Genomic DNA, 55645 nt, shown 5'->3' with positions numbered 1-55645 from the left:
CATCGACTGGCAGAAGCTCAATGCCGATGCCAAGGCCCTGCTGCTGCGGGCCGGCGCCGATTTCGATCCGACGATCCGGCTGCGCGATCTCGGCATCGCCAAGAAGCACCTTGTGGCGATCGCGCGCGCGCTGTCGGTCGATGCGCAGGTCGTCATCATGGACGAGCCGACCGCGGCGCTCTCGCACAAGGAAATCCATGAGCTTTACGCGCTCATCGAGCGGCTCAAGGCCGAGGGCAAGGCGATCCTCTTCATCAGCCACAAGTTCGACGAGATTTTCCGGATCGCCGATCGCTACACGGTCTTCCGCGACGGGACGATGGTCGGCGAGGGCCTGATCGCCGACGTCCACCAGGACGATCTCGTCCGCATGATGGTCGGCCGTGCGGTCGATTCCGTCTACCCGAAGAAGGAGGTCAAGATCGGCGAGCCGGTGCTGACCGTCTCCGGCTACCGCCACCCGACCGAATTCGAGGACATCAATTTCGAATTGAGGCGCGGCGAGATTCTCGGCTTCTACGGTCTCGTCGGTGCGGGGCGCTCGGAGTTCATGCAGTCGCTGATCGGCATCACTCGGCCGTCGGCCGGTGCAGTGAAGCTCGACGGCGAGGTGCTGGTCATCCGCAGCCCGGCCGAGGCGATTCGCTCCGGCATCGTCTATGTGCCGGAAGAGCGCGGCCGGCAAGGCGCGATCATCGGCATGGCGATCTTCCAGAACGTCACCTTGCCGTCGCTTGCACACACCTCGCGCTCGGGCTTCCTGAAGCTCGCCAACGAATTTGCCTTGGCGCGGGAATACACGTCGCGCCTCGATCTGCGCGCCGCCTCGCTCGATCAGGACGTCGGCACGCTCTCCGGCGGCAACCAGCAGAAGGTCGTGATCGCCAAATGGCTGGCAACCAAGCCGAAGGTGATCATTCTCGACGAGCCGACCAAGGGCATCGATATCGGTTCCAAGGCCGCCGTCCATGCCTTCATGAGCGAACTGGCGGCCCAGGGCCTGAGCGTCATCATGGTCTCCTCGGAAATCCCCGAGATCATGGGCATGGCGGATCGGGTCATCGTCATGCGCGAAGGCCGGATCGCCGGCCGCTTCGAGCGCTCCGAACTGACGGCCGAAAAGCTGGTGCGCGCGGCGGCGGGCATCGAAGCGCAACGCAACGGGAGGGCCGCATGATCGCTAAGCTCCTCAAGAACCGCGAGATCCTGCTCGTCGGCGCGATCGCCGTGCTGCTCGCCTTGATCGCCTTGCGCTTTCCGGCTTTCGTCGGCCCCTCCAACCTCGCCCGGGTCTATAACGACACGTCGATCCTGATCATCCTGGCCCTCGGCCAGATGGCCGTCATCCTCACCCGATGCATCGATCTGTCGATGGCGGCGAACCTGGCGCTTTGCGGCATGGTCGCGGCGATGCTGAATGCCGCCTTTCCCGGCCTGTCGATCCCGCTCATCATTCTCGCCTCCATGGCGCTCGGCACACTGCTCGGCATGATCAACGGCACGCTCGTCTGGAAGCTCGACATCCCGCCGATCGTCGTCACACTCGGAACGCTGACGATCTATCGCGGCCTGATCTTCCTGCTGACCGACGGCAAGTGGATCAATGCCCACGAGATGAGCGATGCCTTCAAGGCCCTGCCGCGGCTGGATCTTGCCGGCGTACCGGTGCTTTCCTGGTTGTCGCTGCTGATGATCGCGGTCATGTTCCTGGTGATGAGCCGCACGCCGCTCGGCCGCGCCTTCTATGCCGTCGGCGGCAATCCGCATGCGGCGATCTATACGGGGATCGATGTCGGCCGCACCCGCTTCTTCGCCTATTGCCTGGCTGGCGCGCTCGCCGGCCTTTCGGGCTACCTTTGGGTGTCGCGCTACGCCGTCGCCTATGTCGACATCGCCGCCGGCTTCGAGCTCGACATCATCGCCGCCTGCGTCATCGGCGGCATCTCGATCGCCGGCGGCATCGGTTCGGTGGCCGGGGCCGTGCTCGGCGCGCTCTTCCTCGGCGTCATCAAGAACGCGCTGCCGGTGATCAACATCTCGCCCTTCGCGCAGATGGCGATCTCCGGAACGGTCATTATCATTGCCGTCGCCGTCAATGCCCGCGCCGAGCGGCGCAAGGGCCGGGTCATTCTCAAGAAAGCGGAGGCGGTCTGATGGCTGACGCTCAACTCTCTCCCCGCAATATCCCGGATCGCCTCGAGGGACGCGGTGCCCGCCTGATGAAGAGCTGGGAAGCGCTGCTCATCGTGGTCGCGACCCTCATCTTCCTCGGTAATTCCCTTGCCTCGCCCTATTTCCTCGATCCGTGGAATCTTTCCGACGCCACCTTCAATTTCACCGAAAAGGCGATGATCGCCTTCGCCATGGCGCTGGTGATCATCTCGGGCGAGATCGACCTCTCGGTCGCCTCGATCATTGCGCTCGCCTCGACGGCCATGGGCTATGCCGTGCAGCTCGGTGCCGACACGCCGGCGCTTGTCGCGATCGGGCTCGGCGTCGGCCTCCTCTGCGGCGCCGTCAACGGCCTCTTGATCACCGGCCTCGGCCTGCCGTCGATCGTCGTGACGATCGGCACCATGAGCCTGTTTCGCGGCCTGTCCTTCATCATCCTCGGCGACCAGGCCTTTACAGGCTATCCCGAGAGCTTTGCGTGGTTTGGCCAGGGCTATGTCTGGTGGGTCTTCTCCTTCGAGTTCACCCTCTTCGTGCTGCTCGCCGTCGTCTACGGCGTGCTGCTGCACAAGACGAATTTCGGCCGCGTCGTCTATGCCATCGGCAACAACCAGACGGCGGCCCTGTTTTCCGGTGTCCGGGTGGCGCGGGTGAAGTTCACTCTTTTTCTTTTGACCGGCCTGATGGCCGGGCTCGCCTCGATCTGCCTGACCTCCCGCCTCGGTTCGACGCGCCCCTCGATCGCGCTCGGCTGGGAACTCGAGGTTGTCACCATGGTCGTGCTCGGCGGCGTCAATATTCTCGGTGGCTCGGGCACGATACCGGGCGTCGTGCTCGCCGCACTGATCATGGGCATGGTCACCTTCGGCTTCGGCCTGTTGAACGTACCGGGCATCGTCATGTCGATCTTCATCGGCCTGTTGCTGATCTCGGTCATCGCCTTGCCAATCCTGTGGCGGCGCGCCCGCCGCCGTCTCGCGCACTGAGGGTTTCTCGATGGAAAAATACGCCTTCCGCATGCGGCTCAACCCGGGGATGGCCATAGAATATCGGGCGCGCCATGACGAGATCTGGCCCGAGCTTGTGGATCTGTTGAAGGACGCCGGGATATCCGACTATTCGATCCACCTCGACGAGGAGACCAACCTGCTGTTCGGGGTGCTCTGGCGGACGGACGACCACAAGATGGCCGACCTGCCGTCGCACCCGGTCATGCAGAAATGGTGGGCGCATATGGCCGACATCATGGAAACCCGCGCCGACAACGAGCCGGTCGCCGTGCCGCTCAAGACCGTCTTCCACCTCAGCTGACATGAAGACCGTCGCCGTCATCGATATCGGCAAGACCAACGCCAAGGTCGCGTTGGTCGACCTCGAGCGCTTCGAGGAGATCGCCGTCCGCAAGACGCCGAACATCGTCGTGGAGGCGGGGCTGTACCCTCACTTCGACATCGAGCATCTCTGGCGCTTTATTCTTGGGGGCCTTGCTGAACTGCACCGTGAACATCCCGTAGATGCTATCTCGGTGACGACACATGGGGCGACCGCGGTGCTGCTGGACCCGGCCGGCGAACTCGCCCTGCCGGTGCTCGACTATGAGTTTGCCGGCCCGGACGCGCTCGCCGAGGAATATGGCCGGGCACGCCCGACCTTCTCCGAAACCGGGTCGGCCCGCCTGCCGATGGGGCTCAATGTCGGTGCGCAGCTTTTCTGGCAGCAGCGTGCGCTCCCCGAGCAGTTCGCCAAAGTCGCGACCATCCTCACCTATGCGCAGTACTGGTCGTATCGGCTCACCGGCGTGGCGACCAACGAGCTGACCTCGCTTGGCTGCCATACCGACCTCTGGAATCCGAAGGCCAAGGCGTTCTCGACCCTGATCGAGGCGCAAGGTTGGACGCGGCTCTTTGCGCCGGTGCGCAAGGCGGGCGACGTGATCGGCGGATTGCTGCCCCCTTTGGCCGCAGCAACCGGCCTGCCATCGGGGTTGCCGGTCTGCTGCGGCATTCACGATTCGAACGCCTCGCTGCTGCCGCATCTGCTCACGCGCCGGACACCCTTTTCCGTCGTCTCGACCGGAACCTGGGTGGTAATGCTGGCGGTCGGCGGCAAGCAGGTGGAACTCGACGAAACCCGCGACACGCTGATCAATGTCAACGCGCTTGGCGATCCGGTGCCGTCTGCCCGCTTCATGGGCGGTCGCGCCTTCTCGATGCTCGTCGGCGACGATCCGCCGCCGGCCTCGGCCTCGGCCGAAGCGCGCGTGTTTGCCGAAGGCTATATGCTGCTGCCGTCGGTACCGGGCGGCTCCGGTCCCTTTCCTTCGGCACGGGCGCGATGGACGGGGGACGAGGCAGACCTTGCCCCGCCCGAACGGCTTGCCGCCGTCTCCTTCCATCTCGCCCTGATGACGGCGACCTGCCTCGATCTCATCGGCGCCACGGGTGAAATCGTCGTGGAGGGGCCCTTCGCCGCGAATTCCGCCTATCTGCGGATGTTGGCCGCTGCGACCGGCCGGCCGGTGCTCGCCAACAGCCTGAGCAGCACCGGAACGAGCCTTGGTGCAGCCTGCCTCGTCGCAGGCGCCCGGATCAGGACGGGAGCCGAGGTCTTCTCGGAAGCGATTCCGGAAGGTTATGTCGATTACGCACGGAAATGGCAGCGCCTAGCCGCCGCGCATGCGGCTGCAAGCGTAACTGTCGATCACCAGATAGAATGAAGTAGAACTCGATGGATCTTCTTGGACTTGGTCGAAAGACCGCGCCTCAGAAAATGTTACGGTTCGCCGCCCGTCTGTGTTCGAGATTGATGACGATCGAAATCGCGGTCATTGCGAGGATTGCGATGGTGGCGGCACTAATTCCAAGAACAATCATTGCTCATACCCGTGGACGCATCTTCATGATGTCGCCTGTACCTGTGACGGTGCAGCTTGCGCGGTGCGCGCCTATTTGACCTTCGCTTCGATACTGGACGACAAGTAGAATCGCAATTCTAAACTCTTGTGATTAAAAACCTGTTGTCTGCTGCACAGTAAAACAGTGCAAAGCGGCGGCGGATAGCGCTCAGGTTGAATTTTAGCGATTCCGATTACGGGTCGGAAACCGTTAACCTTCAAGCAAGGAATTAACCATAAACATGGTCCAACACGTCGGAATAGGAAGTCTCAGCTTCTCTCAAGGCATGATGCCGCCCCGCCGTACCGGTTCCGGTCCGGTATGCATCTTCACCGAAGTTACTTGCGGGATGGACGATAGAGAACGCCTCAGGCGCGCCGATCTCACCGATTGGGCGTAACCGGCCACAGCCCCCTTCAGCGGGCCACATCTTCCCCCAGGCAAATTTCGACTACGCATCAGGCCGGGGAACAGCGTGCAGCAGGAAGCGTCAGAACAGGCAAGGAAGAGCCAGGCAGGCAGCCTGCTCGAGCGCCTGCGCTTTGCCGGGCTCGACGAAGCGGCCTGCACCCTCCTGCGTGACCATCGCCAGGCCCTGTCGCCGCGCATCGAGCTTGCGCTGCGTGACCTTTTTCAACGGCTGCAGACCAACCCGGACGCAGTTCGCCATTTCGACAGCGATCGTCAGCTCGACCGACTGCACGACCTTCAGTCATCCCACTGGAATGTGCTGACCGATGCCCGTTTCGACGGGCTCTATGCAGAGCGCGTCAAGGTGCTCGCCGACACCGAGGCCCGCATGGGCCTCGACCCGCGCTGGCAGCTCGCAAGCCATGCGGTCGTGCTCGAGCATCTCATCGTCGGCGCCATCGAGGATGCCTGGCCCAAGCTCCCCTTCGGCAAGGCGCGCAGGAACGAGCTCAGCCGTCTCGTTGCCGCTCTTGTGCGCGCCGCCTTCGTCGACAGCGAAATCGCCGTGTCGCTCCGCTTCAACGCACTCCGCCAGCAGCATCAACGCCAGCTCTCGGAGCAGCGCAAGGGCGACGAGTCCGAAGTGACGGCGCTCTTTTCGGATTTCATGCAGGCGCTCGGCGAGGGCAACCTTGGCGCTCGCCTCCCGGCGGAGGCGCCAGATGTCTATCGGCCGATCGTTGAGGGGTTGAATGCCGCCCTGGGACAAATCCAGGAAGCCCTGCTGTCCGGGGACAAACGCGCCGCCGCCGCCGAAAGCATGATGGAGAGCCTTCGCCTCCGCGTGGGCGAGTTTTCCGGCAAGGCCAGCGGCGAGGCCGAGGCGCTGGACGGACAGGTCGCAGCGCTTGGGGCGATGACCGAACGCATGCGCTCGGGCTCGATCCGGATCAGCGAGACCGAGGCCAAGGCGGGCGAGACGCGCCTGGCGGCCGAGCGCAGCGGCGAGATCGCCGGTCAGGCGATTTCCGCCATGGCGGACATCGAAGCGTCCGCGGAAAAGATCGGCCAAATCATCGGCGTGATCGACGAGATCGCCTTCCAGACCAATCTTCTCGCCCTCAATGCCGGCATCGAAGCGGCACGCGCCGGCGAGAGCGGCCGGGGCTTCGCCGTCGTCGCCCAGGAAGTCAGAGCGCTGGCGCAGCGCTCGGGCGAAGCGGCGCGCGAGATCAAGCAGCTCGTCAACGGCACGAAGACGCAGGTCGAAGCCGGCGTCGAGATCGTCGGCCAGACGCAGAACGCGATCAGCAGTATCGTCGAGCAGGTGATTTCCATCAACGCCTCCGTTTCCGGTATTGCCCGGGAGGCGGAATCCCAGGTCGGCGATCTGGCCGCCGCGGCTTCCGGAATCGGCGGCATCTCGAAGGCGATGAGCCGAAGCGCGGAACTCGCCGGCGAGACCGTGGCTTCGACAGAGGATCTGCACGGCACCATCCTGGAGCTGGGACAGACGATCCGCCGGTTCCGCTTCGAGCGCCAGGCCGGACTGAGGGCTTCGACATTTGCCCCGCCGCCCGCGCTTCTGCCGCAAGTCGATGAGGATGAAAGAGCGATGCCGTTCAGCGATGACGCCGCCTCCGGGCGGCAGGTCGCCGGATGGCGGCGCTAGTGACAGTGAACAGGTCAGTCGAGGTACAGAATGGCCAGCAGGAACACCGCAAAGAAATCGCTGAAGCTCGCTCCGGTCCTGGACCTGAACGAAGCGACGGGGCTGCATGAAAGACTGCTGACGCTCAAGGGTACTCCGATCGAGATCGATGCCTCCGCCGTCGAGCGGATCGGAACGCTCTGCGCACAGGTACTGATGGCCGGTGCAAGAAGTTGGGAAGAGGATCGGTTGTCCTTCACCTTTGCCAAGGTGTCGGACGCGTTCGTTAAAACGACACAGCTCATCGGCGTGGACATTGCGCCCCTGATGGCAAAGGAGATTTGAGACATGAAGAAACGAGTTCTGACTGTGGACGACTCCCGGACAATCCGGAACATGCTTCTTGTCACCCTCAACAATGCCGGCTTCGAAACGATCCAGGCGGAGGATGGCGTCGAAGGCCTCGAAGTGCTGGAGACCGCCAATCCGGATGTGATCGTGACGGACATCAACATGCCCCGCCTCGACGGTTTCGGCTTCATCGAAGGCGTTCGCAGGAACGACCGCTACCGCGCCGTGCCGATCCTGGTGCTGACCACCGAAAGCGATGCGGAGAAGAAAAACCGCGCACGACAGGCGGGCGCCACCGGCTGGATCGTCAAGCCGTTCGACCCGACCAAGCTGATCGATGCCATCGAGCGCGTAACGGCCTGAGATCCGAGGGTAGCCGCCAATGGATATGAACGAAATCAAAGAGATTTTCTTCCAGGAATGCGAGGAGCAGCTCGCGGAACTGGAGTCGGGTCTCCTGAAGCTCAATGACGGCGACCGCGATCCCGAGACGGTCAACGCCGTCTTCCGCGCCGTCCACTCGATCAAGGGTGGCGCCGGTGCGTTCGGGCTCGATGACCTCGTCTCGTTCGCGCATGTCTTCGAGACGACGCTCGATTGCGTTCGATCCAACAGGCTTGAGCCCAACCAGGACGTCCTGAAGGTCATGCTGAAATCGGCGGACGTGCTTGCCGATCTCACCAATGCCGCCCGGGATGGCGGCAGTGTCGATGCGGCGCGCAGCCGGCAGCTGATCAAGGAACTCGAAGCGCTCGCCAATGGCGAATTGCCGCAGGCGGCCGTTGCCGAGCCGGTTGCGAAGCCGGCGCCCGTCGCCGCACCGACACCAGCGCCGGTGGTCAACGAGGAAGGCTTCCAGCCCGTGGCCTTCTCCTTCGACGACTTCGAGACGAACGAGCCTCTGGCGATCGAGCCGTCCACCTTCGAGATCCTCTTCAGGCCCAAGTCCGAACTCTACGCCAAGGGCAATGACGCGACGCTGCTCCTGCGCGATCTCTCGCGCCTCGGCGAGATGAGCATCCATTGCGACATGGACGAACTGCCGGCGCTTGCCAGCATGAATCCGGAGGCCGCCTATTTCGCCTGGAAGATTTCGCTGAAGACCGACAAGGGCGAAGAGGCGATCCGCTCCGTATTCGAGTTCGCCGAATGGGATTGCGAGCTCGACGTGATGCTGGCTGGCGGCGATCATGCCGGCGCGGGCGAGGAATTGCCCATGCAGCCCGTGCCGTTCGACCTGTCTATGCTCGACGAGGAAGTACCAGCCTCGCCCGGCGCCGCCGAGGATGATGACCAGGTCGCTGCCCAGCAGCGCGAGGCGCGAGACGACGCGGTGTCGGCTGCTGCGACCGCAAGCAACGTTCTGCAGATGGCACAGACCGCACGCGCGTCGGCCGAAAGCAACAGGAGTGCGGCATCCGCCTCGGCGGCACAGGCGGCTGCCCAGCAGGCCGCCTCCGCCGCCACCCCGACGATCCGCGTCGACCTCGATCGCGTCGATCGCCTGATCAACCTGGTTGGCGAACTCGTCATCAACCAGGCGATGCTGTCGCAGAGCGTCATCGAGAACGACACGAACGGCACGTCGTCGATCAATATGGGGCTCGAGGAGCTGCAGCAGCTCACCCGCGAGATCCAGGACAGCGTCATGGCGATCCGCGCGCAGCCGGTGAAGCCGGTCTTCCAGCGCATGTCGCGCATCGTCCGCGAAATCGCCGACATGACCGGCAAGTCGGTGCGCCTCGTCACCGAGGGCGAGAACACCGAAGTCGACAAGACCGTCATCGACAAGCTCGCCGAACCGCTGACGCACATGATCCGCAATGCGGTCGACCATGGCCTCGAAACACCGGAAAAGCGCGTCGCCGCCGGCAAGAACCCGGAAGGCACGGTGCGGTTGACGGCGAAGCACCGATCCGGCCGGATCGTCATCGAACTTGCCGACGACGGCGCCGGCATCAACCGCGAGAAGGTCCGGCAAAAGGCGATCGACAACGATCTGATCGCTGCGGATGCAAATCTCTCGGACGAGGAAATCGACAACCTGATCTTCCATGCGGGTTTCTCGACCGCCGACAAGATCTCCGACATTTCCGGTCGCGGCGTCGGCATGGACGTCGTCAAGCGCTCCATCCAGGCGCTCGGCGGCCGCATCAACATCTCGTCGAAGCCGGGTCATGGCTCCGTCTTCACGATGAGCCTGCCGCTGACGCTCGCCGTCCTCGACGGCATGGTGGTGACGGTTGCGAACCAGACGCTCGTCGTGCCGCTGACGGCGATCGTCGAAACGCTTCAGCCGGAGGCCTCCGCGATCCACAGCTTCGGCGCCTCCCAGCGGTTGATCTCGATCCGCAACTCCTTCTGCCCGCTGGTCGATGTCGGCCGCATCCTGAACTTCCGCGCCATCCAGGCCAATCCGGTCGAAGGCGTGGCGCTTCTGGTCGAGTCCGAAGGCGGCGGCCAGCGCGCCTTGATGGTCGATGCCATCCAGGGCCAGCGCCAGGTGGTGATCAAGAGCCTCGAGGCCAACTACACCCATGTTCCGGGCATTGCGGCGGCGACCATCCTCGGCGACGGGCGCGTGGCGCTCATCCTCGATGTCGATGCGATCGTCGCAGCCTCGCGCGGGCAATCCCTGAAACCCGAAATGTTACTTGCTGCAGCCGGATAATACTCATGACCTATGCCGCAAAAAATCTGACGACTGGCGGACGGGAGCTGATCGCTTTCCGCGTCGGCGGCCAGGAATTCTGCGTCAACGTAATGTCCGTCCGCGAAATTCGCGGCTGGACGCCTGCGACCGCGATGCCGCACGCGCCGAGCTACATGCTCGGCGTCATCAACCTGCGCGGCGCGGTGCTGCCGATCATCGACTTTTCGGCGCGCCTCGGCATGAAGCCGGCCGAGCCGACGGTGCGCCACGTGATCATCGTCGCCCAGGTGAAGAGCCAGGTGGTAGGGCTCCTGGTCGATGCCGTCTCCGACATCCTGACGGTCGCCGATGCCGACATCCAGCCGACCCCGGATATCGCGTCGGATTTCGAAAGGAGCTTCGCGCGTGGCGTGCTGGCGATCGAGGGGCGGATGATCTGCCTCGTCGAACTCGACCAGGTCTTCCCGCACGAGGAAAGGGAAGCAGCATGAGGGCCCAGGCCACCACTTTCGAGCAGAAGCTGTCGCCGGACGAGTGCCTTGCGGCCGGTGAATATCCGCTGACGCGTCGCGACCTTAGCGACATCGCGGCGATGATCTATGCGGATGCCGGCATCTATCTGAATGAATCCAAGGCCTCGCTGGTCTATTCGCGACTGTCGAAACACATCCGCAATCTGGGCCTCAAGGGCTTCCGCGACTATTGCCAGCTCGTCGCCTCGCCGGCGGGTGCTGCGGCGCGCCGCGACATGCTCTCGCACCTGACGACCAATTTCACCCGCTTCTTTCGTGAGAACCACCATTTCGAACATCTGAAGACCGATGTCCTGCCGGGCCTGATCGCCCGGGCGAAGAGCGGCGGCCGGGTGCGCATCTGGTCGGCGGCCTGCTCGGATGGCCAGGAGCCCTATTCGATCGCGCTGACGGTGCTATCGCTGCTGCCGAATGCCGCGGACTACGACTTCCGGATTCTCGCAACCGACATCGATCCGAAGATTCTCGCGCTCGCCCGGGCCGGCGCCTATGACGCGACGGCGCTCGAAACGGTCAGTCCCGCCATGCGCAAGCAATGGTTTCGTGAGGTCGAGGTCAACGGTCGTGGCAAGTGGCAGGTCGATGACCGCGTCAAGCGGCTGATCACCTTCAACGAGCTCAACCTCATGGCGCAATGGCCGCTCAAGGGGCCGTTCGACGTGATCTTCTGCCGCAACGTGGTGATCTATTTCGACGAACCCACCCAGATGAAGATCTGGTCGCGATTTGCGGGCGTGCTCGACACGGGCGGGCATCTCTATATCGGCCATTCGGAGCGCGTCTCGGGGGATGCCAAGGCGATCTTCGACAATATCGGCGTCACCACCTATCGCCATACCGGCAAATTCCATGGAGGTCGGGCATGAACGCTCCCGCCCGTGTTCTCGTCGTCGATGACTCGCCCACCATGCGGGGGCTGATCTCGGCCGTGCTCAATGCCGATCCGGAGGTGAAAGTCGTCGGTCAGGCGGCCGATGCGCTCGAGGCCCGCCAGGCGATCAAGCAGCTGGATCCCGACGTCGTCACCCTCGACATCGAGATGCCGAACATGAACGGCCTCGAGTTCCTCGACAAGATCATGCGCCTCAGGCCCATGCCGGTCATCATGGTCTCGACGCTGACCCACAAGGGTGCCGAGGCGACCATCGCCGCGCTCGAAATCGGCGCCTTCGATTGTGTCGGCAAGCCGCACCCCGGCGATCCGAATCCGTTCGGCGGGCTGGTCGACAAGGTCAAGGCGGCGGCGCGCTCGCAGCGCAAATCGATGATCACGAGCAACCGGGCGGCCGCCGCGCCGGTCGTCAGCACCGTTTCCGACTACCGGGCGGGCCGCAAGATCATCGCGATAGGCGCCTCGACCGGCGGCGTGGAAGCCCTGATTGCGGTCCTGCAGAAGTTCCCGGCGAACTGCCCGCCGACGGTGATCACCCAGCACATGCCGCACACTTTCACCAAGAGCTTTTCCGAACGGCTGAACCGTCTCTGCGCGCCGACCGTCCAGGAGGCGACCGACGGCGCTCGGCTCGAAGTGGGCAAGGTCTACCTGGCGCCCGGCGGCGACCGGCACCTTCAGGTTGCCAATGCTTCTTCGCCCTCCTGCAGGCTGGTCGACCGGGAGCCGGTCAACGGCCATCGCCCCTCGGTCGACGTCCTGTTCGATTCAGTCGCGGAACTGGCGGGGCGCAATGCGATCGGCGTGATATTGACCGGCATGGGGCGCGACGGCGCCGCCGGTCTCCTCAAGATGCGGAACGCCGGGGCGCGCACCTTCGGACAAAACGAAAAGACTTGTGTCGTCTACGGAATGCCCAGAGTGGCCCATGAATTGGGTGCTGTCGAAACGCAGCTCCCCCTCGGTTCGATCGGGGAGGAGATATTGAAGACGGCAGCAGCCCGGAAGGAAGGAAGCGAATAATGTCCATCGCCGAAAAGATAAAAGTTCTGATCGTCGACGATCAGGTCACCAGCCGCCTGCTCCTGGGCGACGCCCTGCAGCAGCTCGGCTTCAAGCAGATCACTGCCGCCGGCGACGGCGAGCAGGGCATGAAGATCATGGCCCAGAACCCTCACCATCTGGTCATCTCGGATTTCAATATGCCGAAGATGGACGGTCTCGGCTTGCTGCAGGCGGTTCGTTCCAACCCGAACACCAAGAAGGCGGCCTTCATCATCCTGACCGCGCAGGGCGACCGCGCGCTGGTCCAGAAAGCCGCTGCGCTCGGCGCCAACAACGTTCTCGCCAAGCCGTTCACAATCGAAAAGATGAAGGCAGCGATCGAGGCCGTATTCGGGGCACTGAAATGATGCTGGAGGCTGCCGGCAGGCGTGTGCATGTCATCCAGGGCGAGTTCAAGGTCGTCAACGATCCGGATGTCGTTCTCTCGACCATTCTCGGCTCCTGCGTGGCTGCCTGCATGCGCGACCCGGTGACGGGTGTCGGCGGCATGAACCACTTCCTGCTGCCTGGCTCGGCGACGTCGCCGGGGTCGGCAGGTGACGCGACGCGCTATGGCGTGCATCTGATGGAACTGCTCATCAACGGTCTGCTGAAGCAGGGCGCACGCCGCGATCGCCTCGAGGCGAAGATCTTCGGCGGAGCCAAGACGATTGCGCGCTTCTCGAATGTCGGCGAGCAGAACGCCGCCTTCGCGCGGCAGTTCCTGCTTGACGAAGGCATCCGCGTCGTCGGCGAGAGCACCGGCGGAGAACATGGCCGCAAGCTGGAATATTGGCCCGTGACGGGCCGCGCCCGCCAATACGCACTGACGGGTGTGGAGGCCCAGCGCGCCATCCATCAGGACCAGCGGCCAGCGCCCGCGCCGAAGCCGGCCGAAAGCTCCATCGAATTCTTCTGAACGCACCGGCCAGCAAGAGCGCCGGAGTATCCCTTCAAGACCACGTGAGAATGATGATGCAGACCGAACACCAGAGCTACATGCCTCACGCGGAAGAATCGCTGCCGGAAGTGCTGATGCGCATCGTCACCGAACTTCATGACGTCGCCTATCTCATCGAGCGCATCGAACCGCAGCTCTGGAACAGCCATGATGCCTCCGCGACCGATCCGGCCGACAAGTTGATGGTGCTCCAGGGCGTCGATCTGGCGGTTCAGAAGACGCGGGGGCTCGCCGAATTCATAGACACGATCACCGCATCGATCCCCGACACGTGCCTCGTGGATATCTCGACGGCCGTGAACCTGGTCAAGCTTGCCGACATGAAGAAGGCGCTCGGCAGCGGCCTGTTGCGCCATGGGCACTCGCAGCCGCTCACGAAAGCCTCGGGCGACTTCGAGGTCTTCTGACGTAAGGGCTGGCGCGGAGCGGTGCGCCGTCGCCCTAACAACGAAGCACATGAAAGAGCCGAAACTGTCGGCTGTCCGCCCGGTCTGAAATGTCGACCTTCAGCCCGGTCGTTCACGCCGCTCTCGACCATCATCCTTCTGCTCCGTCAACTTCGCGCAAGTTTCGCCACCTAGCTTCGCTTCCGGGGCTGGTAGATTCGCATTTCGATACCTGGCTTACCAGAATGTTGGATCTTCGCATGATGCCGTCGAGTACCGGCACGGGTGACATGCGATACTGGGTGCGGAAACAGAATGAATCTGTTCGATCAATTCTCGACGTTCACGAAAAACCTGAGCAATCTCGGGCAGAGCAAGCTGATAGCACTCGCGGTGGCCGGCATCGTCGCAATCGGCTTCGTTCTCGGCGCTGCCATCTACGTCAACAAGCCGGCCTTTGAAACGCTCTATGTCGGTCTCGAACGCAGCGACGTCACCCAGATCAGCATTGCGCTTGCCGAGGCGAACCTCGACTTCGAGGTCGGCGCGGATGGCGGCAGCATCCAGGTGCCGGTGGGCATGACCGGCAAGGCGCGCCTGCTCCTGGCCGAGCGTGGCCTGCCGAGCAGCGCCAATGCCGGCTACGAACTCTTCGACAATGTCGGCTCGCTCGGGCTCACCTCCTTCATGCAGGAGGTGACCCGCGTTCGCGCATTGGAGGGCGAAATCGCCCGTACCATCCAGCAGATTTCCGGCATTGCGGCGGCACGCGTCCATATCGTCATGCCGGAGCGCGGCAGCTTCCGCAAGGCCGAGCAGACCCCGACGGCATCGGTGATGATCCGCGCAAGCGCGACGATCGGCCGGGGCGCCGCTTCGTCCATCCGCCACCTCGTGGCTTCGTCGGTACCGGGTCTCGATGTCGATGATGTCACCATTCTCGATTCGACCGGCCAGCTTCTCGCTTCGGGCGACGACCCGGCAAACAGTGCTCTCAACCAGTCGCTTGGCGTAGTGCAGAACGTTCAGACCGATCTTGAGAAGAAGATCGACAACGCGCTTGCACCCTTCCTCGGCATGGACAACTTCCGCACCAGCGTCACGGCGTCGCTCAACACCGATGCCCAGCAGATCCAGGAGACCGTCTTCGACCCCGAATCGCGGGTCGAGCGCTCCACGCGCGTGATCAAGGAGGAGCAGAAATCCAGCCAGCAGCAGCCGGACAACGCCGCCACCGTACAGCAGAACGTGCCGCAGGCCGCCCCGCGCGGCGGTGCCGGCCAGCAGTCGAGCGACGAGGCGGAGAAGAAGGAAGAGCAGACGAACTACGAGATCAACAGCAAGACGATCGCCACCGTCAAGAACAGCTATTCGATCGAACGGCTGTCGATTGCGGTGGTCGTCAATCGCGGCCGCCTGGCGGCGATGGTCGGGGAGGGGGCCGATCAGGCGAAGATCGACGCCTATCTCCAGGACATGCAGAAGATCGTCGCGTCGGCTGCGGGCGTCGATCCGAACCGTGGTGACGTCGTCACGCTGAACGCCATGGATTTCGTCGAGACGCAATTGCTCGACCAGCCGGTGGCCGGGCCTGGCGTCATGGAAATGTTGACGCGCAATCTCGGCGGCATCATCAACTCGCTCGCATTCGTCGCAGTCGCCTTCCTCGTCGTCTGGCTGGGCATCAGGCCGCTCGCTCGTCAGATGGGTTTTGGCGGCCAGTCGGGTCACCTCGAAGGCGAGGGTGCCGGTCTCGAACTGCCGGACTTCTCTCCGGCCGGAGCCGGTGCCGCAAGCGGTGCCCTTATGGAGGGCTTCGGCTCGGACTTCGGCTTCGACAGCGCCGACGACCTGCTCAATCTCAGCGACGAAGGCGGTGGCTTCAATCGCCGCGTCAAGGAGGGCCCGGAGCGCAGGCTTGCCCGCATGGTGGAGATCAGCGAGGAGCGTGCTGCAAAAATTCTCCGCAAATGGTCCGTCGACCGCGCCGCCTGAAGTCATTCGAGAGTTCTGCCTGGGAGATCCCGCCGCACCGGCGGGATCTCGCGTTCTGAGGGGATCGACGCCAGCTTCCGGGCGCCGATCGAAAATAATGCCTGAGTCAATCCCGTCGCTGCTGCGCGAGTGCCGAATCCGTCGCAAGAATCCAGATTCCCCCTACGAGTCTAGGCGTGGGCGCGGAACGAATAATTTAAGGAAAATTTAACGATATTGGATTCGGAAACGGTGATGTTGCGCCGCGAACGCCGGTCATCCCCTGACGGTTGTTTGTCGAAATGGCAGTTTTCTTGAAATATAACTTTCAAAAGTATAAATAAAATTCAATTCGTCTTTGCATCTATACAGATTCCTGCTGCCTGAGTCCGGCCTCCGACTTGATGTATTTTAGCAACAGGCGCCATTCGAAAGTAACAACTGCTTCTCTATATTCGGGCAATCGGAGGCGCGGAAGGGGCAGAAACTCGCCGAAAAGCGCGTAAAACCACGCCTTAGGCGTGTCTCAAGCGGCTCCTCCGGCATCTGGTCGGATGGCGGTAATTCTTAGAAAACGAATAAAAATCATCCGGATATCAAAACTGAGAAGCTCGTGATCCTGCGATGGTGGCTTTGATGCACACTGACTGCTCTACTTCAAGATGTGTGAGCAAATGCTACCGCAATCACAGTGTCTTTTTAGGGGCGGCGATGTACAGTTTAGATATTGATTCGCGTTCTGGTTTGCATGTGGGAAGGCTGGCATCGGCGAGCTGTCCGTCGGCAGGGCAAGCACAACTTCCAGGGGCGTCGAATGCGGCACGGGGGCTGAACGTCATGGAGATTTCGCAGACTGGCGCGGCCTGGTCTTTGCAGGCCGGCACGCCGCACTTGAGTAGTCGTGGCATTTCGCGGGAGCAGTTGATCCGAAGGCTCGGAGAGGCCGTCGAACGGAGCAGCCTTGCCAATGGGCTGGCCATGCTGACCGAATATGTCGGAGCAACGCATCATCTTCTGGTTCGCCACGATCTTTCGCAGGACGGCGGACTTGATTTCGTTCTGTGCTCCGATTGGCCCTTCGACATCGTGCGACGCCTTTCGAGCATCGTGATCGGCCTGAATGCAAAGACGACCGAACTGGAAAAGTGCCTGACGGCGCTGCAGCCGTGCTTTCAGGGCCTGCCGGACGACATCGATCTGCCGCGCGGGGTCAACCGCTCCTATTGCTCCGTCACGTTCAATGTCGGCCGGTCCCGTTTCTCGCTGATGCTGCTGTTCCCCGAGGACGTCATCCTGTCACAGGAGGGGCTGCGAGACGTCGCGGTGCTCGCGAGCTATCTCGCCAGTTTCAAGGCCGGTGCCGGCATGCGGCACGACCGGGACTTCGAACTGACCGAGCGCGAGCTCGAATGCCTGTTCTGGATCGCCGAAGGCAAGACGAGCGAGGAGATCGCCGTCATCCTCGGAATCTCCCGCAACACGATCAACAATTACATCACCAGCGTGATGCGCAAGACCGCGACGCGCACCAGGTCGGAAGCGATCGCCCACGCCGTCCGGCACAATCTGGTATAGGAGCAAGAGGATGGTACACGTGCATCCGGAGAGCCGGCCGGACGATGCCCGGCTCGGTCGAAGCGCCCGTGCCGCGCGCGCCGCGACGCTGGTCACGCGGCTGCAGGCGATGCAGCGGCAGATCAACGCGAAGTACTTCGCAGTCTTGCGCGTCAATGGAAGGGGCATGCCGGCAACGCGCAAGCTGACCTGCGTCCTGCACAATTGGGGTGCCACGTCGGAGGCGAATGCGCACGAACTCCTGACGATCTATGGTGAGGAATTGCTGCAGCATCTAGATCGTTCTCCGCTGGCGGTGCTGTGGGATGGCCAGGGAGAACATCAGGCGGCCGACGTCCCCGACTTGGGCTTGTTCTCGCACCGGCTGAAGGGGCGAAAGCTTTCCTATTCGGGGATCGCCTTTCCGCTACGGCTCGGCGCACAGGGCAACGGCTATGTGGTCTTCGCCGGCAGCTATATCGACGCGCCGGCCGAGCAGATCCTTGAGCTGCATGGGCGCTGCGCGCAGATCATGACCGACATGCTGGCGGCGGACGAAAAACGGCTGTTCAAGGGCGAGTCCCTCAGCGATCGCGAGATCGCCTGTCTGCAGATGGCAGGTGATGGCTATATCAGCGAGGAAATCGCCGAGAAGATGGGGCTTTCCGTCCACACCGTGAATGCCTATCTCGGTGCCGCCACGACGAAACTCGATTCCGTCAACCGTATCCAGGCGATCGCCAAGGCCATACGCCTTGGCTATATCAGCTAGGTTTGCCGCGAAATTTGCCCCTCATCCGGCCTGCCGGCCACCTTCTCCCCGCAAGCGGGGCGAAGGAGACTTGCGGCACGGCCCTTCAGCCCTCTCCACGCGAGCGGGGAGAGGGCTAGGTAAGGCGGATATTGAGGAGGGGTTCCCAATTCCGCTCGACTAACTCGCGAGCGGCAGAGGGTAGGACTTGACGAATTTCGCCTCTTCGAGGCTCCTGGCGAGGAAGGCCGTATTCTCGTCCGGATCGGTTGAGGGCTGCTGGAAATTGATGTGGCTGATTTCAATGCCGGCGGCCTCCCCGGCAAGCACGAGGCGGGCATAGACCGTAACGCCGCGCGGCTTCAGCTCGAGATCCAAGATGATTTCGGGGCAGCTGTTCCACTCGAGATTGTAGTTGCCGCCGAGGCCGAAATTCACGGTGCCGGGCAGAAAATAGAGTTCCGCCGCCGATTCCACGAGATCGGCGAGGCTTGCATAGGACTCGAACCGCAGGAGTGCGATGAAGTCCGCAGCGTCGATCAGGCGCAGTTCTGTTGCTACCGGACGAATCGCCTCTGCCACTAGTTTTTCGCGTTTTTCGGAGAATTCGCACTTCTTCAAGATCATGTCACCCGTTTTTGTTGCGGCTGAGCTGCGTAAACCCGGTGAATGAGCTCGGCGACTGCCTTGTAAAACACCGGTGGAATGACACTATCCACCGAGACTTGTGCAAACATGGAGCGCGCGAGCGGCGGATCCTCGAAGACCGGAATGCCGTTTTTTTCGGCAATCTCGCGGATTTTCAGGGCGACGAGATCTTGCCCCATCGCAACGACGACGGGGGCGTCGCTCTCTTCGCGTACGTAGCGGAGCGCGACCGCATAGTGCGTCGGGTTGGCAATCACCAGCGTGGCGCGGGGTACGGAGCCGATCATGCGCTTGCGGGCGCGATCCCGCTGCATCGACCGCAGCCGCGCCTTGACGATCGGGTCGCCCTGCGACTGCTTCAGTTCCTCCTTCACTTCCTGTTTCGTCATCCTTAGTTCGGTGTACCAATGGTAACGCGTCCAGAAGAGATCGACGATCGCCAGAACCGCCGTGGCGAGCAGCACGACGGTGACAATCTGCTTCAGGTCGGACGTCATCGTCGCAAAGATCGTCACCGGATCGGAGAACATCAGGTCGAGCGTGGCGAAATAGTCGTTCCACAAAACGAGGACGACGATGATCGACACGACGATGATCTTGAAGAGCGACTTGGCGAATTCCACCAGACCCGGAACGCCGAAAATGCGCTTGAAGCCTGAAATTGGCGAGACGCGGTTCATCTTGGGCATGATCCGGTCCAGCACCGGGCGCGGCAGGTTCTGGAAGATCGACGATCCGACGCCGAAGATGATCAACAGCAGGAAAATCGGAAGGACCAGCGCCGCCGAGTTCAGCAGCACGTGCGAGATCAACCCGACGGCATCCGTCGCCGTTTCGAGGCGCCAGGCGTCCGGTTGTTCGAATATGTCCTTGAGAGCTTCGGCCGTGCTCGCCGCGCCATCGGAGAGAAAGAAGACAATGAAGATGTAGATCGCCAGCGTCGAGGCGAAGGCGGTCACCTCGCGGGAAAATGGGACATTGCCCTTTTCTGCGGCATCGGACAGTTTTTTCTCCGATGGCGCTTCGGTTTTGCTGTCCTTGTCCTGATCGTCCGACATGAAACAGGAGGCTCCCATCCTGAGGAGCGGGCGGCGGCCGCACGCCGGCCGTGACCGATCAGCCGACGCCGATGCGCCCCACTGCCTCTGTCGTGGACCGCGCGCGTCTCATGCGCAAGGGTCGGAGGCCGAGAAGGCAGCCGGCTCAACAGAAATCGGAGCCGTCATGGATTTTTGCCGAGCCGCGAGAGGCTAAGCGGCCTCGGACTCCTTTTCCTTGAGCTCCAGCTGGCCGCCGGCCGCAAGGCGAATCGCTTCCTGCGTGATCGAGCGCCTGGCGATGGCGATGTCGCGGGGGTTGATGCCGGCATCGCCAACCGCGAGATCCGATTCGATCATGCGCCGCTGGCGTGCGCCCACGGAGGCGAGGATAGATTCGCGCAATTCCGGCGAAGAGCCCCGAAGCGCCATGGTGATGACGTCGGTCGAAACGTCGTTGAAGAGCGCCACCCGGCTTCTCTGCGGCATGTAGAGGATATCGTCGAAGAGGAAGATCTTCGGCCGGACCTTCTTGGCGGAATCGGTGCTTATGGTTTCCAGCGAGGCGAGCAGCGTGTCGACCTGCTTCTTCTCGAGTTCGTTCATAACTTCGGCGATCTTCGCCGGGCCGGGCGAATTGCGCTCGGCCTCCATCTCGTCGATCATCTCGATGACGCGCGCCTCGATGATCGAGGCCGCCTTCGGGCTGACATTCTTCATGTTGACGGCACGGTTGAGAATGTCTGGCCGCTGCCTGTCCGACAGTTGCAGCAGCACCTTGGCGCCGAAGCTCGACGGCATCATGGAAAGCACATAGGCGATGGTCTGCGGATGCTCCTTGGCGAGCAGCTGGGCAACGAGGACCGGATCGCATTCCTGCAGCCGGTCCCAGATGCTGGCCTCGTAGGACTGGAAGGTCGCGCGGCGCCCGAGCAGGCCGTCGACCTCGTCCGGCGTGAGGCCTTCTTCGAGAATGCTCTCCATCGCCTTGGCGTTGTCCATCAGGCCTGCGCCTTCGGTGAACAGATCCTCGAATTCGTTGACCAGGGCTTCAAGCTCGTGGGGCGGGATGGCGCGCAGCGACTGGGCCGCGGCGATGATTGCCTGCAGCTCGCTTTGCGTGAAGAATTTCAATAGTTTACCGGCCACAGACTTGCCCATGGCGAGCAGCACGGCCGCGGCCTTTTCCGTCTGACTGAGCGGTCTTGACAGTGCCTGTGCTTCGAAACTTTCGAAATCCATCATGGATTCATCCCTCGCCCGATCATCGGGCCTATTTCCTGCTGCCCTTTATTTCGATGAGCTTGACGCCGAATCGGGTCACATCGCCCTCGAGTACGGTAATCTCGCCGCGGCCGATCACCCGGCCGTTGACCATGATCTCGACCGGCTCGCCGATCTTGCGGTCGAGCCCGATCGTTGCGCCCTCGGTCAGCCCCATGAGGCCGGAAACCTGCATCCGGCTTGTGCCGAGGACGATCTGGACATCGATCGGGATGTCCATGATCAGGTCCATATTGGCCGCCATGCCGCTTCCCGGCGCACTTTCGGCGCCGGGCGTCACCCCGCCGAAATCGCTGCCGGCGAAGCCGGATCCGAGATCGAGGCCGCCGCCGACGGAAGTGTCACCGAAGTCGCCGCCGAAGGTGCCGGCGCCAAGATCGCTGCCGAAGTCCGCATCCTGGCCGAACGGTTCGGCGGCACCGAACTCGGCGCCGAAATCTGTTGATGGGCCGTCCTGTTTGAGAACGCCGCGCAGATCGTCGATCGCCTGGTCGAGCTCGGCGTCTCCCGCAAATGCGGTCTGTTCTTCGATGGATGCTGCTTTCTTGCGTACCATGTGCGGATTATTCCAGTTGAAGCTTGCCTCAGGCATTCTGCGATGCGAGGTATCGGTTTAACTCATGATGTGACGAAGGATGTCCTGCTCGGAACCGTGCGTGTCCTTGATGCGGACCGTGTATTTCGAGCCCGATCGGCCGAATTCGCAGACATAGAGATCGCGCCCGTTGGCGTTGACCTCGACCCGCACGTCCTGGCCGTCGTCAAAGGGGATCACGTCTCCCGGCTGTAGCCGGCTGATCGTCGCGAGCGTCAGGCTCTCCAACCGGATGCGCGCCTCGAGCGTTACGGCCGAGCGGCGGATCTGCTCCTCGAGCTGTTCGCTCCAACCCGCCTTCATCTTGTCGCTCTGTCCGGTGCCTCCCGGCAGAACGATCTGCGTCTTGAGCAGCACGCTTTGCGGGATGATCACCGAAAAGGTGGAAAGCACCGGTCCGAGTCCGAGCGTCATGTCGATCGAGGCGGCATGGACATCCTCAAGCGCCGGGTCGGGCGGCAGGCGTTCCGCAGCGTTTTGCGGCCGTCCGACCACCGGCTCGAAACCGCCCGCTGCGTTTACCGCCATGCGGACAACCTCGGCAATCCCGTCGAACACCGGCACCGCCACGTCGATCTCGATCTTCGAGAGCGCCCGCGGCAGCGGCTCCTCGATGTCGGCAGCCTCGGCGCCGAGCAGCGCTTCGACGAGCGCGATCAGGACGGGACTGTCGCAGCCGATCTGGAAATCGGAGCACCAGTTGCGGAGCGAAACGTCACTCAGCAGAACCGCCGCGCCGAGGTCGGCGACGAGTTCATTCCTCAGCCCCATCTTGTAGCCGGCATAGCCGACCGCGATGTCGCACCCCGTCTCCGCCTTGAACATTTCGGGGAGGAGTTCGCTGAGCACATGGCCGAGCTCCAGAGCAGTGCGGCCGATGGTCTTGTCGTCGCCGAGCGCACCGGTCATGCGCGCCAGCAGTCTCTTGTCGAAGGCGTAGACGTTCGATGCGATGTTCGGGTTCATGATGTTAAGCCGCCTTGCTTTCGCCGCCGCCGCCCGGGTTCATCATCTCCTGCTCGACCGCGTCGATGGACGGCCGCTCATAGGCGGAGATTGTCTTGCGGCCATATTCGAGGGCGACCTGGGGAACCGAGCCGTTCATGTAGGCAAGCAATGTCTGCTTGACGATGACGTAGAGCCGGTTCTGCTTTTCGCGCACGGCCTTGATGTTGGCGACGAGCGGCCCGACGATCGAATAGGAGAGGAACACGCCGAGCAGCGTTCCGACGAGTGCGGCGGCGATCTTCGCGCCCAGCACTTCCGGCGCCTCGCTGATGGCGCCCATCGCCTTGATCACCCCGAGAACCGCCGCGACGATGCCGATCGCCGGCAGGGCATCGCCCATGCTCGTCAAAGCGTGGTAGCACTTCATCTTGTCATGGGTGATCGTATGGATCTCCTCGTCCATCAGCGCTTCGATCTCGTGCGAGCGGGCGTTGCCGATGATGATGAGCCGCACATAGTCGCAGATGAACGCCGTCAGTTCCTTGTTCCGCAGGACAGTCGGCGCGGATTGGAAGATCGGCGATTCCTCGGGATTGTCGATATGGGCCTCGATCTCGTTGCGCGATTTGGTTCTGAGGTCGCGCATCAGGCTGTAGAGCACGCCGAGCGTGTCGAGGTAATGGCGCTCCTTCGGCACCTTGTGCTTGAACGCTTCGCCGAGCGCCTTGCCGGTATCCTTCACCACCTTCATCGAATTGGCCATGATGAAGCCGCCGATGCCGGCCCCGCCGATGATCATCAACTCGAAAGGCTGGTTGAGAACTTCCAGGTGACCGCCCATGGCGAGGTATCCGCCGAGGATACAGCCGAAAGTCACAAGGAGCCCGATGATGATGTTCATTGTCGATACCTGTCGCGATCGTGATTTTCCTTCGATGGAATAGGATTTCTTCCTTGCGTGAGGCTGGCCGTGAGGCCCGGCGCATCGAACAGGTTCGCGCAAGCCAATAGGGTCAGGATTTGTCAAGGTCGGGCCATGGCGCCGGCCCTATTCCGGACAGGTAGAGCGATCGTGACCACGACCTATACGAGCTACAAGCTGATTACCGCCGACCTGACGACGTCGCTGGAGCGCGTCTCCGAGCAGCCGGGCGTGGCGCGCGAGACGGAATACTATCTTTCCAGGATCGGCAGCATCAAAACGCTCGACGATTTCTTTGCCGACAGCCGGCTTTATGACTACGCGATGAAGGCGCATGGACTGGAGGACATGGCCTATGCCAAGGCCTTCATGCGCAAGATACTCTCGGAGGGCATCGACAGCGACGACGCCTTTGCCAACAAGCTGGCCGACAGCCGCTACAAGGCCCTGGTCGAATCGCTGAATTTCGCCCGGCACGGTGACACGGCCACCGCTTTCGAGCGGACGCAGAAGGGCGTCGTCGACAAATACACGCGCCAGACGCTCGAGCAGAATGCCGGCGAAGAGAATACCGGTGTCAGGCTGGCGCTCTACTTCGAGCGCATGGCACCCTTGCTCACCAGCGGCTACGAGATCATCGCCGACGAGGCGCTGGCACAGGTGGTGCGGACTGCGCTGCAACTGCCCGAGGAATTTGCCGCGGCAGACGTCGACCGGCAGGCGGAGGCCTATGAGGAAGCGATAGACCTCAAGGATTTCCAGGATCCCGTGAAGCTTGCGGCCTTCCTCGATCGCTTCACGGCTCTTTGGGAAATCAACAATTCGTCCGACAGCTACGATCCGCTTGCGGTTTTCGGTTCTTCGAGCGGTTACGGAATTTCCCCTGATTTGCTCCTTTCCATCAACAATCTGAAACTCGGGGGAAGCTGACGTGCAGACCGGCCTCTATGTCGCGCTTTCGTCGCAGATGGCGCTCGAGAAGCGCTTGAACACGCTTGCCGACAACATCGCGAATGCCAATACGGTCGGCTTCCGCGCCACGGAAGTGAAATTCGACCAGGTGCTTGGCGATACGAAGCCGACCAAGGTCGCTTACGTATCCGAAGGCGAGGAATATTTGAGCACGAGCAACGGCGCCTTGGCGCGGACCGGTTCCGCTCTCGACTTTGCCATCAAGGGGAACGCCTGGTTTTCCGTCGATACGCCCGGCGGGCCGGCGCTGACCCGCGACGGTCGCTTCACCCTGACGGAGACCGGCGAACTGGTGACCATCAAGGGATATCCGGTGCTCGACGCCGGCGGTGCGCCGATCCAATTGAACGGCGGGGCCGGCGAAATCACCGTCGGTGCCGACGGCGCCATCCACCAGAACGGCGTCCAGGTCGCGCTGCTCGGCCTCTATGATGCGGATTTCTCGGTCGGCTTCGCGCGCTACGACAACAGTGCCGTCATGCCCGCCGCCCAGCCGGAACCCGTCGTCGACCGCTTCGATGTCGGCGTGATGCAGGGCTTTCTGGAAGAGTCGAACGTCAACGCCGTCCAGGAGATGACGCAACTCATCATGGTGACGCGCGCCTTCGACAATGTCACCGCTTTGATGCGCGACAGCGAAGGCTCGCTTGAAGAAGCGATCAAGACACTCGGCGGCGAGCGCTAGAACGAAGCAAGGAAAGTGTGAAGCGGCTCACGGCAAGGCAATTGGCTGGGTCGATCGCAACGGAAATCTGCATGGGACGCCAAGGCACTGACTCCATTCCAGCTTCGACCTCGCTGGCGGCGCTCGCCGGCCTCGTCGAGCGCTATGCCAAGCCCGATTTTTCGATCGCTCCCGGCGGCCATGTCCAGACGATCTCGCCGGGGCACTATACCGTCAGCGGCCTGTCCCGCCATGTGCGGCTCGGCGACTTCGTGGCGCATAAGAGCGCCACCGGCACCCATCTCGGCGAAGTCGTCCGCGTCGAACCCGAGCGCGTCGTCGTCTGCCCGATCGAGCCCGGCGATCCGATCGGCATCCACGATACCGTCATCCGCAAGGGCGCCTTCCGCATCGCGCCGACGGACAATTGGTGCGGCCGCACGATCAATGCGCTCGCCGAGCCGATTGACGGCCGCGGCCCCCTCGTGCAAGGCGACATCCGCCGTCCGATCTCCAATACCGCGCCGCCGTCGATGACCCGCAAACGGGTCGAACAGGGCTTCAAGACGGGCGTGCGCGCCGTCGACATCTTTTCACCGCTCTGCCTCGGGCAGCGCCTCGGCATCTTTGCCGGGTCCGGTGTCGGCAAGTCGACGCTGCTTTCGATGCTGGCGCGCGCCGACGCCTTCGACAAGGTGGTGATTGCGCTGGTCGGCGAACGCGGCCGCGAAGTGCGCGAATTCATCGAGGATACGCTCGGCGACAATCTCGCCAAGTCGGTTGCCGTCGTCGCCACCAGCGACGAGAGCCCGATGCTGAGGAAAATGGCGCCGCTGACAGCGGTGACGATCGCCGAGCACTATCGCGACAAGGGCGACAACGTTCTCCTGATCGTCGACAGCGTGACGCGATTTGCCCATGCGATCCGCGAGGTGGCGACGGCGGCAGGCGAACCGCCGATCGCCCGCGGCTATCCGGCTTCGGTCTTCACCGAGCTGCCGCGCCTGCTCGAGCGCGCCGGCCCGGGTGCCGAAGGCACCGGCACGATCACCGCGATCATCTCCATCCTCGTCGACGGCGACAACCACAATGATCCGGTTGCCGACTCGGCGCGCGGCATTCTCGACGGGCACATCGTCCTCGACCGGAGTCTTGCCGAGGAAGGGCGCTATCCGCCGATCGACCCGCTGGCTTCCATTTCGCGCCTGGCGAGAAAGGCCTGGACGCCGGATCAGGAAAAGCTCGTCGCGCGGCTGAAATCGCTCATCCATCGCTTCGAGGAGACCCGCGACCTGCGGCTGATCGGCGGTTACCGCGCCGGCGGCGACCCCGACCTCGACATGGCGATCAAACAGGTGCCGGTCATCTATGACGTCCTCAAGCAGACGCCCGGCGAGCGGTCCGCCACCGATGCCTTCACCGACCTTGCCAATGCGCTGAAGGCCGCTGCCATGGGCAACCAGCCGGCCGCGGGCATCCGCGGAAAGGGATAGCAATGACCGACAACGATGCGGACGAAGTCGTCCATCAGCGCCGGCGCGACGCGAGGATGCCGTTGACCGACAAGGTCCTCGGTGCGATCGGGCTTGCCATGGCTGCCTTCGCGACCTTCTTTCCCTGGTATGCTTTCTTCCACCAGGACCAGTTCTCCAGTCCGCCGCTCTGGCAGGGAGCGACGCGGGACCTGCCGGAACGCCCGGGTCGCGACGTCGTGTCGGTCTCGCCGCTGGCGATGACCGATACGGACAAGGAGACCGCCGCGGCGATCGACCGGCTGACGACGGCGACCGTACCCGGCCTGGAACATCAGTCGGCCGCGGCCACGAGCGAGCCGGAAGCCGGCCTGGAGCAGCCCTTTCCCGAACCGTCCGGCTTCAAGCTGATGCACGTTGCCAACGGGCGGGCGCTCATCGAGGACGCGACCGGCATGTATATCGTTCGCATCGGTTCGGTCCTGCCGGACAACAGCCGGCTTGCCACCTTCGAAGAGCGGAACGGCCGCTGGGTGATGATCACCTCCAGGGGCGCGGTCTACCAGGCGAAATAGCGGTGTTTCCGCATTGAGACATGTGAGGCGTTGCGAACCGCGGGTCAGGGCCTTCCGGCTTGGGAGGTGGGGAAGGCGCTCGACAGGGTTTCGTACGCTCGCCGCCGTTTCTGGCCCCGTTCCGCTCCAAGACCGCACAAGCATCTTCGTGAGGCCATTCTCGACAAGTCCCACGCAAGATTGCCCGCCTAGGGTCCTCCTCATCTCATGAGGAGTATTCGATGGATCCGATTCAGCTTTTCGAACTCGCGTCGCGCCAGGCGCAATGGTTGACGGTCCGGCAGAACGTCGTGGCCGGCAACATCGCCAATGCCAATACGCCGCATTACAGGGCGAAGGACGTCCAGCCCTTCGAAAACGTGCTCCAGAACACCGGCATCCAGATGGCAGCGACGCATCGCGCCCACTTCACCGAGAGCCCGGACGCAGCCCAGGTGACCGACGTCAGCAGCATCGACGACGTGGCGGTCCAGCAGTCCGGCAATACCGTCGCGATCGAGCAGGAAATGATGAAGACCGGCGAAATCAAGCGCGACTACGAACTCAATTCCGGGCTGGTGAAATCCTTTCACCGGATGATGCTCATGACGGTACGGAAATAACACCCATGGATCCTTTGACCTCGGCACTCAAGGTTTCGGCTTCGGGCCTGCAGGCGGAGTCGACGCGTCTGCGCATCGTTTCAGAAAACATTGCCAATGCCCGTTCCACCGGCGACGTGCCCGGCGCCGAGCCCTACCGCCGCAAGACGATATCCTTCGCCGCGGAAGTCGACCGGGCAAGCGGCGCGGCGCTCGTCGAGATCCAGCGGCAGGGCACAGACGATTCGGAATTCAGCATCGAGTTCGATCCGGGAAATCCGGCGGCCGACGAGAAGGGCATGGTGAAGATGCCGAACGTCAACGTCCTGATCGAGATGGCCGACATGCGCGAAGCCAACCGCGCCTACGAGGCCAACCTGCAGACCATCAAGCAGTCCCGCGATCTCATCTCCCAGACAATCGACCTCTTGAGGGCTTCGCAATAATGATCGATGCAATCCAGTCCCTCGGCGCGTTTTCGGCCACGAAGGAGGCCGAAGGCACAAGCCTGACCGCCTCCACCGCGCTCTCCCTGCCGGCCGCCGGCGCTTCCGCCCCGCAATCGCAGAGCTTCGCCGAAGTCCTTGGCAACATGACCACGGACGCCATCCGCTCGATGAAATCGGCGGAAGGGGCGTCGCTGCAGGCGATCCGCGGCGAGGCGAACACCCGTGAAGTCGTCGATGCGGTGATGAGTGCGGAGCAGTCGCTGCAGACCGTGCTCGCCATTCGCGACAAGGTGGTCACCGCCTATCTCGAAATCGCGCGCATGCAGATCTGAAGGAACGTGATATGAAGGCCCTTTCCATCGCCGCCACCGGCATGAATGCCCAGCAGCTGAACCTCGAAGTCATCGCCAACAACATCGCCAACATCAACACGACCGGTTACAAGCGGGCGCGCGCGGAATTTTCGGATCTGCTCTATCAGACGGAGCGCGCCCAGGGCGTGCCCAACCGCTCCAATCAGGCGATCGTGCCGGAAGGTGCGATAGTCGGTCTCGGTGTCCAGACGGCGGCCGTCCGCAACCTCCATATCCAGGGCAGCCTCGTCAATACCAGCAACGACCTGGACCTCGCACTTGTCGGCCGCGGCTGGTTCCAGGTCGAGACGCCCAATGGTGAAACGGTCTATACCCGCTCGGGTGCCTTCAACACCAATGCCACCGGCCAGCTCGTCACCATCGACGGCTATACGGTAGTGCCGGGCATCACCGTGCCGCAGGATGCGACCGAGATCACCGTTTCCGCTTCCGGCCAGGTCCTGGTGAAGATCGGCGACGCGACGGAGACGCAGGAAATCGGCCAGTTGACGATCGCCAATTTCGTCAACGAAGCCGGTTTGGAGCCGCAGGGCGAAAACCTCTTCAAGCAGACCCCGGCATCCGGCGAACCGATCGTCGGCACGCCGGCCGATCCCGGCTACGCGCAGATCAAGCAGGGCTACCTGGAATCTTCCAACGTCGATCCGGTCAAGGAAATCACCGATCTCATCTCGGCCCAGCGCGCCTACGAGATGAACTCGAAAGTCATCCAGGCTGCGGACGAGATGGCCGCCACGGTGAGCAAGAACCTCAGGTAACGGGAAGAGGGGGCAAACATGACGTTTCGCCGATCCGCCGCAAGGGCAGCAACCGAAAGCGGCTTCGCGCGTCCGGCGCGGTCGCTCGCGCTCGCCGCGATCGCCGCCGCCCTGCTGTCGCCGGCGCTCGCTCGCGCACAGCAGCCGACCGCCGTCATCCCGAAACAGACCATCTATCCTGGCGAAACGATCGAGGCGAGCATGCTCGAAGTTGTCGACGTGACCAATCCGGATCTCGCCGACGGCTATGTGGGTTCCCTCGAAGAGGTCGAAGGCAAGGTGACCAAGCGGACCCTACTGCCGGGGCGGGTGATTCTCGCTTCCGCGCTGCGCGACCGATACGCGGTCGAGCGCGGTTCGACGGTTCGGCTGGTCTTCAGCAATGGCGGGCTGTCGATCACCGCCGCCGGCTCACCGCTCGAGGACGCGGCGGTCGGCGAACTGATCCGCGCGCGCAACATCGATAGCGGCGTCATCGTTTCCGGGACGGTGATGGAAGACGGCACGATCCATGTGGTGGCGAAATGACGGTGCGCATTTGTAAGTGGCTGCTGACCTTAGCCTTGCTGTTTGCGGCGACATTGACGCCCGCCCATGCCGCATCGCGCATCAAGGACGTGGCCTCGCTGCAGGCCGGGCGGGACAATCAGCTGATCGGCTACGGTCTCGTCGTCGGGTTGCAGGGAAGCGGCGACAGCCTGCGTTCCTCGCCGTTCACCGATCAGTCGATCCGTGCCATGCTGCAGAATCTCGGTATCTCGACCCAGGGCGGCGAGTCGCGGACGCGCAATGTGGCGGCGGTCCTCGTCACCGCGACGCTGCCGCCTTTCGCAAGCCCCGGCAGCCGCGTCGACGTTACGGTCGGCTCGCTTGGCGACGCCACCTCGCTGCGCGGCGGCACGCTGGTCATGACGTCGCTTTCGGGTGCCGACGGGCAGATCTATGCGGTGGCGCAGGGCTCGATCGTCGTCACCGGCTTCAGTGCCCAGGGTGACGCGGCCGCTCTGTCGCAGGGCGTGACAACCGCCGGCCGCGTCCCGAACGGCGCCATCATCGAGCGTGAGCTGCCGTCGAAGTTCAAGGACGGATTCAACCTCGTGCTGCAATTGCGCAATCCGGACTTTTCCACCGCCGTCGGCATGGCGGCGGCGATCAACAAATTTGCCTCAGCGCAGTTCGGCGGCCGCATTGCCGAAGCCTTGGACTCGCAATCCGTTCTCGTCCAGAAACCGAAAATGGCCGATCTCGCCCGGCTGATGGCCGACATCGAGAACCTCGTCGTCGAGACCGATGTTCCCGCCCGCGTCGTCGTCAACGAGCGGACCGGCACGATCGTCATCGGCCAGGACGTGCGCGTCAACGAAGTAGCGGTCAGCTACGGCACCCTGACGGTGCAGGTGACCGAAACGCCGACCGTGGTGCAGCCGGCACCCTTCTCGCGTGGCGAGACGGCCGTTGAGCCGAATACCACCATCGAGGCGCAGTCGGATGGCGGCACGGTCGCAATCCTCAACGGGTCGAGCCTCCGCTCGCTGGTCGCGGGCCTGAACAGCATCGGCGTCAAGCCGGACGGAATCATCGCGATCCTGCAGAGCATCAAGACCGCGGGAGCCCTACAGGCGGAGCTTGTGCTGCAATGACCGGAACTCTCACCCATCTTCTCGGCAAGTCTCGCCGCACGCTCGTGGCCGCGGCCGCCGCTGCGCTGATGTTGGCGATGCCGGGCGCCTTCGCGCAGGATGTCACCGCGCCACCGGCCGAAAGCGGTGCGCCAAACGAAGTGCAGCAGTTCTGCACCAATATCGCCGATGCGGCGCGCGACCAGCGCTATCTCCTGCAGCGCAAGGACCTTGAGACCTTGCAGGCGAGCGTCGACGAACGCATCGCGGCGCTGGAAAAGCGCCGGGCCGAATACGAGGACTGGCTGAAGCGCCGCAACGATTTCCTGAAGCAGGCGGAGCTCGGGCTCGTCGATATCTACAAGACGATGAAGCCCGATGCCGCCGCCGGCAAGCTCGAAATGGTGCGCCCGGAGATCGCCGCGGCGATCGTCATGAAGCTGCCGGCGCGCCAATCCTCGCTGATCCTCAGCGAGATGAGCGACGAAAGGGCCGCGGTGCTCACCAACATCATTTCCAGCGCCAGCGACCCGACCACCTCGAAGGAGCCATCATGAGACTGCAACTTACGGCCGTTCTGGCCGCGAGCCTCCTTGCGGGATGTCAGAACCAGGCCTTCAAGGAGATCGGCCAGGCGCCGTCCATGAGCCCGATCGGCAGCGGCCTGCAATACACCCAGACGCCGCAGCTTGCCAGCTATCCGAAGCAGCCGCATCAGATGACCGCCGGATATTCGCTGTGGAACGACCAGCAAGCCGCTCTCTTCAAGGACGCACGCGCGATCAATGTCGGCGATATCCTCACCGTCGACATCCAGATCGACGACAAGGCATCGTTCAACAACGAGACAGACCGCAGCCGCACCAATTCCAGCGGCTTCAATCTCGGTGCCGCCGGCGAATCGCAGACCAGCGACTTCGAATGGTCCGGCAATCTCAAGTACGGGTCGAACACCAAGACCGAAGGGGACGGCAAGACCGAGCGCTCCGAAAAACTCCGACTGCTCGTCGCCGCGGTCGTCACCGGCGTGCTTGAAAACGGCAACCTGCTGATCAGCGGCTCGCAGGAAGTGCGCGTCAATCACGAACTGCGCATCCTCAATGTCGCCGGCATCGTCCGGCCGCGGGATGTCGATGCCGACAACATCATCTCCTACGACCGGATTGCCGAGGCGCGCATTTCCTATGGCGGCCGCGGCCGCCTGATGGAAGTGCAGCAGCCGCCATGGGGCCAACAGGTCGTGGATCTCGTCTCGCCGATCTGATTGGGCGGCATCCAGTCAAAACCAGTCCGGCATGGAACAGCACGATGGAAGAAACCGACAACAAAGAATCGAAATCCCCCTCGCTGGTCCTGACCATTGCCGCGGTCGCCGTGCTGACGCTCGTCGCCGGTGGCGGCGGCTGGCTCGTCGGCGCCCTTCTGGCGCCGCCGCCGGCAGAGAAGACCGAGGCGGCGGCAGAGCTGCCTGAGAGCGCCACGGGCGAAGAGGGCCTGCCGAAAGTCGCCTCGGAAGCCAACGGCATCGTCCAACTCGAACCGATCACCACCAACCTTGCCTACCCGGCCGAAAACTGGGTTCGCCTCGAGGTCGCGCTGCAGTTCAAGGGCGCTCCGGACGTGGCGCTCGCGGAAGAAATCCACCAGGACATCGCCGCCTATTTGAAGACCGTGTCGCTGCAGCAAATCCAGGGGCCGCGCGGCTTTCAATATCTCCGGGATGACATCCAGGAACGGGTTGACCTGCGCTCCGACGGACGCGTAACCAATGTGATGTTCCGAACCTTCGTCATTCAATGATTCGCTGATGCTCCGGACTGTTACCTTCATAGTCGCCATGATGGCGATGTCGGGAATTGCCGGGGCCCAGAGCTTTCCCGCCGATATTCTGAACGCGCCGGTCGACGGTTCGGTCGCCTCCTGGATCATCCGCACTTTCGGCCTTCTCACCGTCCTGTCGGTGGCGCCGGGCATCCTGATCATGGTGACGAGCTTTCCGCGCTTCGTCATCGCCTTTGCGATCCTGCGCTCAGGGATGGGGCTTGCGACCACGCCATCGAACATGATCATGGTGTCGCTGGCGCTGTTCATGACCTTCTATGTGATGGCGCCGACCTTTGACCGCGCCTGGCGCGAGGGTATCGATCCGCTGCTGAAGAACGAGATCTCCGAGACCGAGGCGCTGCCGCGGATTTCCGAGCCGTTCCGCGAGTTCATGCTCGCCAACACCCGCGACAAGGACCTGCAGCTCTTCATCGACATCGCCCGGGAAAAGGGCCAGACCGTCGTCGTCGACGACAAGGTGGATCTGCGCGCCGTCGTGCCCGCCTTCATGATCTCGGAGATCCGCCGCGGCTTCGAGATTGGCTTCCTGATCATGCTGCCCTTCCTGGTGATCGACCTCATTGTCTCGACCATCACCATGGCGATGGGCATGATGATGCTGCCGCCGACATCGATCTCGCTGCCCTTCAAGATCCTGTTCTTCGTGCTGATCGACGGCTGGAACCTGCTCGTCGGCAGCCTGGTGCGCTCCTTCACCTGAGCCGTCCCTCGTTAAGACATTCAGGGACCGCACAACAGTCCGTTAAGCATAGGATTTCACGCGCGATTCACCACATTCTCGCATCCCTTCCGGGGTGCTTTGCCGGTTAAGGTGTTGGCAAGAAATGGCTGCGAATTTCGTCCTCACACGACGGGTTTGGTGTCCTTCAAGAGTTGAGCGGAACCGAGTGGCATGATGCCGGATCGTCGTGACCGGTAACGTCTACAGCCCGGTATGTCCCCCCATAAGTATTTCGTAAAAAAGGGACAACGAGTATGGCAAGCATTCTCACCAACACCTCCGCTATGGCAGCCCTCTCGACGCTGCGCTCCATCTCCTCCAGCATGGAAGAAACGCAGGGCCGGATCTCGACCGGCATGCGCGTCGGCTCGGCTTCGGACAACGCCGCCTACTGGTCGATCGCGACCACCATGCGCTCTGACAACGCTGCTCTTTCGTCCGTCACCGATGCGCTCGGCATGGGCGCCGCCAAGGTCGATACCGCCTATGCCGGCATGGAGGCGGCAATTGATGTCGTAACGGAGATCAAGGCCAAGATCGTTGCCGCCACGGAAGAAGGCGTTGACGCCGCCAAGGTTCAGGAAGAAATCGACCAGCTTCAGGACCAGCTGCTGAGCATTGCGGAATCCGCCTCCTTCAACGGTGAAAACTGGATCGCAGGCGAAGCTGCCACGAAGACCGTCGTTACCGGTTTCGTGCGCGCTTCGGACGGCACCGTATCGATAAAGACGTCCAGCTACGCGCTGACCGATGCGGCCGACGGTACGCTGCTCTTCGCTGACGACGGCGCGGGTGGTCTTGATACCGCAACCGGTATCCTCGGCACCGCAGGCACCAACGGCAACGACGTCTACGGCCTCGACATTTCTGCGATGGACGCTACCGCGCTCGGACAAGCACTCTCCGACGTCGAAGACGCGCTGACGGCCATGACAAGCGCCGCCTCGTCGCTCGGTTCCATGTCGACTCGCATCGACCTGCAGGCGGACTTCGTCGACAAGCTCAGCGACTCGATCGAAAGCGGCCTTGGCCGCCTGGTCGATGCCGACATGAACGAGGAATCGACCCGCCTGAAGGCGCTGCAGACGCAGCAGCAGCTCGCCATCCAGGCCCTGTCGATCGCCAACTCCGACTCGCAGAACATCCTGTCGCTCTTCCGCTAATCGGCGAATGGGCACGGGGGCTGACCGTGCCGCATCGCTGGAAAAGAGCCGCGACCGATCCCGGTCGCGGCTTTTCGCATTTTTTATTTCGCTTCAACATTCCTTAACCATCTTGCTGTTTCCTAAGGCCATCGAAACGGCGGGTTAACCAACAAAATTAATTGGTTAACAGGCATGATGCTGACCGTCGCTTGCCGGCGTACTCCGGAATGTCCCTTCTTAATCAGCCACTAAGGGGCACTCAGAAATGACAAGCATTCTTACCAACATCGCAGCCATGTCCGCACTCGAAACGCTGCGGAGCATCGGCAATAACATGGAAACGACCCAGGGCCGGGTCTCTTCCGGCCTGCGCGTCGGCGAGGCTTCGGACAACGCTGCCTATTGGTCTATCGCGACCACCATGCGTTCGGACAACATGGCGCTCTCCGCCGTCCAGGACGCCCTCGGCCTCGGCGCTGCCAAGGTCGACACCGCTTACGCCGGTATGGAATCGGCTATCGAAGTCGTGAAGGAAATCAAGGCCAAGGTCGTTACGGCAACCGAAGAAGGCGTCGACAAGGCCAAGGTCCAGGAAGAAATCGATCAGCTCCAGGAACAGCTGCTGTCGATCGCTGAATCCGCTTCGTTCAGCGGTGAAAACTGGATCGGCGGCGTCGCAGGCAACACCGTGACTGTCGTATCCGGTTTCGTCCGTGCCTCCGACAGCACCGTCTCCGTCAAGACCACGAGCTATGCGCTTGTCGACGGCGTCACGGGCGGCAACCTGCTGTTCAGCGACGACGGCACCGGTGCGCTCGATACTGCAACCGGCATCCTCGGCACCGCCGGTGCATCCGCTGGCGGCTATGCTGTCTACTCGCTGGATATCAGCGCTCTCGCGACGACGGACATGAACGACGTGCTGCAGGACGTGGACGATGCGCTTTCGGCCATGACCAGCGCCGCCGCAGAGCTCGGTTCGATCTCCATGCGCATCGGCCTGCAGGAAGACTTTGTCGGGAAGCTGTCCGACTCGATCGACTCCGGCGTTGGCCGCCTCGTCGATGCCGACATGAACGAGGAATCGACCCGCCTCAAGGCTCTGCAGACGCAGCAGCAGCTCGCCGTCCAGTCGCTGTCGATCGCCAACAGCAACTCGGAGAACGTTCTCCAGCTCTTCCGTTAATCGGCAGGGACGGATCGGGGATCCATCGATCCCTGATAAGCCGAGTCACTTCAGAAAGCCGCGCCTTGCGAAAGGTGCGGCTTTCGCGCGTTTGGGCTCCAGCGCAAGGAAATTGTTAGGTTTTGTTAAATTTTGTTAACTCGCCTTTAGACTTTGTTAACCATGTTCCCGTTAGCTGGCCGCATCGAAACAATGAGTTAACCAAGGTGACCAGCGGGTTAACAGGCATGAAGCCGCTCATTCGTTCCCGGCGGCGATCCGGAATGTTCAAATCATTCTAATGCCATTCGAGGGGCGAGCAGATCATGACCAGCATCCTGACGAACACGGCGGCGATGGCCGCACTTCAGACCCTCCGCGCGATCGATGACAGCATGGAGACGACGCAGGGTCGCGTATCGTCAGGGTTGCGCGTCGGCGAGGCAGCGGACAACGCCGCCTATTGGTCGATTGCCACCACCATGCGCTCCGACAATATGGCGCTTTCCGCCGTTCAGGACGCGCTCGGCCTCGGTGCCGCCAAGGTCGACACCTCCTATGCGGCGATGGAAAGCGCCATCGAGGTCGTCAAGGAAATCAAGTCGAAGATCGTCGCGGCCACCGAAGAAGGCGTCGACAAGTCGAAGATCCAGGAAGAAATCGACCAGCTGCAGGACCAGCTGATGTCGATCGCCGAATCGGCCTCGTTCAGCGGCGAAAACTGGGTTGCCGGCGATGCTGCCGTTAAAAGCGTCGTCTCGGGCTTCGTGCGCGCCTCCGATGGTACCGTTTCGGTGAAGACGACGGCCTATACGCTGGACGATACGGCGACCGGCAATTTGCTCTTCGGCGGCGACGGCGCCGGCGCAATCGTGGACACCAACGGCATTCTCGGCACCACCGGCGGCGCGACGATCGGCGTCTCCATCTATGCTCTCGATATCACAGGCTTCGACACCGCCGAAATGGCAGAAGCGCTGAGCCTCGTCGAAGACGGCCTCCAGGCGATGACCAGCGCCGCCTCGGAGCTCGGCTCGATCTCCATGCGCATCGGCCTGCAGGAGGAGTTCGTCGCGGCGCTGACCGACTCGATCGACTCGGGCATCGGCCGTCTGGTCGACGCCGACATGAACGAGGAATCGACCCGCCTCAAGGCCCTGCAGACGCAGCAGCAGCTCGCGGTCCAGTCGCTGTCGATCGCCAACACCAATTCGGAAAACATCCTCCAGCTCTTCCGCCAGTAGGAATGGTCCGCAGCCGGTTGAGGCTGCCGTCCCTCTCGCCAGGCGAGCATTTACGAAAGGCCGCGCAATTGCTGCGCGGCCTTTCGCCGTTCCGGGTAGCCCCGGTTCCGGCAGCATGCTGTAAGCTTTTCTTCATAGATCTTAATCGTTCGTTAACGCGTTAACCATTTGTTAACCATTTCGCGTTAACGCTTTGTTAAGCACGATGGTCTGCCACCCAGGGCAAAACGGTGGCAGCGCGCATGATGCCGCACCATCCCTGCCGGTTTCCCACCCGGAATGTTCTCGATCTCCCATCGACAGGGGCGATAGCCAATGACCAGCATCATGACCAACGCTGCCGCGATGGCGGCATTGCAGACCTTGCGTTCGATCAACAGAAATCTGGATGAGACCCAGAGCCGCGTGTCCTCCGGCTATCGCGTCGAGACCGCCGCCGACAACGCCGCCTATTGGTCCATCGCGACGACGATGCGCTCGGACAATGCGGCGCTGTCGACGGTCCAGGACGCGCTTGGCCTGGGTGCGGCCAAGGTCGATACCGCCTATGCCGCATTGGACACGGTCATCGAGCTGATGAGCTCGGTCAAGGCGAAGCTGGTGGCGGCTCGCGAGCCCGGTGTTGACAAGAGCAAGATCGACAAGGAGCTCTCGCAGCTCAAGGACCAGCTGGTATCGGCCGCCCAGTCGGCATCCTTCTCGGGCGAGAATTGGCTCTACAACGACGCCGCCGCGGCGGTCGGCACGAAGTCCATCGTCGCGTCCTTCAATCGCAGCGCCGACGGCAGCGTCTCCGTGACGACGCTCGACTACGACACGTCGGGCTCCATTCTCGTCGACGTCCAGGATGCAAGCCGCGGCTTGCTGACGATGGCGGTGGATGCGGACGCGCTTGTCTCGGCGCCGACGGGATCGGCGCGCGAATACTACCTGATCGACGCCGGCAGCCCGCCGGCAGGCACGGAAATCGCGCTCTCCGATACCACCACCGACGCCGAACTGGACGACATGATCAGTGTCGTCGATGACCTCATCAGCCAGCTGACCGATTCCGCCGCAACCTTGGGCGCGATCACCAGCCGCATTGAAATGCAGGAAAATTTCGTCGCCAACCTCATGGACGTGATCGACAAGGGCGTCGGCCGTCTCGTGGATGCCGACATGAACGAAGAATCGACGCGGTTGAAGGCGCTGCAGACCCAGCAGCAGCTCGGCATCCAGTCGCTGTCGATCGCCAATACGAATTCCGAAAACATCCTGAGACTGTTCCAGGAATAAACGAAATCTTCCCTTCCGCCGTGCCGTCGGTCATCGGCACCTGGCGGGACTGGTTGGACCGCGCTGTTGCCCTGGCGCGGTCCAACACCTTCATTTTCGCACAAGTTTGACCGGCTAGCGTCCCTTTGCAGTCTGCTCGGCCGGCTGCCGGCCAAAATGACATTGGTTGCCGCTTGCACCGGTCCCGCCTCGGGTCCGCCCTTTCGCGAACCGTTGCGCATCGAGAATGCTGGTCCCTGTCGCTGTCTCGGGCGGTAAGGACCGAAGGAGACATTTTAGACGTGTCAGGCGCTTTGGATTTCTGGACCACGGGGCGGCCTCTGCCGGACGGGGGGCGCGCGCCGGTATCGGCTGCATGCCGCCGGGGGGACGGCCGATGAGTGCGTCGCTCTCCCGCTATCTCAAGGATTTCAGCGCACCGAAGATCGAACTGACGCGGATGACGCCGAAATATTTCCCGGACCTCGAGGCGGACTTCCCCGCCGAAGACCGGTCCGCACAGAGGCCGACCATGCCCGAGATCGACGTCGATGCGGAGCGGCGCGAGGCCTTTGCGCAAGGCCGCGCGGAAGCCGCTGCCGAGCTCGCCTTCGAGCATCAGCGCGAAGTCGCCGAGCTCAAGGCGCGCCACGCCGAGGAACTCGACGCCTTGAAGCACCGCCTGGCGGAGGAAACCGCTGCGAAACTCGCCGCCGGCTTTGCCCAGATCACCGAGCGACTGGCGCTCGCCCTTGGCGACCAGGCGGCGCGCGTGCTTGCGCCGGTGATGGAAGAGGCGCTCATCAAGCGCGCCATCGAGGACCTGGCGAAAATGATCAGGCAGGGCATTGGCGAGGGAGAAGGGCTCACGATCACCGTCAAGGGATCGCCCGTGCTCTTCGAAGCGCTGAAACAACATCTGGATGACGACACGATGGTCTTCCGTCACGTGGCTGCCGACGACATCGATCTGACGGTCGAGATGGGCGAAACGGTTCTTGTGACGCGAATGGCGGCTTGGGCCGATACGGTCCGGAAGGTTCTGGCATGAGCGAGGAAAGCCCCCACACCGGCAAGAACGAGATCATCATCGTCAAACGCTCCGGCGACGGTCACGACGGCCACCACGGCGGCGGGTGGAAGATCGCCTATGCGGACTTCATGACGGCGATGATGGCCTTCTTCCTCGTCATGTGGCTGATCAACGCCGCCAACGAAGAAACGAAGGCGGCGATCGCCTCCTATTTCAATCCGGTGCAGCTCACCGACCAGAAGCCCGCGGAAAAGGGCCTGAAGAATCCCGCAAAGGATGCCCAGGGCGAAGAGACGCAGCAGCGCTCGAAGGCGGATGGCGAGCAGGCGAAATCCGGCGGCTCGGCCAAAACCGGCGACCAAATGACGGCAACCTCGGGCGAAGAAACGAAATATTCCGACGCCGATTTCTTCGAGAATCCCTATTCGGTTCTCTCCGAGATCGCCAAGGAGGTCGGCCAGCAGGCCAATATCAGCGTCAAGGGCGAGGGTGGTGCCGCTCAGTCGGGGCCGGCGACCGGTGCCGACGGCGGCGAGGCCTATCGCGATCCTTTCGACCCGGATTTCTGGACAAAGCAGGTCGAAGTCCAGGACGCCGGCAATGCGGCCGAGAGCGAAGTCGCGGCGGCCGAGAAGCACGCCGTGCCAGAGCCCGGCGCGGGGCGGAATCCGGCCGAGGCGGAGAAATCGCCGAAGGCCGGGGAGGCGGCCGCCGAGGGCGAGGAGGCGCTGAAGGAAAACACCGAAAAGCAAATGGCGGAAAAGGACGCCGAGGCGCTGAAGGCCGAAATTGAGAAGGCGATCGGCGGCGAGGCCGGGCGGCTCCTGGAGGGACTCGTGGTGACGCCGTCGGAGGGCGGGCTGCTGGTCACGATCAGCGAGCAGACGGATGCGCCGATGTTTGCGGTCGGCTCTGCCGTTCCTGAAAAGGACCTCGTCCTCGCCATGGAAAAGATCGGCAAGCTGCTTGCCGAACGTCAGGGGGCCGTCGCGATCCGCGGTCATACCGATGGTCGTCCGTTCAAGGACGGGACCTATGACAACTGGCGGCTGTCGGCAGCCCGCGCCCAGAGCGCCTATTACATGCTGGTCCGCGGCGGCCTCAAGGAGGAGCGCGTCAACCAGATCAGCGGCTTTGCCGACCGGCGCCTGCAGGTGCCGAACGATCCCTATGCCGCGGGCAACCGGCGGATCGAGATCCTGCTGCAGTCGGGGCAGGGCTAAGAGAGATGCTGAAGCGGCTCAGCGCCATCCTGGCGACAACGGTTCTTGCGGCTCCGCTCGCAATCGGCCTGGCGCGTGCAAGCGAGACGGAAGAGCTCGCGCCGTTCAGGATGATCCGGTCGCTCCAATACGTCCAGGATTCCGTCGTGCTCGGCGATCATTCGGCGATCGAGATGCAGCGCTTCATGCTGGGCGAGATCGACAAGCGCCTGCGAGCGGCTGACGAAGCGATCTTCCGCGATCCGCGCAACGTCGATGCGGCGCTCGTCTACGTGATGAGCGGCGGCAATCCGGAAACGCTGGATTACCTCACGGACAGGGATGTCGAGGGTAACTTCGATGCCCGGGTTACCGATGCGCTCAGGCAATATCTGCGCGGGAAGGGGCCACTGATCGTCGAAAATCTCGCCAACGCCGCGCCCGAATACAGGAATTCCCGCGTCGGTCCCTACCTGTTTCTGATCCTCGGCAACGCCACGTCGCAGCAGGATCCCGTTGCCGCGATGAAGTATTACGACTGGGCGCGTCTGACGGCGCCCGGTACCATCATAGAGGAGGCGGCGCTTCGCCGATCCGTTTCGCTCGCCGCTGAGGCCGGTGATCCGGACAAGGGCTTCCGCTATGCGCTGAACTATGCGCGGCGCTACTTGACCTCGCCCTATGCGAGCCAGTTCGCGGACGTGTTCGTCGAGCTGGCGGTCACGCATTTCGACGAGGCGGTCGAAAAGCGAGTCGCCGAGATTCTCGCCTTCATGGATCAGGCCCGCCAGCGCGAGGTCTATCTGCGCGTGGCAAGGCGGGCAGCAATCGCCGGCAACCAGACGCTGGCGCGGCTGGCCTCCAGTCGGGCCGAGGAACTCGCCCGGGACGGCGGCGGGCAATCGCAGCTGCTGGCGAATTTCTACGACGGGCTCGCGGCGGTGCCCTCCGAGGACGTCTTCACAGCGGTGCAAACACTGGCAGCAATTCCCGATGCGAAGCTGTCGCCGCGCGACCGTGCGCTCAGAGAGGCGGCCAGGGCGATTGCGGATGAGGTTGTACGACTACCGAAGGATGAAAGCCCCGCGCAAGCGTCCATGCCTATACCGGAAGTCGACATTGGCCCTGCCAACGCTGGCAGCGAAACGGGAGAAACCGGAAGCGGCATGAGCCCCTTCGCCAAGGCGGAAGCGACCACGCCGATTGCGGAGCCGCCGGCCGGCGCTCAGGCCGCCGCATCCGATCCGGCTCTTGACGGTTTCGTGGCCAATGGACGCTCGAAGATCAAGGAGATCGATGCGCTCCTTGCGGAGGAAGGACTATGAGGCCACTTGAAGAGACATTCCGTGCTTCCGCTGCGGCCCTCGCCACCAGATCCGGTTCGCGGCAGGGCGGAAATGAGCAAGTTGCGGGTGAGGCGGGCGCCTTCGAGAATGCAGTCGCCGATGCCGGCCGCCAGAAGGCACCTGCCCAAGGCGCGGCTGAGGACATCGGACAGGATGTAGCCGAAACGCTCGCAGACCGCCTGCAAGCCCCTGCTGCGGGGCTTACGATCGGCAATCGCAGGGCAGGCGTCTTGATCGCAGGCGCAACGATCACCGGAGCCGGTCACCTTTCGACGCCATCGGTCCAGGGCCGCGGCGAGGGCGATGCGGAAGGCGCGCTCCCCGAAGACGAGATGGTCTCCAAGCTCAATGATCTGCGCGAGAATGCGGCGACCAAGACTTCTCTCAAGGACGACGAGTCGGGCGATTCCGACGGGAATAAGGTGGCGGCCAGGCCGAAGGGGCATGCGCCGGCGGAGGCCGGAACAACAGGGGCGGTCGAAGTGGCGACGACGGCTGAGGGGGAGACCGGTTCGGCCGCGCCGGCGAACGGTCCCGTCAGCGACCTTCTGACATTGCTCGGCGGGAATGTGCCGACCGTCACGGACACCCGGATTGCCGACAAGGCAACGCGGTCCGCCGATGATCGTGCTGCCGGCCAGGCCGACGAGAGCGCCAATATCTCGGTGGATGCTGCGGCCGGGGACGGTTCTCGGACCGAACAGCAAGGAGAGGTCGGATCGGACCGTCTCTTTCGCTTCGCCCGCGCCGACGGCAAGGGGCAAGCGGTCTCGATGACCATTTCGGCGGATGGCGAAACGGCTGCCGTAGAGACCGGCAGGTCTTCGGCGAGCGCCAAGGCCGAAAGCGTGACCGTTCTCGAGGCGCGCCGCTATCTGGGCGTCGCGATGAATGCCAACTCGGCTGCGGTGACGGGCGCGATCGCCGGCGACGGCGAATGGGCGCAGGCGCTCCAGTCGAGTGCGGCCTTCACGCAGCCGGAGGCATCGGGCCAGGCCGGCAAGACGCTGAACACGCTCAAGATCCAGATGCATCCAATCGATCTCGGCACGGTTACCGCGACGCTGCGCCTGAAGGACGACGAACTGCAGGTCGACCTGAAGGTGGAAACCGGCGAGGCGTTCCGTCAATTGCGCGACGACCAGAGCGAGATGGTGAAGGCGCTGCGCGCTCAAGGCTTCGCGGTCGACCAGGTAAACGTCGTGTTCAATGCCGGCGGCGATGCTTCGAGCGGCAGCGGTTCGCAGGCGCAGACACAGGGCCAGCTTGGCCAGCCGGGCCGCGAACGGACCGGCGAAGACGGCGGCCAGGGGCGTCAGCGGCAGGATGGCGCCCAGGTTGCGACGGTCGAAACTTGGGTGGGCAATGATGGAACGGACGATGCGTCTAGTGGTGTTGAGCGTGCTCGCGCTGGTCATGTCTACATGTAGTGCGCTGGCGAGCGCCGGCATCTGCGAACGCGAGATCGCCTCCGCCGCCGCCAAGTACGGTATCCCCACTGGTATCCTGTACTCAGTCGGCCTGACGGAGACCGGCCGCAAGGGATCGCTCCAGCCCTATGCAATGAACATCGAGGGCAAGGCCTATTTCGGCGCGAGCGTCCAGGACGTTCTGGCACGTTTCGGCGCGGCGCGGGCTGAGGGTGCGAAGCTCATCGATCTCGGCTGCATGCAGATCAACTTTCACTTCCACGGCGAGCATTTCAGCTCCCCCGAGGAAATGCTTGATCCGCGCCGGAATGTCGATTATGCCGCGCGCTTCCTCTCCAATCTGCGCGCCAGGCACGAGAGCTGGACGATGGCGGTTGCACGCTATCATGCCGGGCCGAACAACGACCCGGCGCAAAAGAAATATGTCTGCCGGGTCATCGCGAATCTCGTCGCGACGGGCTACGGAAAGTGGACGCCGAACGCCACGCAGTTCTGCCGGTAATCAATCAAGAGTTGTTGTTTTCAGCCCAGTGCCGCATTGTGGCGACAATGCGGAGAGATTGTGATCGCAAGCGCTAATTGTTGTCATCCGTTAACTTTTCCACATCAAGTTAGTGTCATCCTTAACGAGGGCATACTAGATATAGATCAAATCGGCACGCATTCCTTAATCAACTATTAAAATCTCCCATTAACTTTCTCTAGTTGTTCGTGAATCCCCGGATTCGTACCTCTCGATCAGTGAGACACCCATACTGATTCGGAGGCGGACGAATGATCGTGGTGGTTGACGAAAGAGAGCTTGTGAAGGATGGCTACGCGTCCCTGTTCGGGCGAGAGGGCATTCCTTCGACGGGGTTTGATCCCAAGGAATTCGGCGAGTGGGTGAATACCGCCGCCGATTCGGACATCGATGCGGTCGAGGCGTTCCTGATCGGCCAGGGCGACGGCGCTTTCAGCCTGCCGCGCGCGATCCGCGACCGCTCCCAGGCGCCGGTGATCGCCATGAGCGACACGCCGTCGTTGGAGAACACGCTGGCGCTGTTCGATTGCGGCGTTGACGATGTCGTGCGCAAGCCGGTGCATCCGAGGGAAATCCTCGCACGCGTCGCGGCGATCCGCCGGCGGCTGAAGGCAATCAGTAACTACACCGACATCGGCCCGATCCGCGTCTTCGCCGACGGCCGTGACCCGGAGATCAACGGCGAGGTCTTTGCGCTGCCGCGCCGGGAGCGACGCATTCTCGAATACCTGGTCGCCAACCGCGGCCGGCGGGTCTCCAAGTCGCAGATCTTCAATGCGATCTACGGCATCTTCGACGAGGACGTCGAAGAGAACGTCGTCGAGAGCCACATCAGCAAGCTGCGCAAGAAGCTGCGCAAGAAACTCGGCTTCGACCCGATCGATTCCAAGCGCTTCCTTGGCTACTGCATCGACTGGAACTGAGCCGGAGCGAGGCAAGACCAGGGCGGCAAGACAGGTTCACGCAAGGCCCGACTTCTAGTCTCCCACCAAAGCAGGAAACGAGGATCCTCTATGAGTCTCTACGGTACCATGAGAACGGGCGTCTCTGGCATGAACGCCCAGGCCAACCGGCTCAGCACGGTCGCGGAAAACATCGCGAACTCCAGCACGACCGGCTACAAGCGCGCATCGACCGAATTCTCCTCGATGATCCTGCCGTCCAGCAACGGTTCCTACAATTCCGGCGGCGTCCAGACCTCGGTGCGCTACTCGATTTCCGACCAGGGCTCGACGACCTACACGACATCGGGGAGCGACCTTGCGATCGACGGCGATGGCTTCTTCATCGTTCAAGGCGCCAACGGCCAGGAATACCTGACGCGCGCCGGGGCTTTCGTTCAGGACGACGCGGGCAATCTCGTCAACGCCGCCGGCTTCACCCTGATGGGCTACGAGTACGAAGAGGGCGTGGATCCGACGGTTGTCGTCAACGGCTTCGATGGCCTGACCGAGGTCAACCTCTCTTCGGAAGGCCTGTCGGCGGCTGGCTCGACCGCCGGCGCGATGGGTGCCAACCTGCCCTCCGGCGCCGCGAACGGCGACGTGTCGACGACCTCCCTCATCGTCTACGACAGCCAGGGCAACACCCGCATCCTGGATTTCAACTACACGAAGGTGGCCGATAACCAGTGGGAACTGGAGATCATCGACAGGACGTCGTCTTTGTCGCTCGGCACCGCTACCCTGGATTTCGACACGGATGGCGTCCTGACCACATCGCCGGCAAGCCTGACGCTGGATCCGACCGGCGCCGGTCTCAACCCCATTTCCGGCACCGGCGCTGTACTCAACGACATCGTCATCGACTTTTCCGAGACGACGCAGCTCGGAACGTCGTTCACGCCGGACGGCGGCGAGATCGACGGCAATGCCCCGAGCAAGGTCTCCGGCTACCAGATCGACACCGACGGCGTCGTCTACATCAAATACGCCAATGGCGAGCTCGAGCCGCGCTACCGCATTGCTCTGGCCAATGTTCAAAGCCCCGACAAGCTGGTTCCGGAGTCCGGCAACGTCTACTCGCAGGGCGTCGATTCCGGCGTCATCGTTACCGGCTTCGCCGGTTCGGGCAGCTTCGGCGAAATTCTCTCCGGCGCGCTTGAAAGCTCCAACGTCGATATCGCCGACGAGTTGACCTCGATGATCGAGTCGCAGCGCAACTACACGGCAAACTCCAAGGTCTTCCAGACCGGTTCCGAGTTGCTCGAAGTTCTCGTGAACCTGAAGCGGTAATTCCAAGAAGACGGTCCCAGCATGTCGTTGTCCTCGGCAATCGCAATTGCGCAATCAGCATTCAGCACCACGGCCCAGCAAACGGCCACGGTGTCGAAGAACGTCGCCAATGCGAGCAACGCGGATTATTCGCGCCGCATGGCCATGCTGGGAACCACCGCCGACGGCGCCCAGATCGTCTCCATTTACCGGGCGCAGAACGAGGCGCTGCTCAAGCAGAACCTCACCAGCATCTCGCAATCCTCGGCGCAGAGCAGCCTGCTTTCCGGGCTCGAGCTGTTGAAATCGGCGCTCGGCGGCAACGACTACGAGACGGCGCCGTCGACCTATCTCTCGACCTTCCGCGACAGCCTGCAGACCTTCGCCTCGACCCCGGGCAATTCGACGATCGCGGCGACCGTGGTCGCGGATGCGTCGGACCTTGTCAATTCGATCACCAACACGTCGACCGCGATCCAGAACCTGCGCCTCGATACCGACAAGCAGATCGCCGAAGAGGTCGACAATCTGAATGCCCTGTTCGCCAGCTTCGAGACGGCGAACAATGCGGTCAAGAACGCGACGGCGTCCGGCACCGATGCCACGGCGGCGCTGGACGAGCGCGACAAGCTCCTGAAACAGATATCGGAACTCGTCGGCATCTCCACCGTCACCAGGGCCGACAACGATACAGTGATCTACACCGCGGACGGTACCGTTCTTTTCGAGACGCAGGCGCGGCAGGTGACGTTCACGGCAACCTCGGCCTTCGACGCGACGACGACCGGCAATGCCATCTTCGTCGACGGTGTGTCGCTTTCGGCCGGCGCCGGCGCAGACACGACCGCGCAGGGAAAGCTCGCGAGCCTGCTGCAGCTGCGCGACGACATCGCCCCGACGTTCCAGTCGCAACTCGACGAGATGGCCCGCGGTCTCGTCAGCCTCTTCCAGGAGGACGGTGCCCCCGGCCTCTTCACCTGGGCGGATGGAACGGTGCCCGCCGACGGCACGATCGAGCCCGGCATCGCGGCATCCTTGAGCGTCAATGCAGCTGCGCAAGCCAATCCGTTTCTGCTCCGCGACGGTGGGTTCAACGGCCTTGTCTCCAATCCGGGCGGCGCCACCGATCCGAATTCGGGCTATACCGATCTCCTCGATGGCTTCATCACCGCCATGGACGGAGACATGGATTTCGATGCGGCGGCGGGGCTGGACAGCACCAGCTCGATCGTGGAGTTCGCCGCCTCGTCGATCGGTTGGTTCGAGCAGATCCGCAGCGCGGCCTCGACGGCCGACGACAACAAGACGGCGCTGTTGTCGCGGACGGAGGAGGCTCTCGGCAACGTGACCGGCGTCAGCATCGATGAAGAACTCTCGCTGCTGCTCGACCTGGAACAGTCCTACAAGGCATCTGCCAAGTTGATCAGTACCGTGGACGCCATGATGGCGTCCCTTCTGGAAGCCGTGAGGTAATCATGAAGACGTCCTTCGTTTCTAATCTGGCGGTGCAGAATGCCATGCGCCTGACCATTCAGCAGGGCCAGGAGGAACTGCTGAAGCTTCAGACGGAGGTATCGACCGGGCGGCACGCGGATGTCGGCCTCGAGCTCGGTTCCTCCACCGCGCGTTCGGTCAATCTGCAACGCGAACTCGGTCGCCTGGAAACGCTGGTCGATACGAACTCCGTCGTCACCCAGAGGCTGTCGTCCTCCCAGGAGGCCCTTGGAACGATGGCGGAGGCGGCCGAACAGGTGCGCAATACGCTCGTCACCTTCAAGGGCAATGATTCCGTCGACCAGCTATCGGTCCAGAAGACCGAAATCGAAAGCGCCATGTCGCTTTTCACCGCGTCAGCGAACACCTCCTTCAACGGTGAGTTCCTCTTCGCCGGCATCAACACCGACGTAAAGCCTTTCGAGGACTATGCCGCGTCGGGTTCGGCCGCCAAGACCACCTTCGACGATGCGCTGTCGACCTACATGTCGGCCAACGGCATCGCTTCCATGAGCGACTTCACCGAGGCGCAGATGGAAGATTTCATCACCAACACGCTGGAGCCGCTCTATACGGACGACACGCAATGGGCCACCGACTGGTCCGCGGCCTCGAGCCAGAACATGACGAGCCGCATCAGCACGTCCGAGGTGGTGCAGAGTTCGACCAACGCGACGACGAACGGTTTCCGGATGTTCACCCTTGCCAGCGTCATCTCTTCGGAGCTCATGGACGAGGACCTCGGATCGGATGTCCGCGCCTATATCGGTGAGGCGGCGCTCGGCTATGTCGAGCAATCGATCACCGGACTGACCGCCGAACGCAGCACGCTCGGTATTTCAGAGGCGCGCGTGGAAAAGGCGAACACCTCGCTCGAGGTTCAGATCAAGCTCATCAACACCCACATCACCGATCTCGAGGGCATCGACACCTATGATGCGTCGACCCGGATGAACACGCTGCTGACGCAGATGGAGACCTCCTACACGCTCACGGGGCGGATCCAGCAGTTGAGTTTGATAGATTTCCTCTGATGACAAGAGGATAAGGACAAGCATGAAGGATGTCTGAATGTATCAGTTTGCATACGCCGAGATCATGGAGGAAGGCGTAGCCGTTTCCAAGGATCGAGAGTGGCAAGTCCTCAATCGCTCGATCGCGCTCCTGGAAGCGGCAAAACAGCAGAAGGGATACTCAAGAGAAGCGATCGAGGCGATCTATTACACCCGGCGTGTCTGGATACGCTTCATCGAGGACCTGCGCGCCCCGGATAACCAGCTTAACGACGAGTTGCGTGCCAATCTGATCTCGATTGGGATCTGGATACTGAACGAGACGGAGAAGATCCGCAAACGCGACTCCTCCAACTTCCAGGGCATAATTGACATTACCACCATCATCAGGGATGGACTGAAATGAAGAGCACACTGCGTATCTCGCTGAAATCGGGCGAAAGAATCTTTGTAAACGGCGCGGTGCTTCGCGTTGACCGCAAGGTTGCCGTCGAATTCCTCAACGACGTGACTTTCCTCCTGGAGAACCACGTCCTGCAGCCGGAAGATGCCACGACACCGTTGCGGCAGCTCTATTTCATCGCCCAGATGATCCTGATCAATCCGGAAGGCGCCGAGCAATCGACCGCCATGTTCCGCAAGTCGATCGTCATGCTGCTCGCCTGCTTCAAGAACGAGGAAGTGCTCGCGGAGCTGAAGCGCATCGACGGCCTGGTCACGCAGGGTCGCGCTTTCGAAGCGCTGAAGGCGATCCGCGGTCTGTACCCGATCGAAGAGCGTATCCTGAACAATCAGGAAATTACGCCGGCCACCATCGATCAGATTCGCAAGGAGATCGCGCCATGGCGGTAAGCGGTGTATCCTCGAGCGCCTCGACGAGCACGACGTCGACGACGAGTTCCACATCGACGACCAGTACGGACGCGGCTGACGCGACCCTGAACTATCAGAGCTTCCTGAAACTGCTCATCGCGCAGATGCAGAATCAGGATCCGACCGATCCGATGGATGCAACCGAGCAGATTTCGCAGCTTGCGACCTTCTCGCAGGTCGAGCAGTCGATCAAGACGAACAGCAACCTGGAGAGCCTGCTGGCAAGCGAAAGCCTGACGCAGGCGTCGACCTACATCGGCAAGACGATCACCAGCAGCGACGGCAAGACGAGCGGCGTCGTCGCCGAGGTCGAGGTGACCTCCGACGGCGTCACCGCGATTACGACCGACGGCAAGGAGATCGCCATCGAGACCGGCATCACCGTGTCGACGACCTCGTCCGGCTCGGACACGTAATGCCTGCTGCTTGGAGCGGCGGCGGCTTTGGCTTGACCGGCGCCGGTGATTGTTGAGAATCCTCTCAAGAATCACCCTTGAACGTGAAAGTTTCGCCGCTGCCCGTGAGCGCCGGCCGAGAGTAGGACCGAACCGAAATGAATGAGGCGGACGCCCTCGACATCGTACAGGCCGCGATCTGGACCGTGATCGTCGCCTCGGGTCCGGCCGTTCTGGCCGCCATGGTGGTCGGTGTCGTCATCGCCTTCATCCAGGCGCTGACCCAGGTTCAGGAAATGACCTTGACCTTCGTGCCGAAGATCCTTGCGGTGATGGTCACGGCGGCGATCTCGGCACCCTTCGTCGGTGCGCAGATCTCTATCTTCACCGACATCATCTTTTCAAGAATCCAGTCCGGGTTCTGAGACCTTCCACTCTCTTTATCCGGCGGGCGGAAAACTGCGCGAACCTTTCCTCATCCCATCCCAATACCACCCTCGCGCAAGCTTGGGTCTCTAGATCTTCCGTCATAGTTTGGGGCAGCCCCGCGTGGCGTGCTGCCCGCCTCTCATGAAGAGACGGAAGAGACATGGCACAACAGGCGACGCTGACCATCCCGAAACTCGCACCGAAGAGCCGGGACATCGGCTTCGCGCTCGGGATCGTGATGATCCTGTCGATCCTGTTCCTGCCCATCCCGCCGCTGCTCATCGATTTCGGGCTGGCCTTCTCGATCGCCTTTTCGGTTCTGATCCTGATGGTCGCGCTCTGGATCCAGCGGCCGCTCGAATTCTCCTCCTTTCCGACGATCCTCTTGATCTCGACGATGACCCGCCTGGCGCTGAACATCGCCACGACGCGCGTCATCCTGTCTCACGGCCACGAGGGGCATGGTGCTGCCGGCGGCGTCATCTCGGGCTTTGCGAGCCTCGTTATGTCCGGCGACTTCGTCATCGGTCTGATCGTCTTCCTGATCCTCATCACGGTGAACTTCATCGTCATCACCAAGGGTGCGACGCGTATCGCCGAAGTCGGCGCCCGCTTCACCCTCGACGCGATTCCCGGCAAGCAGATGTCGATCGATGCCGACCTCTCGGCCGGCCTGATCGACGAGAAGCAGGCGCAGCACCGCCGGCGCGAGCTGGAGGAGGAGAGTTCCTTCTACGGCGCCATGGACGGTGCCTCGAAATTCGTCCGGGGCGATGCGATCGCCGGCCTGATCATCACAGGGATCAACATCTTCGGCGGCATCATCATCGGCTATCTGCGCCACGACATGCCGATCGGCGAGGCGGCCGATGTCTTCGTCAAGCTCTCGGTCGGCGACGGTCTGGTCTCGCAGATCCCGGCGCTGATCGTCTCGCTTGCCGCCGGCCTTCTCGTGTCGCGCGGCGGCACTGCCGGCTCGACCGACCAGGCCGTCGTCGGCCAGCTCAGCGGCTATCCGCGGGCGCTGATGGTGGCCGCCGGCCTCATCGTCCTCCTGTCCGTCATGCCGGGCCTGCCCTTCCTGCCTTTCGCCGCGCTCGGCGGCGGCATGGCCTTCCTTGGGTGGTACATCCCGAAGCAGATCGAAGCGGCCAATGCCGAGAAGCGTGCCCAGGAGGCGGAGAAGGCGCAGCAGACCAAGGACAGCGACAAGGATTCCGTCAAATCGGTGCTGAAGACGGCGGAGATCGAGCTTCTGCTCGGCAAGCAGGTCTCGACCCGGCTGCTCGGCGCGCATCAGGAACTCGCCTTCCGGGTTGGCAAGATGCGCCGCAAGTTCGCCCTGCAATACGGGCTCGTCGTGCCGGAGATCAAGGTTTCCGACGACATCACCATTCCGGACAAGGCCTATCATGTCCGCATTCATGGCACGACGATCGCCTCCAACACGGTGCGCGTCGGCGAAGTGCTGGTCGTGACCGGCGCCGGCCGCCGGCCGAGCGTGCCGGGCGACGATATCCGCGAGCCCGCCTTCGGAATGCCGGCCCTGTCCGTACTGGAAACCTTCACGGAAGATCTGAAGCGCGAGGGCTTCCACCCGATCGACAACGTCTCGGTCGTGCTCACGCATTTGAGCGAAGTGATCCGCAACAACCTGCCGCAGCTGCTCTCCTACAAGGACGTGAAGGTGCTGATCGAGCGGCTCGATCCGGAATACCGCAAGCTCGCCGACGAGATCTGCACCTCGCACATGTCCTATTCCGGCCTGCAGGCGGTCCTCAAATTGCTGCTCGCCGAGCGTGTTTCGATCCGCAACCTGCATCTCATTCTCGAGGCCGTGGCGGAACTGGCGCCGCATGTCCGCAAGACCGAACAGATCGTCGAGCATGTGCGGGTGCGCATGTCGCAGCAGCTCTGCGGCGACCTGGCCGAGAACGGCGTCCTGCGCGTCCTCAGACTCGGCAACAAATGGGACATGGTCTTCCATCAGGCGCTGAAGCGCGACGCCAAGGGCGAGGTCGTCGAGTTCGACATCGACCCGCGCCAGCTCGAGGAGTTCAGCGAGCAGGCGACGAAGATTATCCGTGAACATCTCGATCGCGGCATGCCCTTCGTGCTGGTCAGTTCGCCCGAATCCCGCTCATATGTGCGCATGATCATCGAACGCCTCTTCGCCACGCTGCCCGTGCTCTCTCATGTCGAGCTCGCCAAGGGCCTGGAAATCAAGATCATCGGCGCGATTTCATGATAACCGACCCCGAGGGCACGGTGCTGGCGCTGTTCGCGGCATTCTGCCGGATCGGCGGCTGCATCATGGTCATGCCGGGGTTTTCGGCCGCGCGCGTCCCCGTGCAGGTGAGGCTGCTCATCGCCGTCGCGCTTTCCATGGCCATCCTGCCGATCATGTGGACGGACATCTATCCGGCGGTCGCCGGCAAGGGGCACACCTACATTTATCTCATCGCGACCGAGAGCGTCATCGGCGCCGTCATCGGCCTCGTGGCGCGCTATTACGTGCTCGGCCTGCAATTCGCCGGAACGGCGATAACCATGCTGATCGGCTTCAACCCGCCGCCGGCGACCGACGTGCTCGAAGAGACGGCGGAAAACCAGCTCACCAGCATGATCAGCTTCGCCGGCCTGATGCTCCTCTTCATGCTCGACTTCCACCACGTGATCATCGAGGCCATCGCGCAGTCCTATCGCGTGATGCCGATCGGCGTCGGCTTCGATCCGCAGGGCATGCTGATAACGCTCACAAACTCGCTGGGACAGACCTTTCTGATCATGCTGCGCCTTGCGAGCCCGTTCGTCATCTACGGCCTGCTTTTCAACGTCGCGATCGGCATGGTGAACAGGCTCGCCCCGCAGGTTCCGGTCTATTTCATTTCCCAGCCCTACCTCATCATGGGCGGCCTGTTCCTGCTCTATCTCGGCATAGCGGCGATGCTGCGCCTGTTCGCCGATGGCTTCGCGCCGGTGATGCAAGGTGGTTAGGGAGCATGGCGATGAAAGCGCGATCGGATAAGTTGAAGCGCCTGGTCGACGTACAGCGGCATCTCGAGCGCATGGCCGAAAGCGAGCTTGCCGAGACGACGCGCCAGCGCGGCGTGCTTGCCGAGACGATCGACGTGGTCGTCGACGCGATGGGCTCGGCCCATCCCATGCATCGCGTCTTCTCCGGGCACTACGCCGCGCAGCTCGGGCGACTGGTGCAGAAGGACCAGATGCTGCTCGGCATCCAGCAGGTGCACGAGGCGCGCATGCTGAAGGAGCGTGCCAAGGGCGATCGACTGGAGGAGAATATGAACGAGGCGCGCCTGACGGAAGACCGCGAGGCGGATGACAATCAGGTCCTCGACCTGATCGACCAGCATGTCGCCGGCTACGCGCCAGCTTCCGGTAAGGTTGAGGGGCGATAGTGCATTATCCGGACGGGCCGTCGAAGCAGTCCTCCGGTTCGCACTGATTGCGCCGACCCGTGTGACAAATCACCGGGCAGCCGCCTCGAGAGGATCTGACATGGCTATTTCCCCGCCCAGCGATCTGGTGATGGATGTCGTCCGCGCGGCCGATCCGGCGGACGTCCAGGAGGCGCAGGCGCGGCTGAAGGCCAACCGTGCCGCCTTTCAGGCGACGAGCCTTGCGGAAAACGGCAACGGCTTCGCTGCTGCCGTGTCGGTGCTGAATTCATCGGACGGATCGACGGGCCTCGGCGACATCGGCAACCGCGTCGAGCCGAAGAAGGTTCCGGAGACCTACCGGAAGTTCGAGGCGATGGTGCTGCAGAATTTCGTCAAGTCGATGCTGCCGAGCGAAAGCGAGAATGTCTTCGGCAAGGGCACGTCGGGCGAGGTCTGGAAAGGCATGATGGCGGAACAGATCGCCAACGTGTTGGCCGACGGAGGCGGGATCGGCATAGCCGACCGGATGGTCGGCAGCGACCCGGCCGAACGCGCCAACGCGCGGCTGGACGACGATACGAGCAACCTTGCCGCTGGCATGGTTCACGAATTCGAGCGCAATGCCGGGTTCCTGACCGCCGACGAGAAGAAGAACCAGGCATAGTTTTTGGTCGGAACGGTTCGCGGGCCTCGGCGCGCGCCTTCCCTGAAACGCATAATTCGGGAGTTGATTTATGGAAGCTGTGGCATCCCACGATCTGCGGATACAGAACGTTCTCGGCCGGTTGGAGATGATCATCGACAACGAGAACAGCCGCATCGGCGTGGACCCCAAATTCGACATCAAGACGTCGAACGCACACAAGAGCCGTTGCCTCTACGAGCTGACGATGCTGCATCGCGCCGCCGCGCCCGGCGAAATCTCGCTGTCCTTCGCTTCGCAGACCCGCCATCTCAGGCAGAAGCTCAAGCTCAACGCGCAGAAGGTCGAGGCGCATCTCGAAGCCGTGCGCTCTGTCGTCGATCTTCTGAAGACCGCAGCCCAGGACGCCGACGCGGACGGTATCTACACCGAGGCGCAATTCCGCTATAGCGATTTCTGATGCTGAAGGTCGTTCTCACCGGGGTTTGGGTCTGTGCCGTGACGCTCGGATCCGTCTATTTCTCGATGCAGTATGCCTCGGCGCCGGCTCTCTCGGACGCCGAGGCGGACAGGCGGGCATCGGAGGAATATGTGCCGGGCGAGATCATAACCGTCCCGGTGATCGAGGACGGGGCGGTCCAGGGCTACTTCCTGGCGAAACTGTCCTTTTCGGCGACGCGTGAAGGGATAGCGAAGCTGCACGCGCCCCTTCGACAGGTCGTCACCGACGAGCTCTACGACATGCTCGTCGGCTCCCGGTTCGTCGATGTGGCCGACACCGGGACCTTCGACCTGCCGAGTTTCAAGGTCGCCGTCAAGGACGGCCTCAACAAGAAGCTCGGCAACGAGGTCATTACCGAAGTCCTGGTCGAACAGCTCGAATATCTGGGCAAGGACGACGTGAAACGCGCAGCGAACGGCGAGAGCCGGCCCTATCTGAAGCCGGTTCCGGTGGTCGACAAGAACGGCAAGATCGCCGCCGACAAGATGCCCGAGGGGGCCGTGAAGGCGACGAGCGGCCATTGAGGATAGTTAGCTCTCCCCGGGCGCGCGATACTGCTCGTCGACGAAGCCTGTCTTGGCCGTTAGTCGGCCGACCGCCACGTGGAAGTGGTAGAGGCTTGCCGTGGCAAGCCCGGTTTCCG

Annotated in this window: 62 protein-coding genes (2 of these 62 only partly in view); 55 read left to right on the top strand and 7 right to left on the bottom strand. The window is 62.6% G+C overall.

Translation table 11 applies throughout. The features are described from left to right. The 18 genes from RHIBR816_RS0101940 to visR form a co-directional block, all read left to right on the top strand. Positions 1-1177 carry the 3' portion of a sugar ABC transporter ATP-binding protein gene (locus tag RHIBR816_RS0101940; RefSeq protein ID WP_018234850.1) on the top strand. It extends 335 nt beyond the left edge of the window, so the window shows 1177 of its 1512 coding nt (coding positions 336-1512); its start codon lies beyond the left edge, outside the window; its stop codon occupies positions 1175-1177. Then, entirely contained in the window at positions 1174-2154 is a 981-nt protein-coding gene (locus tag RHIBR816_RS0101935) for an ABC transporter permease (protein WP_018234849.1), read from the top strand. The genes RHIBR816_RS0101940 and RHIBR816_RS0101935 overlap by 4 nt, the downstream gene beginning before the upstream one ends. Further along, positions 2154-3158: an ABC transporter permease gene (locus RHIBR816_RS0101930; protein WP_018234848.1), complete on the top strand. Its 1005-nt coding sequence runs from the start codon at positions 2154-2156 to the stop codon at positions 3156-3158. The genes RHIBR816_RS0101935 and RHIBR816_RS0101930 overlap by 1 nt, the downstream gene beginning before the upstream one ends. 10 nt (positions 3159-3168) lie before the next feature. Next, positions 3169-3483 carry an L-rhamnose mutarotase gene (gene rhaM / locus RHIBR816_RS0101925; protein ID WP_018234847.1) on the top strand — a complete coding sequence of 105 codons (315 nt, stop codon included), beginning with the start codon at positions 3169-3171 and terminating at the stop codon, positions 3481-3483. Between the two features lies 1 nt (position 3484). Further along, entirely contained in the window at positions 3485-4888 is a 1404-nt protein-coding gene (locus RHIBR816_RS0101920) for an FGGY-family carbohydrate kinase (RefSeq protein WP_018234846.1), read from the top strand. Positions 4889-5541: 653 nt separating this feature from the next. Continuing rightward, positions 5542-7149, top strand: a complete 1608-nt coding sequence (locus tag RHIBR816_RS0101910; RefSeq protein ID WP_018234844.1) for a globin-coupled sensor protein — start codon at positions 5542-5544, stop codon at positions 7147-7149. A 30-nt stretch (positions 7150-7179) separates the two neighbouring features. Continuing rightward, positions 7180-7473, top strand: coding sequence for an STAS domain-containing protein (locus RHIBR816_RS0101905; RefSeq protein ID WP_018234843.1), 294 nt, complete (start codon positions 7180-7182; stop codon positions 7471-7473). A 3-nt stretch (positions 7474-7476) separates the two neighbouring features. After that, a complete protein-coding gene (locus tag RHIBR816_RS0101900; RefSeq protein WP_012706836.1) occupies positions 7477-7842 on the top strand; it encodes a response regulator in 366 nt (121 codons plus the stop codon). Between the two features lie 19 nt (positions 7843-7861). After that, positions 7862-10150 carry a chemotaxis protein CheA gene (locus RHIBR816_RS0101895; RefSeq protein ID WP_018234842.1) on the top strand — a complete coding sequence of 763 codons (2289 nt, stop codon included), beginning with the start codon at positions 7862-7864 and terminating at the stop codon, positions 10148-10150. Between the two features lie 5 nt (positions 10151-10155). Next, positions 10156-10623: a chemotaxis protein CheW gene (locus tag RHIBR816_RS0101890; protein ID WP_018234841.1), complete on the top strand. Its 468-nt coding sequence runs from the start codon at positions 10156-10158 to the stop codon at positions 10621-10623. Next, positions 10620-11531 (top strand): protein-glutamate O-methyltransferase CheR, encoded by a 912-nt coding sequence (cheR, locus tag RHIBR816_RS0101885; protein WP_018234840.1) that lies wholly within the window; start codon positions 10620-10622, stop codon positions 11529-11531. Before RHIBR816_RS0101890 ends, cheR begins: the two co-directional genes overlap by 4 nt. Then, positions 11528-12580 carry a protein-glutamate O-methylesterase CheB gene (gene cheB, locus RHIBR816_RS0101880; protein WP_018234839.1) on the top strand — a complete coding sequence of 351 codons (1053 nt, stop codon included), beginning with the start codon at positions 11528-11530 and terminating at the stop codon, positions 12578-12580. Before cheR ends, cheB begins: the two co-directional genes overlap by 4 nt. Then, positions 12580-12969 (top strand): response regulator, encoded by a 390-nt coding sequence (locus RHIBR816_RS0101875; protein WP_012706841.1) that lies wholly within the window; start codon positions 12580-12582, stop codon positions 12967-12969. Before cheB ends, RHIBR816_RS0101875 begins: the two co-directional genes overlap by 1 nt. Continuing rightward, entirely contained in the window at positions 12966-13520 is a 555-nt protein-coding gene (gene cheD, locus RHIBR816_RS0101870; RefSeq protein ID WP_018234838.1) for a chemoreceptor glutamine deamidase CheD, read from the top strand. Before RHIBR816_RS0101875 ends, cheD begins: the two co-directional genes overlap by 4 nt. A 56-nt stretch (positions 13521-13576) precedes the next feature. Then, positions 13577-13969 (top strand): hypothetical protein, encoded by a 393-nt coding sequence (locus RHIBR816_RS0101865; protein ID WP_026186547.1) that lies wholly within the window; start codon positions 13577-13579, stop codon positions 13967-13969. Positions 13970-14263: 294 nt separating this feature from the next. After that, positions 14264-15943 carry a flagellar basal-body MS-ring/collar protein FliF gene (fliF, locus tag RHIBR816_RS0101860; protein WP_018234836.1) on the top strand — a complete coding sequence of 560 codons (1680 nt, stop codon included), beginning with the start codon at positions 14264-14266 and terminating at the stop codon, positions 15941-15943. Between the two features lie 816 nt (positions 15944-16759). Then, positions 16760-17497, top strand: a complete 738-nt coding sequence (gene visN, locus RHIBR816_RS0101855) for a transcriptional regulator VisN (protein ID WP_018234835.1) — start codon at positions 16760-16762, stop codon at positions 17495-17497. Between the two features lie 10 nt (positions 17498-17507). Then, positions 17508-18248, top strand: a complete 741-nt coding sequence (gene visR / locus RHIBR816_RS0101850; RefSeq protein ID WP_018234834.1) for a transcriptional regulator VisR — start codon at positions 17508-17510, stop codon at positions 18246-18248. Between the two features lie 159 nt (positions 18249-18407). Here visR and RHIBR816_RS0101845 read toward each other — a convergent pair whose 3' ends face one another. From RHIBR816_RS0101845 to motA, 6 genes are all read right to left on the bottom strand, one after another. Beyond that, positions 18408-18854, bottom strand: coding sequence for a hypothetical protein (locus tag RHIBR816_RS0101845; protein ID WP_018234833.1), 447 nt, complete (start codon positions 18852-18854; stop codon positions 18408-18410). Then, entirely contained in the window at positions 18851-19933 is a 1083-nt protein-coding gene (gene flhB / locus RHIBR816_RS0101840; RefSeq protein WP_018234832.1) for a flagellar biosynthesis protein FlhB, read from the bottom strand. The genes RHIBR816_RS0101845 and flhB overlap by 4 nt, the downstream gene beginning before the upstream one ends. Before the next feature lie 192 nt (positions 19934-20125). Further along, positions 20126-21157 (bottom strand): flagellar motor switch protein FliG, encoded by a 1032-nt coding sequence (gene fliG, locus RHIBR816_RS0101835; protein ID WP_018234831.1) that lies wholly within the window; start codon positions 21155-21157, stop codon positions 20126-20128. A 28-nt stretch (positions 21158-21185) separates the two neighbouring features. After that, positions 21186-21788, bottom strand: a complete 603-nt coding sequence (gene fliN / locus RHIBR816_RS0101830; protein ID WP_084810978.1) for a flagellar motor switch protein FliN — start codon at positions 21786-21788, stop codon at positions 21186-21188. Positions 21789-21809: 21 nt separating this feature from the next. Beyond that, positions 21810-22757, bottom strand: coding sequence for a FliM/FliN family flagellar motor switch protein (locus tag RHIBR816_RS0101825; RefSeq protein WP_018234829.1), 948 nt, complete (start codon positions 22755-22757; stop codon positions 21810-21812). 4 nt (positions 22758-22761) lie between these two features. Continuing rightward, entirely contained in the window at positions 22762-23640 is an 879-nt protein-coding gene (gene motA / locus RHIBR816_RS0101820) for a flagellar motor stator protein MotA (RefSeq protein ID WP_018234828.1), read from the bottom strand. Between the two features lie 171 nt (positions 23641-23811). Between motA and RHIBR816_RS0101815 the strand changes: the two genes are divergently transcribed. The 37 genes from RHIBR816_RS0101815 (at position 23812) to RHIBR816_RS0101635 (ending at position 55526) form a co-directional block, all read left to right on the top strand. Next, a complete protein-coding gene (locus tag RHIBR816_RS0101815) occupies positions 23812-24591 on the top strand; it encodes a DUF1217 domain-containing protein (protein WP_018234827.1) in 780 nt (259 codons plus the stop codon). 1 nt (position 24592) lies between these two features. Further along, entirely contained in the window at positions 24593-25318 is a 726-nt protein-coding gene (gene flgF, locus RHIBR816_RS0101810; RefSeq protein WP_018234826.1) for a flagellar basal-body rod protein FlgF, read from the top strand. 71 nt (positions 25319-25389) lie between these two features. Continuing rightward, a complete protein-coding gene (gene fliI / locus RHIBR816_RS0101805) occupies positions 25390-26790 on the top strand; it encodes a flagellar protein export ATPase FliI (RefSeq protein ID WP_018234825.1) in 1401 nt (466 codons plus the stop codon). Between the two features lie 2 nt (positions 26791-26792). Continuing rightward, positions 26793-27344, top strand: coding sequence for a hypothetical protein (locus tag RHIBR816_RS0101800; protein WP_018234824.1), 552 nt, complete (start codon positions 26793-26795; stop codon positions 27342-27344). Between the two features lie 221 nt (positions 27345-27565). Then, positions 27566-27946: a flagellar basal body rod protein FlgB gene (gene flgB / locus RHIBR816_RS0101795; RefSeq protein ID WP_018234823.1), complete on the top strand. Its 381-nt coding sequence runs from the start codon at positions 27566-27568 to the stop codon at positions 27944-27946. Between the two features lie 5 nt (positions 27947-27951). Beyond that, positions 27952-28371 carry a flagellar basal body rod protein FlgC gene (gene flgC / locus RHIBR816_RS0101790; RefSeq protein WP_018234822.1) on the top strand — a complete coding sequence of 140 codons (420 nt, stop codon included), beginning with the start codon at positions 27952-27954 and terminating at the stop codon, positions 28369-28371. Then, complete coding sequence (locus tag RHIBR816_RS0101785) at positions 28371-28706, top strand: flagellar hook-basal body complex protein FliE (protein ID WP_018234821.1); 336 nt, start codon at positions 28371-28373, stop codon at positions 28704-28706. The genes flgC and RHIBR816_RS0101785 overlap by 1 nt, the downstream gene beginning before the upstream one ends. Before the next feature lie 11 nt (positions 28707-28717). After that, positions 28718-29506 (top strand): flagellar basal-body rod protein FlgG, encoded by a 789-nt coding sequence (flgG, locus tag RHIBR816_RS0101780; RefSeq protein ID WP_018234820.1) that lies wholly within the window; start codon positions 28718-28720, stop codon positions 29504-29506. A gap of 18 nt (positions 29507-29524) precedes the next feature. Then, positions 29525-30034: a flagellar basal body P-ring formation chaperone FlgA gene (gene flgA, locus RHIBR816_RS0101775; RefSeq protein WP_018234819.1), complete on the top strand. Its 510-nt coding sequence runs from the start codon at positions 29525-29527 to the stop codon at positions 30032-30034. Beyond that, positions 30031-31146 (top strand): flagellar basal body P-ring protein FlgI, encoded by a 1116-nt coding sequence (locus RHIBR816_RS0101770; RefSeq protein ID WP_018234818.1) that lies wholly within the window; start codon positions 30031-30033, stop codon positions 31144-31146. Before flgA ends, RHIBR816_RS0101770 begins: the two co-directional genes overlap by 4 nt. Beyond that, the gene (locus RHIBR816_RS0101765) at positions 31143-31682 is read left to right on the top strand and encodes a MotE family protein (RefSeq protein ID WP_018234817.1); all 540 of its coding nucleotides are present in this window, start codon (positions 31143-31145) and stop codon (positions 31680-31682) included. Before RHIBR816_RS0101770 ends, RHIBR816_RS0101765 begins: the two co-directional genes overlap by 4 nt. Further along, positions 31679-32389, top strand: coding sequence for a flagellar basal body L-ring protein FlgH (flgH, locus tag RHIBR816_RS0101760; protein WP_018234816.1), 711 nt, complete (start codon positions 31679-31681; stop codon positions 32387-32389). The genes RHIBR816_RS0101765 and flgH overlap by 4 nt, the downstream gene beginning before the upstream one ends. A gap of 44 nt (positions 32390-32433) precedes the next feature. Next, positions 32434-32925, top strand: a complete 492-nt coding sequence (gene fliL, locus RHIBR816_RS0101755; RefSeq protein WP_018234815.1) for a flagellar basal body-associated protein FliL — start codon at positions 32434-32436, stop codon at positions 32923-32925. A 7-nt stretch (positions 32926-32932) separates the two neighbouring features. Next, positions 32933-33670 (top strand): flagellar type III secretion system pore protein FliP, encoded by a 738-nt coding sequence (fliP, locus tag RHIBR816_RS0101750; RefSeq protein ID WP_018234814.1) that lies wholly within the window; start codon positions 32933-32935, stop codon positions 33668-33670. A 275-nt stretch (positions 33671-33945) separates the two neighbouring features. After that, a complete protein-coding gene (locus RHIBR816_RS0101745; protein ID WP_026186544.1) occupies positions 33946-34854 on the top strand; it encodes a flagellin in 909 nt (302 codons plus the stop codon). A gap of 247 nt (positions 34855-35101) precedes the next feature. Then, entirely contained in the window at positions 35102-36022 is a 921-nt protein-coding gene (locus RHIBR816_RS0101740) for a flagellin (protein WP_018234812.1), read from the top strand. A gap of 305 nt (positions 36023-36327) precedes the next feature. After that, a complete protein-coding gene (locus RHIBR816_RS0101735) occupies positions 36328-37245 on the top strand; it encodes a flagellin (RefSeq protein WP_018234811.1) in 918 nt (305 codons plus the stop codon). A 315-nt stretch (positions 37246-37560) separates the two neighbouring features. Then, the gene (locus tag RHIBR816_RS0101730; RefSeq protein ID WP_018234810.1) at positions 37561-38523 is read left to right on the top strand and encodes a flagellin; all 963 of its coding nucleotides are present in this window, start codon (positions 37561-37563) and stop codon (positions 38521-38523) included. 376 nt (positions 38524-38899) lie between these two features. Continuing rightward, positions 38900-39553: a hypothetical protein gene (locus tag RHIBR816_RS0101725; RefSeq protein WP_018234809.1), complete on the top strand. Its 654-nt coding sequence runs from the start codon at positions 38900-38902 to the stop codon at positions 39551-39553. Continuing rightward, on the top strand, positions 39550-40758 hold the full coding sequence (locus RHIBR816_RS0101720; protein WP_018234808.1) for a MotB family protein: 1209 nt from the start codon (positions 39550-39552) through the stop codon (positions 40756-40758). Before RHIBR816_RS0101725 ends, RHIBR816_RS0101720 begins: the two co-directional genes overlap by 4 nt. A 5-nt stretch (positions 40759-40763) precedes the next feature. Continuing rightward, a complete protein-coding gene (gene motC / locus RHIBR816_RS0101715; RefSeq protein WP_018234807.1) occupies positions 40764-42062 on the top strand; it encodes a chemotaxis protein MotC in 1299 nt (432 codons plus the stop codon). Next, positions 42059-43513, top strand: a complete 1455-nt coding sequence (locus RHIBR816_RS0101710) for a flagellar hook-length control protein FliK (protein ID WP_018234806.1) — start codon at positions 42059-42061, stop codon at positions 43511-43513. Before motC ends, RHIBR816_RS0101710 begins: the two co-directional genes overlap by 4 nt. After that, positions 43464-44015 (top strand): transglycosylase SLT domain-containing protein, encoded by a 552-nt coding sequence (locus RHIBR816_RS0101705; protein ID WP_026186543.1) that lies wholly within the window; start codon positions 43464-43466, stop codon positions 44013-44015. The genes RHIBR816_RS0101710 and RHIBR816_RS0101705 overlap by 50 nt, the downstream gene beginning before the upstream one ends. A 272-nt stretch (positions 44016-44287) precedes the next feature. Further along, positions 44288-44959 (top strand): transcriptional activator Rem, encoded by a 672-nt coding sequence (rem, locus tag RHIBR816_RS0101700; protein WP_018234804.1) that lies wholly within the window; start codon positions 44288-44290, stop codon positions 44957-44959. Positions 44960-45049: 90 nt separating this feature from the next. Beyond that, a complete protein-coding gene (locus RHIBR816_RS0101695) occupies positions 45050-46270 on the top strand; it encodes a flagellar hook protein FlgE (RefSeq protein WP_026186542.1) in 1221 nt (406 codons plus the stop codon). A 21-nt stretch (positions 46271-46291) separates the two neighbouring features. Continuing rightward, positions 46292-47722, top strand: coding sequence for a flagellar hook-associated protein FlgK (gene flgK / locus RHIBR816_RS0101690; protein ID WP_018234802.1), 1431 nt, complete (start codon positions 46292-46294; stop codon positions 47720-47722). A 2-nt stretch (positions 47723-47724) separates the two neighbouring features. Further along, positions 47725-48777 (top strand): flagellar hook-associated family protein, encoded by a 1053-nt coding sequence (locus RHIBR816_RS0101685; protein WP_018234801.1) that lies wholly within the window; start codon positions 47725-47727, stop codon positions 48775-48777. Between the two features lie 37 nt (positions 48778-48814). Then, positions 48815-49162: a flagellar biosynthesis regulator FlaF gene (gene flaF, locus RHIBR816_RS0101680; protein ID WP_012706880.1), complete on the top strand. Its 348-nt coding sequence runs from the start codon at positions 48815-48817 to the stop codon at positions 49160-49162. Beyond that, complete coding sequence (gene flbT / locus RHIBR816_RS0101675; protein ID WP_012706881.1) at positions 49159-49608, top strand: flagellar biosynthesis repressor FlbT; 450 nt, start codon at positions 49159-49161, stop codon at positions 49606-49608. The genes flaF and flbT overlap by 4 nt, the downstream gene beginning before the upstream one ends. Then, positions 49599-50045 carry a flagellar hook assembly protein FlgD gene (gene flgD / locus RHIBR816_RS0101670; RefSeq protein ID WP_018234800.1) on the top strand — a complete coding sequence of 149 codons (447 nt, stop codon included), beginning with the start codon at positions 49599-49601 and terminating at the stop codon, positions 50043-50045. Before flbT ends, flgD begins: the two co-directional genes overlap by 10 nt. Before the next feature lie 137 nt (positions 50046-50182). Beyond that, positions 50183-50449: a flagellar biosynthesis protein FliQ gene (gene fliQ, locus RHIBR816_RS0101665; RefSeq protein WP_012706883.1), complete on the top strand. Its 267-nt coding sequence runs from the start codon at positions 50183-50185 to the stop codon at positions 50447-50449. Between the two features lie 164 nt (positions 50450-50613). Next, entirely contained in the window at positions 50614-52701 is a 2088-nt protein-coding gene (gene flhA, locus RHIBR816_RS0101660; protein WP_018234799.1) for a flagellar biosynthesis protein FlhA, read from the top strand. Further along, entirely contained in the window at positions 52698-53450 is a 753-nt protein-coding gene (gene fliR / locus RHIBR816_RS0101655; RefSeq protein WP_018234798.1) for a flagellar biosynthetic protein FliR, read from the top strand. The genes flhA and fliR overlap by 4 nt, the downstream gene beginning before the upstream one ends. A gap of 11 nt (positions 53451-53461) precedes the next feature. Beyond that, positions 53462-53875 carry a hypothetical protein gene (locus tag RHIBR816_RS0101650; RefSeq protein WP_026186541.1) on the top strand — a complete coding sequence of 138 codons (414 nt, stop codon included), beginning with the start codon at positions 53462-53464 and terminating at the stop codon, positions 53873-53875. A gap of 100 nt (positions 53876-53975) precedes the next feature. Then, complete coding sequence (locus tag RHIBR816_RS0101645) at positions 53976-54521, top strand: rod-binding protein (RefSeq protein WP_018234796.1); 546 nt, start codon at positions 53976-53978, stop codon at positions 54519-54521. 70 nt (positions 54522-54591) lie between these two features. Next, positions 54592-54960, top strand: coding sequence for a hypothetical protein (locus tag RHIBR816_RS0101640; RefSeq protein WP_018234795.1), 369 nt, complete (start codon positions 54592-54594; stop codon positions 54958-54960). After that, a complete protein-coding gene (locus tag RHIBR816_RS0101635) occupies positions 54960-55526 on the top strand; it encodes a hypothetical protein (protein ID WP_018234794.1) in 567 nt (188 codons plus the stop codon). The genes RHIBR816_RS0101640 and RHIBR816_RS0101635 overlap by 1 nt, the downstream gene beginning before the upstream one ends. A gap of 6 nt (positions 55527-55532) precedes the next feature. Here the strand turns inward: RHIBR816_RS0101635 and RHIBR816_RS0101630 are convergent, their stop codons facing one another. Beyond that, positions 55533-55645, bottom strand: the 3' end of a protein-coding gene (locus tag RHIBR816_RS0101630) for a glycosyltransferase family 2 protein (RefSeq protein WP_026186540.1). 877 nt of this gene lie beyond the right edge of the window; the window shows 113 of its 990 coding nt (coding positions 878-990); its start codon lies beyond the right edge, outside the window; its stop codon occupies positions 55533-55535.

This window comes from Ensifer sp. BR816, assembly GCF_000378985.1.
Lineage (GTDB): Bacteria > Pseudomonadota > Alphaproteobacteria > Rhizobiales > Rhizobiaceae > Sinorhizobium.
Note: the sequence above shows the minus strand (reverse complement) of the source record. Positions and strands in the feature narration are given on the sequence as shown.

Excerpts from the sequence above, each read along its gene's own strand:
- RHIBR816_RS0101640 (WP_018234795.1), top strand. The coding sequence starts at position 54,592 with ATGGAAGCTGTGGCATCCCACGATCTGCGGATACAGAACGTTCTCGGC.
- RHIBR816_RS0101825 (WP_018234829.1), bottom strand. The coding sequence starts at position 22,757 with ATGAACCCGAACATCGCATCGAACGTCTACGCCTTCGACAAGAGACTG.
- RHIBR816_RS0101740 (WP_018234812.1), top strand. The coding sequence starts at position 35,102 with ATGACAAGCATTCTTACCAACATCGCAGCCATGTCCGCACTCGAAACG.
- RHIBR816_RS0101770 (WP_018234818.1), top strand. The coding sequence starts at position 30,031 with ATGACGGTGCGCATTTGTAAGTGGCTGCTGACCTTAGCCTTGCTGTTT.
- flhB (WP_018234832.1), bottom strand. The coding sequence starts at position 19,933 with ATGTCGGACGATCAGGACAAGGACAGCAAAACCGAAGCGCCATCGGAG.
- RHIBR816_RS0101935 (WP_018234849.1), top strand. The coding sequence starts at position 1,174 with ATGATCGCTAAGCTCCTCAAGAACCGCGAGATCCTGCTCGTCGGCGCG.
- RHIBR816_RS0101650 (WP_026186541.1), top strand. The coding sequence starts at position 53,462 with ATGAAAGCGCGATCGGATAAGTTGAAGCGCCTGGTCGACGTACAGCGG.
- RHIBR816_RS0101890 (WP_018234841.1), top strand. The coding sequence starts at position 10,156 with ATGACCTATGCCGCAAAAAATCTGACGACTGGCGGACGGGAGCTGATC.
- RHIBR816_RS0101720 (WP_018234808.1), top strand. The coding sequence starts at position 39,550 with ATGAGCGAGGAAAGCCCCCACACCGGCAAGAACGAGATCATCATCGTC.
- motA (WP_018234828.1), bottom strand. The coding sequence starts at position 23,640 with ATGAACATCATCATCGGGCTCCTTGTGACTTTCGGCTGTATCCTCGGC.
- RHIBR816_RS0101845 (WP_018234833.1), bottom strand. The coding sequence starts at position 18,854 with ATGATCTTGAAGAAGTGCGAATTCTCCGAAAAACGCGAAAAACTAGTG.
- RHIBR816_RS0101800 (WP_018234824.1), top strand. The coding sequence starts at position 26,793 with ATGACCGACAACGATGCGGACGAAGTCGTCCATCAGCGCCGGCGCGAC.
- RHIBR816_RS0101920 (WP_018234846.1), top strand. The coding sequence starts at position 3,485 with ATGAAGACCGTCGCCGTCATCGATATCGGCAAGACCAACGCCAAGGTC.
- fliQ (WP_012706883.1), top strand. The coding sequence starts at position 50,183 with ATGAATGAGGCGGACGCCCTCGACATCGTACAGGCCGCGATCTGGACC.
- RHIBR816_RS0101900 (WP_012706836.1), top strand. The coding sequence starts at position 7,477 with ATGAAGAAACGAGTTCTGACTGTGGACGACTCCCGGACAATCCGGAAC.
- cheR (WP_018234840.1), top strand. The coding sequence starts at position 10,620 with ATGAGGGCCCAGGCCACCACTTTCGAGCAGAAGCTGTCGCCGGACGAG.
- fliI (WP_018234825.1), top strand. The coding sequence starts at position 25,390 with ATGGGACGCCAAGGCACTGACTCCATTCCAGCTTCGACCTCGCTGGCG.
- RHIBR816_RS0101725 (WP_018234809.1), top strand. The coding sequence starts at position 38,900 with ATGAGTGCGTCGCTCTCCCGCTATCTCAAGGATTTCAGCGCACCGAAG.
- flbT (WP_012706881.1), top strand. The coding sequence starts at position 49,159 with ATGAAGAGCACACTGCGTATCTCGCTGAAATCGGGCGAAAGAATCTTT.
- motC (WP_018234807.1), top strand. The coding sequence starts at position 40,764 with ATGCTGAAGCGGCTCAGCGCCATCCTGGCGACAACGGTTCTTGCGGCT.
- flhA (WP_018234799.1), top strand. The coding sequence starts at position 50,614 with ATGGCACAACAGGCGACGCTGACCATCCCGAAACTCGCACCGAAGAGC.
- rhaM (WP_018234847.1), top strand. The coding sequence starts at position 3,169 with ATGGAAAAATACGCCTTCCGCATGCGGCTCAACCCGGGGATGGCCATA.
- fliN (WP_084810978.1), bottom strand. The coding sequence starts at position 21,788 with ATGCCTGAGGCAAGCTTCAACTGGAATAATCCGCACATGGTACGCAAG.
- fliL (WP_018234815.1), top strand. The coding sequence starts at position 32,434 with ATGGAAGAAACCGACAACAAAGAATCGAAATCCCCCTCGCTGGTCCTG.
- flgK (WP_018234802.1), top strand. The coding sequence starts at position 46,292 with ATGTCGTTGTCCTCGGCAATCGCAATTGCGCAATCAGCATTCAGCACC.
- fliG (WP_018234831.1), bottom strand. The coding sequence starts at position 21,157 with ATGATGGATTTCGAAAGTTTCGAAGCACAGGCACTGTCAAGACCGCTC.
- fliP (WP_018234814.1), top strand. The coding sequence starts at position 32,933 with ATGCTCCGGACTGTTACCTTCATAGTCGCCATGATGGCGATGTCGGGA.
- fliR (WP_018234798.1), top strand. The coding sequence starts at position 52,698 with ATGATAACCGACCCCGAGGGCACGGTGCTGGCGCTGTTCGCGGCATTC.
- rem (WP_018234804.1), top strand. The coding sequence starts at position 44,288 with ATGATCGTGGTGGTTGACGAAAGAGAGCTTGTGAAGGATGGCTACGCG.
- RHIBR816_RS0101865 (WP_026186547.1), top strand. The coding sequence starts at position 13,577 with ATGCAGACCGAACACCAGAGCTACATGCCTCACGCGGAAGAATCGCTG.
- RHIBR816_RS0101710 (WP_018234806.1), top strand. The coding sequence starts at position 42,059 with ATGAGGCCACTTGAAGAGACATTCCGTGCTTCCGCTGCGGCCCTCGCC.
- flaF (WP_012706880.1), top strand. The coding sequence starts at position 48,815 with ATGTATCAGTTTGCATACGCCGAGATCATGGAGGAAGGCGTAGCCGTT.
- RHIBR816_RS0101765 (WP_018234817.1), top strand. The coding sequence starts at position 31,143 with ATGACCGGAACTCTCACCCATCTTCTCGGCAAGTCTCGCCGCACGCTC.
- flgD (WP_018234800.1), top strand. The coding sequence starts at position 49,599 with ATGGCGGTAAGCGGTGTATCCTCGAGCGCCTCGACGAGCACGACGTCG.
- RHIBR816_RS0101745 (WP_026186544.1), top strand. The coding sequence starts at position 33,946 with ATGGCAAGCATTCTCACCAACACCTCCGCTATGGCAGCCCTCTCGACG.
- RHIBR816_RS0101705 (WP_026186543.1), top strand. The coding sequence starts at position 43,464 with ATGCGTCTAGTGGTGTTGAGCGTGCTCGCGCTGGTCATGTCTACATGT.
- RHIBR816_RS0101645 (WP_018234796.1), top strand. The coding sequence starts at position 53,976 with ATGGCTATTTCCCCGCCCAGCGATCTGGTGATGGATGTCGTCCGCGCG.
- flgC (WP_018234822.1), top strand. The coding sequence starts at position 27,952 with ATGGATCCTTTGACCTCGGCACTCAAGGTTTCGGCTTCGGGCCTGCAG.
- flgH (WP_018234816.1), top strand. The coding sequence starts at position 31,679 with ATGAGACTGCAACTTACGGCCGTTCTGGCCGCGAGCCTCCTTGCGGGA.
- RHIBR816_RS0101635 (WP_018234794.1), top strand. The coding sequence starts at position 54,960 with ATGCTGAAGGTCGTTCTCACCGGGGTTTGGGTCTGTGCCGTGACGCTC.
- flgG (WP_018234820.1), top strand. The coding sequence starts at position 28,718 with ATGAAGGCCCTTTCCATCGCCGCCACCGGCATGAATGCCCAGCAGCTG.
- RHIBR816_RS0101905 (WP_018234843.1), top strand. The coding sequence starts at position 7,180 with ATGGCCAGCAGGAACACCGCAAAGAAATCGCTGAAGCTCGCTCCGGTC.
- visR (WP_018234834.1), top strand. The coding sequence starts at position 17,508 with ATGGTACACGTGCATCCGGAGAGCCGGCCGGACGATGCCCGGCTCGGT.
- flgA (WP_018234819.1), top strand. The coding sequence starts at position 29,525 with ATGACGTTTCGCCGATCCGCCGCAAGGGCAGCAACCGAAAGCGGCTTC.
- RHIBR816_RS0101730 (WP_018234810.1), top strand. The coding sequence starts at position 37,561 with ATGACCAGCATCATGACCAACGCTGCCGCGATGGCGGCATTGCAGACC.
- RHIBR816_RS0101695 (WP_026186542.1), top strand. The coding sequence starts at position 45,050 with ATGAGTCTCTACGGTACCATGAGAACGGGCGTCTCTGGCATGAACGCC.
- visN (WP_018234835.1), top strand. The coding sequence starts at position 16,760 with ATGGAGATTTCGCAGACTGGCGCGGCCTGGTCTTTGCAGGCCGGCACG.
- RHIBR816_RS0101735 (WP_018234811.1), top strand. The coding sequence starts at position 36,328 with ATGACCAGCATCCTGACGAACACGGCGGCGATGGCCGCACTTCAGACC.
- RHIBR816_RS0101685 (WP_018234801.1), top strand. The coding sequence starts at position 47,725 with ATGAAGACGTCCTTCGTTTCTAATCTGGCGGTGCAGAATGCCATGCGC.
- RHIBR816_RS0101930 (WP_018234848.1), top strand. The coding sequence starts at position 2,154 with ATGGCTGACGCTCAACTCTCTCCCCGCAATATCCCGGATCGCCTCGAG.
- cheD (WP_018234838.1), top strand. The coding sequence starts at position 12,966 with ATGATGCTGGAGGCTGCCGGCAGGCGTGTGCATGTCATCCAGGGCGAG.
- RHIBR816_RS0101895 (WP_018234842.1), top strand. The coding sequence starts at position 7,862 with ATGGATATGAACGAAATCAAAGAGATTTTCTTCCAGGAATGCGAGGAG.
- fliF (WP_018234836.1), top strand. The coding sequence starts at position 14,264 with ATGAATCTGTTCGATCAATTCTCGACGTTCACGAAAAACCTGAGCAAT.
- cheB (WP_018234839.1), top strand. The coding sequence starts at position 11,528 with ATGAACGCTCCCGCCCGTGTTCTCGTCGTCGATGACTCGCCCACCATG.
- flgB (WP_018234823.1), top strand. The coding sequence starts at position 27,566 with ATGGATCCGATTCAGCTTTTCGAACTCGCGTCGCGCCAGGCGCAATGG.
- RHIBR816_RS0101875 (WP_012706841.1), top strand. The coding sequence starts at position 12,580 with ATGTCCATCGCCGAAAAGATAAAAGTTCTGATCGTCGACGATCAGGTC.
- RHIBR816_RS0101785 (WP_018234821.1), top strand. The coding sequence starts at position 28,371 with ATGATCGATGCAATCCAGTCCCTCGGCGCGTTTTCGGCCACGAAGGAG.